Raw genomic sequence first — 56076 nt, forward strand, 5'->3', positions numbered from 1 at the left:
GGAGGTGTACCAGGCCTGCGTGTGCACCCGGTTCTGCGGCCGGCTCACCGGCGACCCGCTGGACTTCTTCATCGACGCGGTGAGCCGCACGGCGCCGGCGCGGGCGGCCTATGTGGCCGGCGGCTGGGGCGCGGTGGTCTCCCTGTCACCGGAGTTGTTCCTGCGCCGCAGCGGCGAGGCGACATTTTCCAGTCCCATCAAAGGCACGCTGCCGCTTGATGAATCACCGGCGCTGTTGCGCGCCTCGGTCAAGGATGTCGCCGAGAACATCATGATCGTCGACCTGGTGCGCAACGATCTGGGCCGATTGGCCGTCACCGGATCGGTCACGGTGCCCGAACTGCTGACCGTGCACCAGGCGCCCGGAGTGTGGCACCTGGTCTCGACGGTGCAGGCCCGCATCCCGGTCGAGGTGCCGATGTCGGCATTGTTGGCGGCCACCTTCCCGCCGGCGTCGGTGACCGGGACACCGAAGGGACGCGCCCGCGAACTACTGGGCTCCTGGGAGCAGCACCGACGCGGAATCTATTGCGGCACAGTTGGTTTGGCGTCGCCGTCCGCCGGCACCGAGCTCAACGTGGCGATCCGCACCGTCGAGTTCGACGCGCACGGCGATGCGGTGCTCGGCGTCGGCGGCGGGATCACCGCCGATTCCGATCCGGCCGCGGAGTGGCAGGAGTGCCTACACAAGGCGGCTTCGATCGTCGGACTGGGCCGGGACGGTTCCTACGGCCGCCCTGTGGACATGATGCCCGGCGCAACCTAGGTCGAGGACGACACCACGGTCGCCGCCTGCCCGACTCAGTCGCGCGACCGCAGCACCGCGTCGTAGAGCTCACGCTTGGACGGTGCGCCGGGATTCGCCTCGACCACCCGGGCGCACGCATCCTTGATCCGCATGCCGTCCTCGACGAGGTCGGTCACCTGCGCCACCAGGGTGTCCAGATCGGCCCTCGGGGTGGCGCCGGCCAGCACCACGGTGATCTCCCCCAGCACGCCGCCGGCCGCCCAGTCGGCGAGCTCGGCCAGCGTCCCGCGCCGAACCTCCTCGTGGGTCTTGGTCAGCTCCCGGCACACCACGGCCCGCCGGTCACCGCCGAGCGTTTCGACGGCGTCGGTCAGGGTGTCGGCCAGCCGGCGCGGTGATTCGAAGAACACACAGGTGCGTGCCTCGGCGGCCAGTCCGGCCAGCCAACCGCGGCGCGCGGTCTGTTTGCGTGGGGCGAATCCCTCGAAGCAGAACCGGTCGGCGGGCAGTCCGGACACCGCCAGCGCCGTCGTCACCGCCGACGGGCCCGGCAGACAGCTGACCGTCAGCCCGGCCTGCACGCAGGCCGTCACCAGGCGGTAGCCCGGGTCGTTGATCAGCGGCATGCCGGCGTCGCTGATCAACAGCACCGTGGCGCCGCCGGCGATCTCATCGACCAGTGCGGGCACCCGCGTCGCCTCGTTCTGGTCGAACAGACTGAGCACCCGCCCCGTCGGCGCCACCTCCAACGCGGCGGCCAGCGCACGGGCCCGGCGGGTGTCCTCGGCGGCGATCACATCGGCGGTCCGCAGCGCCCGGATCAGCCGGGCCGAGGCGTCACCGGGCTGCCCCAACGGAGTGGCACCCAGGAGCAATCGGCCTTCTGACACACACAAAGCCTACGATCGTCGATGATGACCGCTCCTGACACCGTGCAATCGGAGCGCGCCGCACCCGTGATCAGTCCCGGACCGCTCGTCCCGGCACCGGACTTCGGGCCCGTCGACCGGCTGCAGGGCTGGGTGATGACGGCCATCATCGGAGCGCTGGCCGCGCTGACCCGCTTCCTCAACCTGGGCTCGCCGACCGATGGCGGCACCCCGATCTTCGACGAGAAGCACTACGCGCCGCAGGCCTGGCAGATGCTGCACAACAACGGCATCGAGGACAACCCCGGCTACGGCCTGGTGGTGCACCCGCCGCTGTCCAAGATGCTGATGGGCATCGGCGAGTGGATCTTCGGTTACAACGGCCTGGGCTGGCGGTTCAGCGGCGCGGTGTGCGGCGTCATCATCGTGATCCTGGTCGCCCGCATCGTCCGCCGGATGACCCGCTCGACGCTGATCGGGGCGATCGCCGGGCTGCTGATCATCGCCGATGGCGTCAGCTTCGTCTCGGCCCGCACCGCGCTGCTGGACGTGTATCTGGTGGTGTTCGTGGTCGCGGCGTTCGGCGCGCTGATCGTCGACCGCGACCAGGTGCGTGAGCGCATGCACGTGGCCCTGCTGGAGGGGCGGATCGATGAGACCCCGTGGGGTCCGCGACTCGGGGTGCGCTGGTGGCGGTTCGGCGCCGGGGTGCTGCTGGGTCTGGCCTGCGCGACCAAGTGGTCGGGGCTGTATTTCATCGCCTTCTTCGGGGTGATGACGCTGGCCTTCGACATCGCCGCGCGCCGTCAGTACCGGGTGCCCCGGCCGTGGCTGGGTGGGCTGCGCCGCGATGCGGCCCCATCGTTCTACGCGCTGGTGCTCATCCCGTTGGCCGTGTACTTGGGCTCCTATGCGCGCTGGTTCGCCTCCGAGACCGGCGTCTACCGGCACGAGGTGGGCCGGACCATCGGCGAGGGCGGTTTCCTGCCCGATGCCATCCGCTCGCTGTGGTACTACACCGCCTCGGTGTACCGCTTCCACTCCGGGCTGACCAACGCCGCGGGCAACCACCATCCGTGGGAGTCCAAGCCGTGGACGTGGCCGATGTCGCTGCGGCCGGTGCTCTACGCCATCGACCAGCAGAACGTGTCGGGCTGCGGGGCCGAGTCGTGCGTGAAGGCCGTGATGCTGGTCGGCACGCCGGCCATGTGGTTCATCGCGGTGCCGGTGCTGTTGTGGGCGTGCTGGCGCACCTTTGTGCGGCACGATTGGCGCTATGCCGCGGTGCTGGTCGGTTACGGCGCGGGCATCATCCCGTGGTTCTTCGCGATCGACCGGCAGATGTACTTCTTCTACGCCACCGCGATGGCGCCGTTCCTGGTGATGCTGATAGCGCTGATACTGGGCGACATCTTGTATCAACCGCGGCAGAACGCCGAACGAAGAACGCTGGGGTTGATCGCCGTGAGTTGCTATGTGGCGCTGGTGATCACGAACTTCGCGTGGCTGTACCCGATCATGACGGGGCTGCCGATCTCGCAGGCCACCTGGCATCTGCAGATCTGGCTACCCTCCTGGCGCTGACCTGATTTTCGCCCAAACGAACAAACGGGTGAAAAAGTGCGAGTAGATCTCGACATTTCGTCAGTCTCGGTGAGTGCAGTGGTGGTGCCGACGGGGTGCGAGCCCGTCGACGAGCGTGCGCATTCTCGGCTGCGAACCCGGCGTGTTGGGGTGCAGACACGCACGCTCGCCGGGAACTACCGGACGCCCTCGTAGCGGCGCAGCGCCTCGCGGCGCTCGGCGGCGTGATCGACCATCGGCTGCGGATACTCCGGCCCGCCGACCTCGGGCACCCAGCGCTGCACGTAGGCCCCGTCGGGATCGAACTTCTTGCCCTGGGTATCGGGGTTGAACACCCGGAAGTACGGCGCGGCATCGGTGCCGCAGCCGGCCGCCCACTGCCAACCGTGCTGATTGCTGGCCATGTCCCCGTCTACCAATTGCTCCAGAAACCAGCGCGCACCCCACTGCCACGGCAGGTGCAGATCCTTGACCAGAAACGACGCGGTGATCATCCGGACCCGGTTGTGCATGAACCCGGTCTCGGCGAGCTGGCGCATCCCGGCGTCGACGATCGGGAAACCGGTCTTGCCGGCCTTCCAGGCCTCGAAGCGCTTCTGGGCGTCGACGTCCTCGTCCACCGCGATGGCGTCGAAGGTCTTGTTCCAGTTCCACCACGAACTGCGCGGCCAGGCGTGCAGCACCGCGGCGTAGAAGTCGCGAAAGGCCAACTCGCGCAGATAGGCCTGCGGCCCTTCACCGGCGCCCAGGTCGGCGGCCATGGTGCGGGGGTGGATGGCGCCGAACTTCAGATGCGCCGACATCCGGCTGACCCCGTCGATATCGGGCCGGTTGCGGTCATCGGCGTAGTCGGCGATCTTGTCCTCGACGAACGCCTTCCAGGCCTTACGCGCCGCGGTCTCCCCGGCGGGCAGCTCCAAATCGAGGTCACCGGACGGGATCTCGACGCGCTTGGCGCCGTGGCCGACATCCTTCGGGTCGATCCAGGTCGCGCACTTGGGTCCGGTCTTGGCCGGGCCCCGCCAGCCGTGCTCACGCCAGGCCCGGAAAAACGGCGTGAAGACCTTGTACGGGCTGCCGTCGTCCTTGGTGATCCGTCCCGGCGACACCAGATACGGTGAGCCGCTGTCCTCCAGCGCGCTCTCACCGAGAGCCTCCCGCACCGCCTTGTCACGCCGGATGCCGAACGGTGAGAAGTCACCCGAGACGTGCACCGCCGACGCGTCGATCGCCTTGGCCAACGCCGGGATGCGCTGCTCGGGACGTCCCTCGGTCACCAGCAGGCGGCCGTCGAGTTGGTCGCGCAGATCACGCAGCGCGTCGTAGAGGTACTGCAGCCGCCGCGGTCCGGAACTGGCGTGCAGACGTGGATCCAGCACGTAGCAGGCGAGCACCTCGCCGTCGCCGGCCGCGGCGTCGAGCAGTGCGGGCAGGTCGCGCAACCGCAGGTCGCGCCGGAACCACAGCAGCGTAGGCATGCCCATCATGCTGCCCTATCCGCGGACGCGGCAAACCTTCCTACAGGGGGTCGCGGGCCGCCGGGCAGGACATGCAGCGCGGGCCGCCGCGGCCGGTGCCCAGTTCGGATGCCGCGATGGGCAGCACCTCGATACCGGAATCGGCCAACCGCGAGTTGGTCTCGGTGTTGCGCTCATAGGCCACCACCACCCCCGGCGCCAGGGCCAGGGTGTTGTTGCCGTCATCCCACTGCTCGCGTTCGGCGGTCACCGGATCCAGGCCGGTGTCGATGACGCGCAACCGGTCGATCCCCATCGCCTCGGCGGCCGCCCGGACGAACGGCTGCTCGTCGTCGATCTTGATGCCCCCGGACACCTTGTGAATGGTGAACGCCGACAACGAGTCCACGATGTTCGGGTACATGACGACGGCGTCGACGTCGACCATGGTGCACACGGTGTCCAGGTGCATCTGGGCGCGTTCCTGCGCGATCGGCACGGCCAGCACGGTATGGGCCAGATCGTCGTCGAACAGGCTGCGCGCCAACGCTTCCGCACCGGCCGGGGTGGTGCGCTCCCCCACCCCGACGGCGACCACGCCGGGCCCCAGCAGCAGCACGTCGCCGCCCTCGACCGGGGCGGACCGGGACTCGTAGGCCCGCCGCACACCCAGGAACCGCGGGTGGTGCGCGTAGATCAGATCGGTCAGCGACGTTTCGCGGACCCGCGCCGGCAGCGCCAGCGAGGTGATGGCCACCCGCGGTCCGATCCAGAACGACGAGTCCCTGGTGAACAGCAGATTCGGCAGCGGGTCGATGACGAAATCACCGCCGTGGTGCATGCGCCGCACCAGCGACAGTTCGGTGGAGGCAAACGGCAACTCGTCGAACGTCATACCGGCCATCAGCACGCGGGCCAGCGCGGCCGGCTCCAAGGTACGCAGGTGGGCCGAGAGTTCCTGGGCCAGCGGCACACCCAGCCGACGCGGGTCGACGGCCGCGGAGATGCCGTGCATGCGCGCCGCACCGGAGGCCAGCGCCTGGGCCAGCAGATCACCGAGCAGCAGCACCTCGACACCGCGGGAGGTCAGCAGCGCGGCGAAGGCGTCGTGCTCCTCCTGCGCCTTGCTGACCCAAGGCAGCCCGTCGAACAGCAGCGCGTCGTTGTTGCGCGGCGTCAGCCGCTGCAGTTCCGCTCCCGGCCGGTGCAGGATCACCGCCCGCAGTCTGCCGACCTCCGAATTGGAACCAAGCGGTATCGCTTCCACACCGGCAACGGTAACTCAACTATGGTTGAGGTGTATGGAGACGCACGAGCTCACACCGGGTGAGATGTCACTCCGCAGCGGAGTGGCCGTCTCGGCATTGCATTTCTACGAGCGCGAGGGCCTGATCCGGTCCCGGCGGACCTCGGGCAACCAGCGCCGCTATGCCCGCGACACGCTGCGCCGGGTGGCCTTCATCCGGATGTCGCAGCGCCTCGGCATCCCGCTGGCGCGTATTCGTGAGGCGCTGGCGACCCTGCCCGACGACCGCGTGCCCACGAGCAAGGACTGGGCCCGGTTGTCGGCCGGGTGGCGCCAGGACCTCGACGAACGGATCTTGCATCTGGAACGGCTGCGCGACAACCTGGCGGGCTGCATCGGCTGCGGCTGCCTGAGCCTGAAGTCCTGCCAGCTGGCCAATCCCGATGACGTGCTGGCCGATCATGGACCCGGCGCGGCCAATCTGTGAAATCGAACGCGTGTGCGATAGTCTCGAGGCGTGTCTCTGGCCGTTCAGGGGTCGCTCTTCGACCATTCGGAACGCCGCAACCTGGGTGCGGGCGCGTGGATCGACGTGCGCGCGGGCTGGCTCAACGGCTGGCTGGACGGGGAGAAGACGCTGTTCGACGAGCTGCTGGAGGCGGTGCCCTGGCGCGCCGAACGCAGACAGATGTACGAGCGGGTGCTCGACGTGCCGCGCCTGGTCAGCTTCCACGACCTGACCGCCGGCCCGGCCCCGCACCCGGCGATCGCACGACTGCGGGTGCGGCTCAACGACATCTACGCCGGTGAGCTCGGCGAACCGTTCACCAGTGCCGGACTGTGCCTGTACCGCGACGGCACCGACAGCGTGGCCTGGCACGGCGACACGGTCGGCCGCAGCAGCACCGAGGACACCATGGTCGCCATCGTGAGCTTGGGCGCGCGAAGGGTTTTCGCGATGCGCCCGCGCGGCGGCGGCCGCAGCCTGCGGCTTCCGCAGGCCCACGGCGATCTGCTGGTGATGGGCGGTTCGGCGCAGCGAACCTGGGAGCACGCGGTGCCCAAGACGGCCCGGCCGACGGGCCCACGGATCAGCATCCAGTTCCGGGTGCGCGACGTGCGCTAGCTAGCCGCGTACCGCGGCCACCGCGGCGGTGAGCAGTTCTCGGGCCTTGGCGGTGTCCACCGGCGCGACGGGGGTGTTGGGCACCACCAGTGGATTGGCGGTCACGATCACCAGGTAGGAATCGAAGCTGGCGACGTAGTTGAACAGTTCACCGCTGTGCGGTTTCCCGCCGACCGAGGTCTGCACCACGCGGTGGGTGCCCAGCGTGCGGACCCCGTCGATCTGCGGAGACTCGACGACCTCGACCAGGCCGCGCACAGCTGGGCCGGCGTAGGCAACCTTCTGACAGTTCGATCCCGGATCGTTGGGCGGGACGGGCTCGGACGTCTCGACGGCGATGGCGATGAAGCGGTTGCCCTTGCCCTCGGCGGTGGTGGCGGCCATGTTGCCTTGTGCGCCTTGCGGAATGGCCAGCCCGGCGGCGAACTTCGCGCAGTCGGCCGGCTCGATCGTGACGCCGGGCGGCACCGATTGCGGCGCCAGCAGTTTCGGGTCGATACCGGTCGGTCCGGTGGTGGTGACCTGGAACTCCGAGCCGAACGTCGACTTCACCTCGAAGACCTTGTCGATACCGGGCTGCGCCGATTCGGCCGAGGAGCACGCGGTGAGCGCGACCGCACAGGTGACGAGGGCTACCGCCCGGGACGTGAGCATCGCCGCCAATCTACCCGGCGACGGCCGAGACGGATTGCGCCAGCAGCCGTGCCGCGACATCGGATCCGAGTACCGGCAGCGCCGAACCGGGATCGGTGACCACGGTGACGAACACGACGTAACCCGAGTCCAGGTAGGCCACGGCGGTGTCGGCATGTGACCGCGTCTCGGTACCGCCCTCGACGACGGTGGTGGCCTCGGTGCGCATCGCCACCGTCGGCGTGTCGGCGATATCGGGACCGGCAACGGCGGCGACCGACGCGGTGGTCCGTCCGCCCGACAGCGTCCAGTGCGCACAGCCTTGGCCGTCGCTCGCCGCCCGCGCACCGGGGCCGGCCGCCACGGCATGGATGATGCCGCCCGGGCCGGAGGCCGACCAGCCCTGGCTCGGAGCGCCGGCGCCCGGGTCGGCCAGCGCCGCACACGGTGCGGGCTCGGCCGTCCAGCCGGGCTTCACACCCCAGAACGCCGCCGGCTCAGCACGATCGGCCAGTTCGGCGACCTCGTAGCCGGGCGGCAGGTCAGCGCGCACCCGGGCGATCGCGGCCGGGTTCACCACCCCGGACCGGGCTGCCGACGACGTGGCCGTCGGCGGCGACGTCGCCTCGGGGCCGCCGCATCCGGTGACGGCGAGCACGGCACCCAGGCAGATGGCGTAGCGACGCACCCCGCTGTGGTACCACATCGGCGAGCGAGCACGGCCGTTTGTCGAAACGCACACGCGGACAGCCCGTCGGTTTCCGGCCCGCCCCGGTAACGTCCTGACCCGAGACCGCCTCGCGCGCCGATGACAGGAGAACCGATGAACAAGCAGACCACCGCCCGCGGTGCCGCCGTCGCGGCTGCGGTGCTCAGCCTGGCGCTGGCCGGCTGCGGGTCCGACAGCTCGACCGGACCGGATACCGGCACCGAGGAGACGACCTCGCCGTCCGCGGCCGCCGCGCCCGAGACCGACACCGCCACGGCCGACCCCGCTCCGCCGGCCGGCGAGAACCTGACCATCGCCCAGTACATCCAGCAGAACGGCATCACCGAAGCCCAGGTCAAGCGCGGCGATCCGGGCAGCCCCACGATCAACCTGCCGACGCCGCCGGGATGGGTGGACGCCGGTCCGGCCACCCCGGAATGGGCGTGGGGCCAGATGGTCTTCGCCGATCCGGCGATGCCGCCGCCCCCGCCGACCATCACCGCCATCCTGTCCAAGCTGAGCGGGGACGTCGACGGCGCCAAGATCCTGGAGTACGCGCCGGGTGAGCTGAAGAACCTGCCCGAGTACAACGGCGGCAACGACGGTGATCCCGGCAAGCTCGGCGGGTTCGACGCCGTCACCGTCGGCGGCACCTACGTCAAGGACGGCAAGTCCCTGCTGGTGGCTCAGAAGACGACCGTGATCCCGGCCGACGACGGCTTGTTCGTGCTGCAGATCAACGCCGAGGGCACCGAAGAGCAGATGGGCCCGCTGATGGACGCCACCGCCGCCATCGACGAGGCGACCACCATCACGCCCTAGAGATCGCCGAGGCGGCAGCGATCTGCGCTGCGGTCGGCCGGACACCGGTATAACGCTCGAACTGTTCGGCCGCCTGCAGGGCGATCACCTCCGCACCGGTGATCACCGTGACGCCCGCCGCGCGGGCCGCCGCGATCACCGGCGTCTCCGACGGCATCGCCACCACGTCGAACACCGCGTGCGCGGCGGCGATGGCGTCATCGTCGAAGGACTGCGCGCTCCGCTCCGGGGCCCCCGCCATGCCGATCGGAGTCACGTTCACCAGAATCGGCGCGCGCAACGACCCGACCTCGGGCGCGTAGCCCCAACCGACCCGCTCGGCCAACGCCGGGCCGGTGGCACCGTTGCGGGCCACGATGGTGCCGGCGCCGAACCCGGCGCCGGCGAATGCCGCCGCCACCGCATTGGCCATGCCGCCGCTGCCGCGGACGAGCACCGCTTCGGCGGGATCGAGTCCGTGCCGGCCGATGAGCTGTTGCACCGCAAGGTAATCGGTGTTCGAGGCGGTCAGATGGCCGTGATCGTTGACGATCGTGTTGACCGATTCGATGGCCCGCGCCGACGGCTCGATATCGTCGACCAGGGCCATCACATCGGACTTGAACGGCATCGACACCGAACAGCCGCGGATGCCCAGCGCCCGCACGCCGCCGATCGCCGCGGCGATATCGGTGGTGGTGAACGCCTTGTAGATGAAGTCCAGGCCGAGTTCGTCGTACAGGTAGTTGTGGAATCTGGTGCCGATATTGCTGGGTCGCGCCGCCAGCGAGATGCAGAGCCGGGTGTCCTTACTGAGCGGCGGTCGCATCAGCTCACCGACCGCATCACGCGCCGGGCCAGATCCGCGATCTCGCCGTACATCTCCGGTTCCAGCGACAGCGCGTCGGGCGGCGGGACGTCGACCTCGGTGATCACCACGTTGAGATCATCGCGCACCCAGTGCGCCCCGGCGCGGTTCATGATGGCGCGCATCGCATAGTTGTCGGTCAGCACCCGCGCCGAGAACCGGGTGACACCACCGACGTGCGCGGCGACCGCCAGGGCGTCCATCAGGAAGGTCCCGATGCCGTGGCCCTGGTAGATATCCGCCACGATGAAGGCCACCTCCGCGGTGCTGACACCGTGGCCCTCCCGGACGAAGCGGGCGTCGGCGACGACGGGGCCGTCCACGCCGGCGGTCATCACCCACACGAAGTGGTCGACGTAGTCCACCTCGAACAGGTAGGCCATCAGCGCCGGCGTCGGCACCCGGGTGCTCTGGAAGCGGCGATACAGCGTCTCGGCGGAGAACTCGATCGGCCCGTCGATGGTGCGCACGTTGTCGCCGGGCAGCACCGGGCGCAGATGCAGCACCAGATGGTCGCGCAGCGCGACCTCGACCGGGGTCAGGTAGGCGGCCAGCCGCTGACGCGCGATGCGCACCAGACGGTCCATCACACCCGGTAGCTCCACCAGCGCGGCGAACGCGTCGACGCCGCCCACCCAGCCGGTCATCGGTGCCGTCGCCACGGCCGTCGCGGTGCGCGGTTTGTCACGCAGCAGGGCGATCTCGCCGAGGACCGCGCCCGGCCCGAGCGTGGCGGTGACGGGCGCGCCCGCGGCGGCGATATGGGTCACCTCGACGTGTCCGGTGCCGATCAGCAGGAACGTCAACGCCGTCTCGCCCTGCCGCATGAGGACCTGCCCGGGTGACGCGGACAGCGGCTGCAGCAGTGCCGCCAACGGAGCCAAACTGTGCGCGGGGCATCCGGCGAAGAACTCCAGCGCGGCCAGTTCGTCGGCGCGGACAGCGGTCACTCCGGACACCACACGAGGCTACGGCGCGTTTGTCGGGGTCGGCAAGAACGATCAAGATCGCATTTGCTATGGCAGCCGGAAAAACTCCAGTTCGGGGAAGTTTCTACGCATCGGTCATTAATCTGTGGCAAACTCCGCGTATGACACAAGCGCTGCGCCGCACTCGCGGGCGCCCACGAGCAGCTAACGGTGCGGAAACGCGCGAGCGGATCATCTTCGCGGCCCGGCAGGTTTTCAGCGAACTTGGCTACGATGCGTCGACGTTTCAGGAGATCGCCGAACGCGCCGATCTGACACGGCCGGCAATCAACCACTACTTCAGCAACAAGCGCGATCTGTACCGGCATGTGCTCGACGCCACCAACGCCGCGCTCATCGAGGCAGGCGTGGCGGCCGCCGCGGGCCAGACGACGCTGCTGGACAAACTCTCGGCGTTGATGAGCGGCATGCTGACCGCGCACCGCGAGATCGATTCGGCGGCGGCGTTCCTGGTGACCTCAATGCTGGAGTCCTATCGGCATCCCGAGCTCAAGAACGACGACTACGCCCCGCGCGAGGGCATCCGCAAGTTCCTCGACGACGCCGTCGGCGACGCGATCGCCAAGGGTCAGCTGGGCGACGAGACCGACGGCACGGCACTGGTCGAGATGTTGCTGGTGCTGATGTTCGGGATGGGCTTCTACGCCGGCTTCGTCGGCACCGACGACGAGGTTGCCGCGGTGATCGACAGGCTGCAGAGGCTGTTGTCGAACGACCTGTGGAAGCTGCAGGAGCCCGCCGCGAGCTGAATCATGCCGTGCCCCGGCATCACGTCGTAGCGAGTGCGACGCCTCGGAGAGTCACCCCGAGGCGTCGCATTCGTCATTTTCGGGATGGTCGTGCAAAGTTATGAGAACGCCATTACCGACATGATCGCCGGCGCGAGGAGAGGAACGACCCGACATGACCCGTGTGGACCCGCTGCATCCCAAGCAGTGGCCGGCCGAGATGCGTGCCGCGCTGGAGGCGATGAATCCGCCGGTGCGCCGCCATCCCCCGCTGCCGACCGAGGGTCGCCCGAAGGGTTTCAACGTGCTGGGCGCACTGGCGTACCACCCGGAACTCGCGCACGCGTTCTTCACCTTCAACGGTCATCTGCTCTCGGCGACCTCGCTGACGCCGCGCCAACGTGAACTGCTGATCCTGCGCACCGCGGTACTGCGGCAGTCCGAATACGAATGGGCCCAGCACGTCGTCATCGCCGGCGATGTCGGCATCTCCCGCGCCGAGGTGGCCCAGATCGCCTGGGGCCCGGATTCATCGCTGTGGTCGGCGGCCGACGCCGCACTGCTGCGCACCGCCGACGAACTCGTGGCCGACGGCGTCATCTCCGACGGCACCTGGGCCACCCTGAACGAGCACCTGAGCACCCGGCAGATCCTGGACGCGATCTTCACCGTCGGCGCCTACGAGACGCTGGGCTGGATGCTGCGGTCCTTCGGCATCGAACTCGATGCGGATGTGCGTGCGCACCTGGAAGATCGGTGAGGTTTCTGCCCGTGTGACCCAGCTCTCATGCCCAGGGCGGGGCCTTCTCCTACCACGGTCGCAATTCAAGATCGCCCCCGAGCACGATGCCCGCTGACCGCGCGCTTCGTAGCGTCGAGTCATGACTCAAGCACAACCCCTCCGGGGGTCCCCCGCAGTATCGATTCCGTTGCCGCGCATCATGACTCGGCGGTGGTGGGCACGGTTGAAGGCGGCGCTGCTCGCCGATCCGCAGCCCCGGCGCAGCAAGCCCAGCCACCGGGCCGTGCGGCGCGAGACCTTCGTCGAGGAGGCCGCCATGGCCCGCGAGATGTACCGGCTCTAGGTGCTGCGCTGTTCGGCCACCGTGACGTATTCGCGCAGCGGTCCGGTGAGCTCGCCGCATCACCGAGGAACGGATGCGCCCGCGCCTTCTGAATGTCGGTGCTGGGCCGAGCGATCCCGCGGGGACTGCGCGGCTACATCCGCAATGTCACCGCGAGCAACGCCAACCCACCGAGGGCGACGATCAGCCCGGCCACGACCGAGGCGATCGAATAGCGCGTCGGCCCGAACTCGGCCCGCAACGCCCGCAGCTCCTGATGGTGCTGGACCCAGGCCAGCAACAGCGCGACCACACCGATGACGATCATGACGGTCCCGACGACCTGCGGGCTGACGAACGGTTCGGCCAGCCGCTCGTTGTCGGCGAGACGCTCGAAGATCTGGTAGATCGTGAAGCCGAACGCGATCAGCGAGGTGGCGGTGCGGGTCCAGGCCATCAGCGTGCGTTCCAACGCCAGCCGGTTACGTTCGGCGGCGAGGCGGGTGTTCGCATCCTGAGGCCGGTCGGTCATGGGATCACCCTGGCACACCGACCACCGAGAGCAGTCGCAGTTTCTCGTAGCTCTCGCTGCCCGGTGCGGCGGTGAAGACCAGCAGTGTGTGCGGCTCCTCGGGGTCCAGCAGCAGCTGGCAGTGCAATTCGAGCGTCCCGACCTGCGGGTGACGGTAGCGCTTGACCTCCCGTGGCCGGATCCCGATCTCGTGTCGGCTCCACACCTCGCGGAACTCCGCGCTCTGCGCGGTCAGCAACTCGGCCAACTGCGCGGCCCTGGACTGCGGCCCGCGCAGCCCGATCAGCGCGCGCAGGCCGGAAACGTACATGCGCGAATAGAATTCGTGATCCTCGGGCAGGCAGATGGCGCGGGCCGCCGGATCGGTGAACCACCGGTAGCCGATACTGCGCGACGGCCCGGTATGACGGGTCAGATCACCCACCAGCGCGACGCTCAGCGGGGTCTGGCGCAGCGTCTCGCCCAGTTCGGTGACGATCTCGGCCGGTGTGTCGGTCAGTCGATCAAAGATCCGCAACATCCCGGGGCTGATGTGGTCGGTGCCCGAACCCCGTGCCGGCGGGTGGTGCCCGGCCAGCCGGAACAGGTGGTCACGCTCGTCGCGGGACAGGTGCAACCCCTGGGCGATCGCGGCGATCATCTGTTCCGAGGGCTGCGGGCCGCGCTCCTGCTCCAACCGCGAGTAGTAGTCGGTGGACATGTGGCACAGCGCGGCAACCTCTTCGCGCCGCAGCCCGCTGGTGCGGCGACGCGCTCCGCGCGGGAGTCCGACGTCCTCGGGTTGCAGGGCGCTACGGCGGCGGACCAGGAAGTCCGCCAGTGCCGCTCGATCGATCATGTGCCCATTCTCGCCGCGGGTGCGTCGGCTCATCCACGGATCGACAGTCCGTGGCTACGGCGCACCGGCCGGGGCAGTGTCGTGCCCATGCCAGGAAAACCCTACGAACTGACCATCCCCGATTTCACCGGCCGACGCGCGGTGGTGACCGGCGCCAGCGACGGTATCGGCCTGGGCATCGCGACCCGGCTGGCCGCAGCCGGCGCCGAGGTGATCATGCCGGTCCGTAACCCGGTCAAAGGTGAGGCGGCCGTCGCCACCATCCGGGCCGCGCACCCGCGGGCATCGCTGACGCTGGAAACGCTCGACCTGTCCTCGCTGGCATCGGTGGCCGCCCTCGGTGAGCGGCTGCGCCGTGACGGCTCCCCCATCCATCTGCTGGTGAACAACGCGGGCGTCATGACCCCGCCCGAGCGGCAGCGCACCGCCGACGGTTTCGAAGTGCAGTTCGGCACCAATCACCTCGGGCACTTCGCGCTGACCGCGCATCTGCTGCCGCTGCTGCGGGCCGGGCGCGCGCGGGTCACCTCCCAGACCAGCGTGGCGGCCCGCAGCGGCAGCATCAACTGGGCCGATCTGGGCTGGGAGCGGTCCTATGACGGGATGGCGGCCTATCGGCAGTCCAAGATCGCCTGCGGACTGTTCGGGCTGGAGTTGGCGCGCCGCAGCACCGCTGCGGGATGGGGTGTCACCAGCAATATCTCGCATCCGGGCGTCGCCCCGACCAGCCTGCTGGCGGCGCGCCCCGAGGTCGGGCGCGCGCAGGACACCATGGGCGTGCGGATGATCCGGTGGCTGTCGGCGCGCGGCCTGCTGGTGGGCACGGTCGACAGCGCGACCCTGCCGGCGCTGATGGCCGCGACGTCGACGGAACCGGGCGTGTTCTACGGCCCGCAGTGGCCGGGCAACGCCGGTGGGCCGCCCGGAGCCGCGAAGTTGTGGAAGCCATTGCGCGACAGTGCGAACGCCGCGCGGATGTGGGAGGAGTCGCTGCGATTGACCGGAGTGACGTTCGGCTGAGTTTGCCGAGCGGATGTGCGGGTACGCCGCAGTATCGTCGGGCATCTCAAGAAAGCGGGAAGCAGCGACTCAGCGACCCGCCCACGTGAGGACATCCCATGACCACTCCCCGTACGACCCCGTCGACCGCACCCGCCCGCACCCTCGTGCAGAAGGCCGCCATCGCCGTCGGCGTGGTGTTCCTGCTGGTGGGGATTCTCGGCTTCATCCCCGGGATCACCGCCCACTACGACCAGTTGACCTTCGCCGGCCACCATTCCGAGGCGGCCCTGTTGGGCATCTTCAACGTGTCGGTGCTGCACAACCTGGTACATCTGGCGTTCGGCATCGCGGGCATCGCGCTGGCGCGCACCTTCAACACCGCGCGTGGTTACCTGATCGGTGGCGGCGCGATCTACCTGGTGTTGTTCATCTACGGGCTGGTCATCGACCAGCACAGCGCCATGAACTTCGTCCCGGTCAACGATGCCGACAACTGGCTGCATCTGGGACTGGCGCTCGGCATGTTAGGGCTGGGCGCCATCCTGGGCCGCCGCCACGAGAACAGCCTCGGGCTGGTGTGAACCTGTTCAAACTCTGTGGAGCTAAGGGGAATCGAACCCCTGACCTTCTCGATGCGAACGAGACGCGCTACCAACTGCGCTATAGCCCCTTGACCGGATAGCAGGCTACCAGGAACACCCGCGGCAACCGAAACCGGTGGCTACTGGCCGGCCGCGCGCGGCAGGTCGTAGTGCCGGGAGAAGGACGCATACTCCAGGTGCTCGAAGATCGGATCCTCGTCGTCGATCTCCAGCACGGCCGCTCCGGGGCGGCGCAACCGCGACGGCACGACGTCGAACTCGCCGTCCTCGGTGTTCTCCACGCCCAGCCGGGACCGCATCATCCGCTGCGCGCGCCGGCGGCGCAGCTGCTCCTCGATGCGGGTCTGCCTGCGCAGGTATGCCAGGTAGAGCGCGGTGAACGCGCCGGCCGCGCCGGCGACCCACCACAGCGTCGAAGACAGCACCAGGGCCAGCACCACGGACACCAGCAGGGTCAGCGACATGCCCAGCAGCATCCGCTTGCGGAAGGTGTACTTGCGGGCGCTGACGGCCTGCGCGGTCTTGGACTCGTAGCGGTTGCGCCGCGCGCTGGCCATCGACTCGGCGAGTTCGGGTTCGTCGTCGGTGGCAAGGCCGTCCTCGGCCTCCAGGCCGGAGGTGTCCTCGACGTACTCGTAGTCGTCGTCGCCGAGGTCGTCATCTTCGGTTGCGGACTCAGCGACCGTCTCATCCGGCTCGGGCTCGGGCTCGGGTTCGGTGCCGTCGAAATCCAGTGTGAGTTCGTCGGTCTCGGGCTCCTCGGGCGTCTCGACCTTCAGCGAGCCGACCGGCAGCGCGCCGGAGTCCTCGTCGACGATGTCCACGTCCAGGTACGGCGACTCCGTCGGCTCCTCGGCGGCGGCGGCCAACACGACGGCACGCTTGCGGGACGGCTCACCGTCGAGCTCGGCCTCCAGGTCGGCGTCGAACTCGGCATCAGCGTCCGCGCTGGGCTTCCAGTCCGGATCGCTGTGATGCCCGGCGGCCGCGCGCGGGCGGCGCAGGCGGGCGTTGCGCCCGGAATTGAGCACCCGGGTGGCCAGCGCGACGTCGCTGGTGCGGCGCACATTGTCGCGCTTGCTCACCAGCATCGGCACCAGCACGAAAAGCCAGAGAACGACGAGGGAGATCCACAACAGAGATTGGGGGATGCTTGGCATGATGCCTGCTCCTTTCCCCTTCAGGCTAGGTCCGTGACCTGCGCATCCATCCGCGGCGCGCCGAGGTCAATTACACACCTGTAATTCACCGGATACAAGCACCATTAGCCACATAAGTCACACGAGTAACAATTTCCCTCACCGAGATCGACGAAATGGTGGATTCCACTCGCACTTTGGCGCCCGTTTGTTCGATTGGGCGAAAGAGATGGTCAGGTCCAACCGGCCCGGCCGGCCCGCACCAGCGCCGCGGCCACCGACCCCTCGACCTCTTCGATCGTGATGGCCACCAGCAGGTGATCCCGCCACGCGCCGTCGACATCCAGATACCGCTTGAGCAGGCCTTCCTCCCGGAACCCCGCCTTGGCGAGCACGGCCCTACTGGCCACGTTCTCGGGTCGCACGGTGGCCTCCACCCGGTGCAGCATCACCGGGCCGAACGCATGATCCAGGCCCAGGGCCAGCGCGGCGGTCGCCACCCCCGCTCCGGTCGACTGCTTGGCCACCCAGTACCCGATCCAGGCCGAGCGCAACGCGCCGTGGGTGATGTTGCCGATCGTGATCTGACCGGCGAACTGACCGTCGAGTTCGATGACGAAGGGCAGCATGCGGCCGCGGCGCGCCTCCCCACGCAACCCCGAGCACACCGCCGGCCATGATGAAAGCGCATGCCGCGCTTCCCAACTCACCTCGGAGCTGGGTTCCCACGGCTCCAGGTGGGCGCGCTCGGCCAACCGCAGCCTGCTCCACTGGGCACCGTCGCGCAGCCGGACCGGCCGCAGCGTCACCACCCCGGCGGGCACGCGCAGCGGCCCCACCGGCACCGGCCAGCCGGGGTGCGCCGGGCTCGTCCGCCAGCGGTTCACGCGGGTCAGCCGCGTTGCGCCAGGAAGGCGACATCGACGACTTCGCCGGTACGGATCTGCTCGGCTTCACTCGGCACGACCACCAGACAGTTCGCCTCGGCCAGCGTCGCCAGCAGATGCGAGGACGCCCCGGGCGCGCCGCCGAGCGCCTGCACCAGATACTCACCGCTGTCCTGATCACGCATCAGCTGACCGCGCAGATACCCCTTGCGACCGGCCACCGAGGTGATCGGCGCCAGCGTGCGGGCCTGGATGACCCGGCGCATCGGCTGCCGCTTGCCCAGCGACATCCGGATCAGCGGGCGCACCATCACCTCGAAGACCACCAGCGCGCTCACCGGGTTGGCCGGCAGCAGGAACACCGGCACACCGTCGCGGCCGAGCTGTCCGAAGCCCTGCACCGAACCGGGGTGCATGGCGATGCGCACCACCTCCATCTCGCCGAGTTCGGCCAGCACCGCACGCACCGCCTCGGCCGCCGCACCGCCGACCGCACCGGCGATGACCACCACCTCGGACCGGCTGATCTGTCCCTCGACCACCTCGCGCAGGCTGGCGGGGTCGGTGTCGACGATGCCGACCCGGTTCACCTCCGCACCCGCATCGCGTCCGGCGGCGGCAAGCGCATAGGAGTTCACGTCGTACACCTGGCCGTTGCCCGGGGTGCGGGACACGTCGACGAGTTCGCCGCCCACCGACAGCACCGACATCCGGGGCCGCGGATGCACCATCACCTTGTCCCGGCCCACCGCCGCCAACAGCCCGACCTGCGCGGCGCCGATGATGGTGCCGGCCCGGACCGCGACATCACCGGGCTGGACATCGTCACCGGTGCGCCGCACATAGGCACCCGAGCGGACCCCGCGCAGCACCCGCACCCGCGACTGCCCGCCATCGGTCCAGCGCAGCGGCAGCACCGCATCGGCCAGCGTCGGCATCGGCGCACCGGTCTGCACCCGGGCGGCCTGGCGCGGTTGCAACCGGCTGGGTGTGCGCGCCCCGGCCTCGATCTCACCGACCACCGGCAGGCTCACCTCACGGTTGAGCCCGTCGTCATCGGTGCCGCCCACCGACAGCACATCGACGCTGCGGACGGCATAACCATCGATGGCGGCCTGGTCGAACCCGGGCAGGGGTCGCTCGGTGACGACTTCCTCCGCGCACATCAGACCCTGGGATTCGGCGATCGCCACCCGCACGGGCCGCGGAGCCACCGCAGCGGCCGCTACTCGTGCCTGCTGCTCCTCAACCGAACGCACCGCATGCCTTTCTCCTCTTCGAAGACCCGCCGTGCGTCGTCAGTTCCCGGCCAGGCCCAATCGCTCGACCAACCAGCGCCGGAGTTCCGGTCCGTAGTCGTCGCGCTCTAGCGCAAAGTCAACCGCAGCCTTGAGGTAGCCGCCGGGATTTCCCAAGTCGTGTCGGGACCCGCGGTGCACTACGACGTGGACCGGATGCCCCTCCTCGATCAGCAGCGCGATGGCATCGGTGAGCTGGATCTCGCCGCCGACACCGCGGTCGACGCGACGCAGCGCGTCGAAGATGGCGCGGTCGAGCACGTAGCGGCCGGCCGCGGCGTAGGGCGACGGCGCATCCTCGGCCTTCGGCTTCTCGACCATGCCTTTGACCTTCAGCACGTTCGGGTTCGCGGCGTCGGGCACCACCTCGACATCGAAGACGCCGTAGGCGCTGATCTCGTCCTGGGGCACCTCGATGGCGCACAGCACCGTGCCGCCACGCTTGGCGCGCACCTTCGACATCGTCTCCAGCACGCCGGTCGGCAACACCAGATCATCGGGCAGCAGCACGGCGATGGCGTCCTCGTCATCGGCCAACTTGTGCTCGACGCAACCCACCGCGTGTCCGAGGCCCAGCGGCTCGGCCTGCACCACCGACTCGACCTTGATCAGCTCGGGCGCGCGGCGCACCTTCTCCAGCATCACGTGCTTGCCGCGGGCCTCCAAGGTGCCCTCCAGGATCAGGTCCTCGACGAAGTGCGCGACGACGCCGTCCTTGCCCTCGGAGGTGACGATGATCAGTCGCTCGCCGCCGGCCTCGGCCGCCTCGGCCGCCACCAGCTCGATGCCCGGGGTGTCCACCACCGGCAGCAGCTCCTTGGGGACCGTCTTGGTCGCCGGCAGAAATCGCGTCCCCAGACCGGCCGCCGGGACCACTGCCGTCCGCGGGATCGGTACCTGTGCCTGTGTCATCGTTGACACAGTAATGCCCATTGATGGTTCAGGCGAAGGGTGTCGGCGCAAACGTGTCAACTCCGACAAAAGCCACGCTCAGAACGGAGATTCTTGCGGCTCGCCGGGCTCTGCCCGGGTCCGTCCGGGCGGCCGAGACCCGGTCCCTGCAAACGCAAGTATCCGCCGTCGTCGAGGGCGCGGACACGGTGGCCGCCTATATCCCGGTGGGCTCCGAACCCGGTTGCCGACACGGCGGGACCGATGATTCGGTGCCGCTGCTGGACCGCCTCACCGGTACGCGGGTGTTGCTGCCGATCGCGCGCACCGGACTGCCCATGCAGTGGGCGGTCTACCGGCCGGGCGAACTGGTCGCCGCGCCGTTCGGGCTGCGCGAACCCGCGCCGCCGTGGTTGGCACCCGAGGCCATCGCCGAGGCGGACATCCTGCTGATACCCGCGCTGGCGGTCGCGCGCGACGGGACCCGACTCGGCCGCGGTGCCGGCTTCTATGACCGGGCGCTGGAACTGGTCGCCCCGAGGGCGCGACGGATCGCGGTGGTGCGCGACGACGAGGTGCTCGACGAGATCCCGGCCGAGGCGCACGATGTGCCGATGACGCATGCGCTGACCCCGGGCCGCGGCCTGATCCGGCTCGGCGATCGGGAATGACCGGGCCCACATAGCGGTTTTGGCACTTGAGCCGGTAGAGTGCCAATTAGTTTGACTGTCTCGGAGGTTGTCGTGCCTACCTATTCCTACGCGTGTACCGAATGTGACAATCGGTTCGACGTGGTCCAGGCGTTCAGCGACGATTCGCTGACCGCGTGCCCCAAGTGCAACGGACGGCTGCGCAAGCTGTTCGGCAAGGTGGGCGTGGTGTTCAAGGGCAGTGGGTTCTATCGCAACGACAGCCGCGACTCGTCCAAGTCGTCGAGCTCGTCGTCGAGCACCAAGAACGACAGCTCCTCTTCGACCGGCTCTTCGGACTCCGGTTCCTCGAGCTCGTCGAGCACCAGCTCCTCGACGCCCTCGTCATCGTCGTCCTCGTCATCGTCCTCGACCAGTTCGACGGCGGCCGCAGCCTCCAGCTGACCGGGCAGTTATCCACAGGCGCCGGCTGACCGGCTGCCGCTTCGGCCCCGGCGGGCTTAGCGTGACTGCGTGGGGGAATCACTGAACCCGAGCGCGTTGTCGCGACTGCGCGCGGCGCTGCGTCCCGACTGGACCCGCACCGTCGCCGCCCGTCGCGCCGCGGCCGGTCTGCTGGTGCTGCTCGCCGCGATCGCCGCGCTGCGCCCCGATCCCGCCGGCGAGCGCACCGATGTTCTGGTCACCAGCCGCGACCTGTCCCCCGGCACACCGCTGACGGCGGCCGATGTCACCGTCGAATCCCGTTTGGCGACAACCGTTCCCGACGGTGCGCAGACGGAGATAACCGCCGTGCTGGGCACCAACCTGACTGCGCCGGCACGCCGCGGCGAGGTGATCACCGATGTCCGGCTGCTCGGTAGCAGGTTGACGGCCGCCACCGCCGGCCCGGACGCCCGGATCGTGCCCGTGCACCTGGCCGATGACGCGCTCGTCGACCTGATCCGCCCGGGCGATGTGGTCGACGTGCTGGCCGCCGGCGGCGACGGGACCGGACCGGACGCCGCACCCGAGGTGATCGCCACCCGCGCCGTCGTCGCCATGGTGTCCGAGCAGGCCGCCGGGCCGACCGGAGCATCCCGGCGGGTCGTGCTGGTGGTGCTGCCGCGCCAGGCCGCCAATGCCGTCGCCGGCGCCGCACTGACCGGTGACATCACGGTCACATTTCACTGACCGTCACCGCACAGGTGCTCGGTTAGTGTTTGGCCATCACACCGCTTACTGGAAGGGTCCCAGCATGCTGAAGGGTTTCAAGGAGTTCCTGCTCCGCGGCAACATCATCGATCTGTCCACCGCAGTCGTCATCGGTACCGCGTTCACCGCACTGGTCACAGCGTTCACCGACAGCATCATCCAGCCACTCATCGACCGGATCGGCGCGGGCGAGGAATCCGACTACGGCGTCCTGCGCATCCCGATCGGCGGCGAGCAGACCATCGACCTGAACGTCCTGCTCTCGGCGACGATCAACTTCGTCCTCATCGCCGCCGTCGTGTACTTCATCATCGTGTTGCCGTTCAGCAAGTTCCGCAAGGAGAAGGAAGAGACCGTCGAGGCCGAGGTCGTCCTGCTGACCGAGATCCGCGATCTGCTGGCGCAACGGCCGGGGCCGACCGCCGAGCAGCGGCTCGATCCGGACGCGCCCAAACCCACCGTCTGACACAGACGAGAAACGCCCGGCCATCACCATGGCCGGGCGTTTGTCGTCTGCGGATCAGAAGGTGCCGATCACCAGTCGCCGATCGGCGGGCTGAAGATGAAGGCACCGTTGGACGCCAGGTTGAAGGGCGCGGACTTGGTGCCCGGCACCGCCTTGATGGTGTCGACGTGCACACCCTCACCCTGCGCATGCACGATGCCGGCATCGGCGTTGCGGGTGTCCAGGAATCCGCGGGCCTCGCCGTAGTCGGCCACGCGCAGCGCATTGTCGTCGATCAGGATGGCCTGGCGGCTGGTCACATACGGTGCGGGCGCCGATTCCTCGACCTCGGCGGCGGCCGTCGCACTGCCCAGACCGGCCAGCAGCGTCGCTCCCGCAAACGTTCCGAACCCGAGCATCGCGAGCTTCTTCGACGAGGCCATGAGCACCACTTTCTCAATCGTTGTCCAGCGTTCACATCTGGTTCACCAATAGTAGCGTGCGTAACAGCATCGCGTTCGCCGTTCCCACGCAGCAAAGCGCCCGGCCGGAAACTCGGCCGGGCGCTTGCGTGGAGCTGTGCTGCTAGGCAGCGATCACCAGTCGCCGATCGGCGGATCGAAGGTGAAGGCGCCGTTGGACTCCAGGTTGAACGGTGCGGCCGTGGTGCCCGGCACCGCCTTGATGGTGTCCACGTGCACACCCTCACCCTGGGCGTGCACGATGCCGGCATCGGCATTGCGGGTGTCCAGGAATCCGCGGGCCTCGCCGTAATCGGCGACCCGCAGTGCGTTGTCGTCGATCAGGATGGCCTGTCGGCTCGTGACGTACGGCGCAGGCGCCGACTCCTCCACCTCGGCACCGGCGGTGCCGGTGCCCAGACCGGCGAACGCGGCGGCCATGGCGGCGGCACCGAAGCCGAGAACGGTCGGCTTCTTCAAGTTCCGAGTGCGCCCAGTTGCATGCTTGGACATTCGGCACTTCCTTCCTCTGGTTTCGAGTCTGAATGAGATGAGCCCTTGGGACCCAAGGGATATCGGACCCAATGCGGGTCTGATCCTTCCACGCGGCCGGACTGTCTGCAGCCCGAGTTGCCCGGTGCCCCCAACCGGCGGCCCGATGGTCATCCCCGCGGGGCCACCCGTTCAAAAGGCGTTCACGACCCCGAAAAGGCCAGTTCATGTTCCGGGGCTCGCCGTAGGTGGTGACGCTGTCACGCTCGGCCGCTTTCTCCGGCGTTCACGAGCCGGCCAATGGAGAATCCACGCGGCGCATCCTGCAGCCTTTGCTGCACGTGGTGCACCGTCCGCCTTCACGACAACATCGTGCGCACAGCAGAACGCCCGGCCGGAAAAAATCCGGCCGGGCGTCTGTAGTAACTGCTGTGCTGCTAGCTGGTCGTCACCAGTCACCGATGGGCGGGCTGAAGACGAACGCGCCGTTGGACTCCAGGTTGAACGGTGCGGCCGTGGTGCCCGGCACCGCCTTGATGGTGTCCACGTGCACACCCTCACCCTGGGCGTGCACGATGCCGGCATCGGCATTGCGGGTGTCCAGGAATCCGCGGGCCTCGCCGTAATCGGCAACCCGCAGTGCGTTGTCGTCGATCAGGATGGCCTGTCGGCTGGTCACGTACGGCGCCGGCGCCGACTCCTCGACCTCGGCGTTCGCCGTGGCGGCACCCAGACCCGCCAGCAGTGTGGCACCCGCGAACGAGCCGATGCCCACAACCGCAATCTTTTTCATTAGAGCCATGAAAACCAATCCTTCCTGTTCGTCGACTCCCCGTTGTCACCATGTGGCCCGCCTGTCGGAGCGCGGACCACATGGTGACGTCGGATCAGGAGCGATCGATCAGTTCATGTTCCAGGGCTCGCCGTAGGTGGTGACGCTGTCACCCTCGGCCGCGATGAGGCGGGCGTAGGGACGCAGCAGCACACCGCCGGCAGCACCGGTCACGGTGCCGTGAGCGTTGGACACGGCGACAGCACCCTCGGCGCCGGCGACCTCAGCGGAGAAGGTCGCGACCTCCTGGATGCCCGGGCCGTTGCCCAGGTCGGCGCTGATCGAGGCACCGGGGAACAGCGGCGGGGTCACGATGGCCGGGATGACGTCGAAGTCGATGCCACCGGGGCCGACGTAGCCGTAGTCCTGACCGTCGAAGGCGATGTTCGGGGTGGTGTAGCTGAAGTTGATACCGACGCCCAGCGACCACGGGAAGCCGACCTGGTAACCCAGCTCCAGGGTGCCCTCGAAATCCTCGGCGTCCGGGCCGGCGACGATGTACTTCGCCTTGCCGGAGTGGAACCACTCGCGGGTCAGGCGGTTGCGATCCAGCGGGAACACACCGTTGAGGAAGGTGTCCCACTGCTGGATGGTCAGGGTGCGGTCCTTGCCGTCAACGAGGCTGAGCTCGTTGTCCAGACCTGCGTTCGAGGTGCCAGTGCTGACGAACATCGCCGCGATCGCCGCGATCATCGCGAGCAGCACCCGAGTGATTGCCTTCATGTTCTCCCTAAGCTGTGCCGACGGTTGTTGTCCACCGTGTTGTTGATGTGTCACCCCGGCCCTGACCGAGACTTCACACCCCGCAAGAGCAACATGTGAGCCGAATTAGAGACTCCACATTTAGTTCTTACGGTTTGCTCATCGTTGACAGGAGCAACATAACGGTGCGGCATCCACCCGGCAACGCGAGCGGGGCGCAGGCCGGTCGCCGTCGAACCCGCGGCGGTTGTTTGCTGGAAGCGCAGCACCCGGCGGCCGGCGTCCGCTGCAGTGGCGAAGGAAGATAACGCGGCCACTGTTGCCGCGCATGTCGGGACATATACCAAGAACGGCTGGAATCAGGACGATTCCAGCCGTTCCGAGTGAAAACACTGATCAGCCGTGGTGCGGCGGCACATTGTCGCGGAGCCAGCGATCTCGGTCACCATTCTCGTCGCGATGGTCGCTGTCGCGTTCGTCGCGCGTGGTACTCGGAAGTTCCTCTCCGAAGACCGCGTTAACTGCATCTCGCGACGGCCGCCCGGGCTCGGTCACAGTGGAGACCTGCCTGTGACCAAGATCACATTTCCGGCGGGAATCTCGTTCACCTGGATGTAACCTCCGCGACTCGCAAAGCGTGCGCGGACCTGCATGGATTCCGCTTTCCGACCATTCACCGGACGGTCAGATGTCCAGTCGGGAGAGCTGCCCGATGATCTGCACCGCGAGCGGACCGAGCGTCGCCATACCGTCCCGGACGGCGGCGCGGGAGCCGGCGATGTTGACCACCAGGGTGCTGCCGGAGATGCCGGCCAGCCCGCGTGACAGCCCGGCGTCGACGATGCCCGCCGACAGACCGGAGGCACGCAGCGCCTCAGAGATCCCCAGCAGTTCGCGGTCGAGCAGCTCGACGGTGGCCTCGGGGGTCACATCACGCGGGCTCACCCCAGTGCCCCCGACCGAGATCACCAGATCCACGCCACCGATGACGGCGGTGTTCAAGGCGTTGCGGATCTCGACCTCATCGGCCGCGACGACGACCACACCGTCCACCAGGAAGCCACTCTCGCCGAGTAGCTCGGTGACCAGCGGACCGCTGTGGTCCTCTTCATCCCCGTGTGCTGTCCGATCGTCGACGATGACGACGAGCGCGCGGCCGACCACTTCACCTGGTTGTTCCATGCCTGCCACCGTATATCCGGCAGAGGACAGCGATGCAGACAAGGTCGCGGCAAGTTCGGTCACGGTCTCGGGGGCCAGGTCCAGCTCGCGGGTCACTGCTCGGCCTTGCCCAGGGTCACGTCCAGCGTCTGGGATCCGCCGGGACCGTCGAAGGTCAGCGTCACCTTGGTCCCGGGTGCCTTGGAACGGACCGCGGCCACCAGGGCATCGGCGCTGTTGATGACGCGGTCGTCGACCTTGGTGACCACGACACCGCTGGGCAGTCCGGCCGAGGCGGCCGCGCCGCCCTGGGTGACCTCGACGATGCGCGCACCGTCGACCGAGGCGTCATTACCCACCTGCACACCCAGCGAGGCGTGCGAGGCGGTGCCGCTGCGCACCAGTTCGTCGGCGATCCGTTTGGCCTGATCCACCGGGATGGCGAAGCCCAGGCCGATCGATCCGCTCTGCGACGCGCCGGACTCCCCGCCCAGGGTGGCGATGGCCGAGTTCACCCCGACCAACTCGCCGTTCATGTTGACCAGCGCGCCACCGGAGTTGCCCGGGTTGATGGCGGCATCGGTCTGGATCGCGTCGAGCACGGTGTTCTGATTACGGCTGTCACCGCCGGCGGCCACCGGCCGGTTCAGCGCGCTGACGATGCCGACCGTCACCGTGCCCTCCAGGCCCAGCGGCGATCCGATGGCCACGACATCCTGGCCGACGCGCAGGTCGGCCGAGGAGCCCAGCGCGATCGGCGTCAGATCCGAGACACCCTCGGCGCGCACGACGGCGATATCACTGCTGGGGTCGGTGCCCACGACGCTGAACGGCACGCTGCGGCCATCGGCGAAGGTCACCTTGGTCTGCACCCGGCCGCCGGGCGCGTCGCCGGTGGCGACGACGTGATTGTTGGTGAGGATCAGACCGTCACTGGACAGGATGATGCCCGAGCCTTCCTCGGATGCCCGGCCCAGATTGGTCTCCAGCTTGACGACGCTGGGCACCACCTTGGCGGCCACCTGCTCGACCGTGCCGGCCGGGACGCTCGCCGCCGGCATACCCGGGGTCGCCCCGCCGCTGTTGGAGAAACTCGCCACCGGCTGATCCGGGGTGGCCAGCACGGCGACGCCGCCGCCGATACCTGCCGACACCACCGCGATCGCGGCCGCACCGACGACCAAAGCTCCGGCGCGCGAACGCTTCTGGGGCTGCCCCGACGGCGCCTGGGACGGCCGGTAGGGGTCGTACTGCGGGCGGGGCCCGTGCCCCTGCGGCTGGGTGTGCTGCGGCTGCCGGGCGTATCGCCAGTCGTAGCCTTGCGAATAACCCCCGGCGTAACCCGCCGACCGAGCGTCATAGCCGGTCTCGTACCCGCCCGAGCCGGAACCCGGTGGGGTCGGAGGTGGGGTGTACCTCGGGTGATTCGTCATATATCTCGGCGCTCTCTCTTCCACGGTTCTGTCTTCTGTACAACGCTCAGGACGACTTCACAGTGCCGAGTTGGGCTGAGAATCCACTTAGAGAAAAGCCCGGTGGTCCCCCATGAATTCCCGAAGAATTCCCCACGGTCTTGGTGCCGTACGCAGTGCTCTGCGCACACGATCCCACAATTGTCGGCGCGGATCGTGCGCGCAGTCCACCGATCAATCCCCGCGTGTCGACAACGGAGCGGTCACGGCGCCGGCCGGAGTGTCCCCGTTCGGCAGCACCCGCCGCCCCGGCAACACGATGCGGACCGACGTGCCGGGCGGATCACCACCGGGCACGGCATCCTCGACCTGAAGCGTCCCGCCGTGTTTGAGGACAACCTGTTTGACGATCGCCAGGCCCAGCCCCGAGCCGGGCATGGCCCGCGCCGAGGTCGACCGGTAGAAGCGTTCGAACACCAGCTCGCGTTCATGCTGCGGGATGCCGGGTCCGGAATCGGTGATGGCCAGTTCGGCGTGCAGGGCGTCGCGCTGCCACAGCCGCACCAGTACGCGGCCGTCGGGCGGACTCCACTTCGCGGCGTTGTCCAACACGTTCAGCACGGCCCGCGACAACCCTGCCGCATCGCCGTCGACCTGCCAGTCGATCACCTGGACATCGAACTCGATGTCGTTGCGGCGGCGCCGAACCCGCTCCAGGGCGCGGTCCACGACATCCGACAGTTCCACCTTCTCACGGATCAGCACGCCGGCATCGTCGCGGGTCAGGTCCACCAAATCGCCCACCAACGTGGACAATTCCTCGATCTGGGCGATCACGTCGGCCTGTAGTTCGGCCATATCGGCGTCCGGCAGCCGCGGTGCCCCGGGCGCCATCGCAGCCATCAGCAATTCGACGTTGGTGCGCAACGAGGTCAGCGGCGTGCGCAATTCGTGCCCGGCATCGGTGACCAGCCGGGCCTGTCGCTCACGCGACTCGGCCAGCGCGCGCAACATCATGTTGAAGGCGTCGGTCAACCGCGCCAGTTCGTCGGTGCCGACGACCGGGATCGGACGCAGGTCGTCGGTGCGGGCGACGCGTTCGGCGGCCTGGGTCAGCCGCGCAACCGGCCGCAGGCCGGCGCGGGCGACCATCCCGCCGGAGATCGCGGCCACCGCCATGCCCGAGGCGCCGACGATGGCCAGCACCGTGCCCAACCGGTTCAGCAGCGCCAGGGTGGGGGCCAGGCTCTTGGAGATCAGCAGCGAGTTGCCGTCGGCCAGATGCACCGCGAGCACCCGCTGGTTGTTGGCGGTGCGCAGCGACATCAGCAGATCGCCCTGCACCACCGCCTTCTCGGGCGCGCCGAGCGGCAGCGTCTGGCCCTGTTGATTGGCGGTGTAGATGTAGCGGCCCGGGCTGACCAGCATGGCGTTGACATCGGAGTAGGCGGTGCCCTCGATCGCCTTGCCGGGGTCGGCCGCCAGCGAACCGCTCTCGATGAGCAGCTGGGCGCGGCTGTGCAGCTGGGTGTCGATGTCGTCGTACACCGACCGGGACACCACCGCGTAGACCGCCACGGCCATCAGCACGACCACCATGGCGACCATCGACATGGCCAGCAGCATCACCCGCCAGCGCAGCGATACGGCGCTGACATTTCGGCTGTAGCGGCGCGGGGAGCCCTCGGCATCCCGGCGGGCCAGCTTGGGAAACGGCAGTTTCACGGCCGGCATCAAGGCGGGGTTTCGCGCAGCACGTAGCCCACGCCGCGCACGGTGTGGATCAGCCGCGGTTCACCTTCGGCCTCGGTCTTGCGGCGGAGGTAGCCGACGTACACCTCCAGCGCGTTGCCCGAGGTGGGGAAGTCGAATCCCCACACCTCTTCGAGGATGCGACTGCGCGTCAGCACCCGCCGCGGGTTGGCGATCAGCATCTCCAGCAGCGAGAACTCGGTGCGGGTCAGGCTGATCGATCGCTCACCGCGGGTCACCTCCCGCGTCACCGGGTCCAGGCTCAGATCGGAGAAGGTCAGCGCGCGGTTCTCCGCGGTCTCCTCCGGTGCCGCCCGCCGCCGCAGCAGGGCCCGCATCCGGGCGAGCAGTTCCTCCAGCGCGAACGGTTTCGGCAGGTAGTCATCGGCACCGGCGTCGAGGCCGGCGACCCGTTCCGACACCGAATCCCGGGCCGTGAGGACCAGGATCGGCAGGTCATCGCCGGTGCTGCGGAGATGCCGGCAGACCTCCAGCCCGTCCAGCCTGGGCATCATCACGTCCAGGACCAGAGCATCGGGCCGATCGTTGGAAATGGCCTCCAGGGCTTCGACACCGTCCTGAGCCAGCTCGACGGAGTATCCATTGAAGGAAAGCGACCGGCGCAGGGATTCGCGCACCGCGCGATCGTCATCAACGACAAGAATGCGCACAGCCACAGTGTCATCCCTCTATCTGAGAGCGACCTGAGAGGCGCGCCGCTGCGGGCTACTTACGGTCGAGATCGATCAGGCCCAGGCGAGCGGCCTTGAGCAGGCGACGCGGCACCTTGCGCTGCTGGCCACCCGCGGTGACGGTGACCAGGCCGGTGGCCTCGGCCTTCCACTGCGCGCGGCGGCTACGGGTGTTCGAGCGCGACATCCGGCGCTTGGGCACAGCCATGATCGAGATCTCCTCTTGCGGGGGTTTCCGCCGCGCAGGGAACAGCGGCGGCAATTTCCCTACAGAATAGCCCGCACCGCAGGATGGCTCCAAACCGCCGACCGTCGGTCGCCGCTGCGCCACACTGGTGCGGCGGACGAATTCGCACCAACCCCTTGACGCGGTACCGTCGGTACCGAATAACCTACCTACCGGTTGGCCGAAGAGCGATGGGAGTGCGGGTGACGTCTCAGGCAGTGCGGATCGGCAACTGCTCGGGGTTCTACGGAGACCGGATGTCGGCCATGCGCGAGATGCTCGACGGCGGCGACCTCGACTATCTGACCGGCGACTACCTCGCCGAGCTGACCATGCTGATCCTGGCCCGCGACCGGGCCCGCACCGCCGAGCTGGGCTACGCCAAGACATTCCTGCGCCAGCTCGAGCAGTGCCTGGGCACCGCGAAGGACCGCGGTGTGAGGATCGTGGCCAATGCCGGCGGCCTCAACCCCGCCGCCTTGGCAACCGCGGTGCGCGAGCTGGCCGGCCGCCTCGGGCTGAGCGTCGACGTCGCCCATGTCGAGGGCGACGATCTCGTCGGACGCGCCGACGAACTCGGTTTCCCGGGCGTGCTGGCGGCCAACGCCTACCTGGGCGCCTGGGGCATCGTCGACTGTCTCACCGCGGGCGCCGACATCGTCGTCACCGGCCGGGTCACCGACGCCTCGGTGATCGTCGGCCCCGCCGCCGCACACTTCGGGTGGGACCGCACCGACTACGACGCCCTGGCCGGGGCCGTCGCCGCCGGGCACATCATCGAATGCGGCGCCCAGGCCACCGGCGGCAACTACGCGTTCTTCCCCTCCGACCTCGACCACCCCGGCTTCCCGATCGCCGAGATCGCAGCCGACGGTTCCTCGGTGATCACCAAACACCCCGGCACCGGCGGCCTGGTCGACACCGGCACGGTGACCGCACAGCTGCTCTACGAGATCACCGGAGCCCGCTACGCCAACCCCGATGTCACGCTGCGGATGGATTCGGTGAGCCTGAGCGCCGACGGTCCGGACCGGGTGCGGGTGTCCGGGGTGCGCGGTGAGGCCCCACCCCCGACGCTGAAGGTGTCGCTGAACAGCATCGGCGGCTTCCGCAACGCGACGACGTTCGTGCTCACCGGATTGGACATCGAGGCCAAGGCCGCGCTGGTGCAGCGCCAGCTCGAAGGCTCGTTGAAGACCCGCCCTGCCGAGCTGCAGTGGACGCTGGCGCGCACCGACCACCCCGACGCCGACACCGAGGAGACCGCCAGCGCGCTGCTGCACTGCGTGGCGCGCGACCCCGACCCGGCCGTGGTGGGTCGCCAGTTCTCCTCGGCCGCCGTCGAATTGGCGCTGTCCAGCTATCCGGGCTTCACCTCCACCGCCCCGCCGGGCGACGGCCAGGTGTACGGCGTGTTCACCCCCGGGTACGTCGACGCCGCCCTGGTACCGCACGTGGCGGTGCGCGCCGACGGCAGCCGCGTCGACATCGCGGTGGCCACCGAGACCCGGGAACTGCAACCCGTGGACGACCCCGCGCTGCCGGAACCACCGGCCGACGGTCCCACCCTCCGGGCGCCACTGGGTCGCATCGCCGGCGCCCGCAGCGGCGACAAGGGCGGGTCGGCCAATGTGGGTGTCTGGGTCAGGACCGATGAGCAGTGGCAGTGGCTGGCGCACACCCTGACCACCGACCGACTGCGCGAATTGCTGCCCGAGGCGGCCGATCTCGAGGTGCAGCGACACCTGCTGCCCAACCTGCGGGCGGTCAACTTCGTCATCGAGGGCATTCTGGGCCGGGGCGTGGCCTATCAGGCCCGGTTCGATCCGCAGGCAAAGGGACTCGGCGAATGGCTGCGGTCCCGTCAGCTCGATATTCCCGAAAGGCTGTTGTGATGAGGACGAGCATCTGGCATGCACCCGAGCGCGATGATCTGCGAAAGACCGTGCGCGCCTTCGCCGAACGCGAAATCCTCCCGCACGCCGACGAGTGGGAGCGCAGCGGTGAACTGCCCCGCGACCTGCACCTGAAGGCCGCCGCGGCCGGACTGCTGGGCGCGCCCTACCCCGAGGCCGTCGGCGGCGGTGGTGGCGACGGCGCCGACGCGGTGATCATCTGCGAGGAGTTGCATCACGCCGGTGTCCCCGGCGGTGTGTTCGCCTCGCTGTTCACCTGCGGTATCTCGGTGCCGCACATGATCGCCTCCGGTGACGAGCGCCTCATCGACACCTACGTCAAGCCCACCCTGGCCGGTGAGCTGATCGGTTCGCTGGCCATCACCGAACCCGGCGGCGGATCCGATGTCGGGCACCTGACCACGAAGGCCGTCCGTGACGGGGACGACTTCATCGTCAACGGCGCCAAGACCTACATCACCTCCGGGGTGCGCGCCGACTATGTCGTCACCGCCGTGCGCACCGGCGGTGACGGTGCAGCCGGGGTCTCGCTGCTGGTCATCGACAAGAACTCTCCCGGTTTCGAGGTGAGCCGAAAGCTCGACAAGATGGGTTGGCGCTCCAGCGATACCGCCGAACTGTCGTTCACCGATGTCCGGGTGCCCGCGGCCAACCTGATCGGTGCGGAGAACACCGGCTTCCTGCAGATCGCCGGCGCATTCGTCGCCGAACGGGTCGGCCTGGCGGTTCAGGCCTACGCCAGTGCGCAACGCTGTCTGGACCTCACCGTGCAGTGGTGCCGCGACCGCGAGACCTTCGGCCGGCCGCTGATCAGCCGGCAGTCGGTGCAGAACACGTTGGCGGACATGGCCCGTCGCATCGACATCGCGCGGGTCTACACCCAGCGCATCGTCGAGCGGCAACTCGACGGTGAGACCAACCTGATCACCGAGGTCTGCTTCGCCAAGAACACCGCTGTGGAGACCGGTGAATGGGTGGCCAACCAGGCCGTCCAGCTGTTCGGCGGGATGGGCTACATGACCGGGACCGAAGTCGAACGCCAGTACCGCGATATGCGCATTCTCGGCATCGGCGGGGGCACCACCGAGATCCTCACCTCCCTGGCCGCCAAAACCCTGGGGTACCAATGACACGCCTGAACTCCACTCTCGATCCGCGCTCGGCCGGCTATACCGAGGCCGCCGAGGCGATGAGGGCCAAGCTCACCGAACTGGCCGCCGAACACGACCGCAGCCTGGCCGGTGGCGGCGCCAAATACGTCGAACGCCACCACGCCCGCGGCAAGCTGACGGCGCGCGAACGCGTGGAACTGCTCGTCGATCCCGACTCACCGTTCCTGGAACTGAGCCCGTTGGCCGCGTGGGGCACTGACTTCACCGTCGGCGCCAGCGTCGTCACCGGTATCGGCGCGGTGGAAGGTGTCGAATGCCTGATCGTCGCCAACGATCCGACGGTCAAGGGTGGCACCAGCAATCCGTGGACCTTGAAGAAGATCCTGCGCGCCAACCAGATTGCGTTGGAGAATCGGCTTCCGGTGATCTCGCTGGTCGAATCGGGCGGCGCCGACCTGCCCACGCAGAAGGAGATCTTCATCCCGGGTGGTCAGATGTTCCGCGATCTGACCCGGTTGTCGGCAGCGGGTATCCCGACCGTCGCGCTGGTCTTCGGCAACTCCACCGCCGGCGGCGCCTATGTGCCGGGCATGTCCGATCACGTCGTGATGATCCGGGAACGCTCCAAGGTGTTCCTCGCCGGACCGCCCCTGGTGAAGATGGCCACCGGCGAGGAATCCGATGACGAATCCCTCGGCGGTGCCGAGATGCATGCCCGCACTTCCGGTCTGGGCGACTACCTGGCCGATGACGAGCTGGACGCCATCCGGATCGGCCGGCGCATCGTGTCCCGGCTGAACTGGCGCAAGCAGGGCCCGCACCCGCTGCCGGTGACCGAGCCGGAGTACGACGCCGAGGAACTGCTCGGCATCGTCGGCGCCGATCTGCGCATCCCGTTCGATCCGCGCGATGTCATCGCGCGCATCGTCGACGGCTCGGATTTCGACGAGTTCAAACCGCTGTACGGCTCATCGCTGGTCACCGGCTGGGCGACGCTCTATGGCTATCCCGTCGGCATCCTGGCCAATGCCCGCGGCGTGCTGTTCTCCGAGGAATCGCAGAAGGCCACCCAGTTCATCCAGCTGGCCAACCGCGCGAACACCCCATTGCTGTTCCTGCACAACACCACCGGCTACATGGTCGGCAAGGCGTACGAGGAGGGCGGGATGATCAAACACGGATCGATGATGATCAACGCCGTCTCCAACTCGACGGTGCCGCACATCTCGTTGTTGATCGGCGCCTCCTACGGGGCCGGGCATTACGGCATGTGTGGTCGCGCCTACGACCCGCGTTTCCTGTTCGCCTGGCCGAGTTCGAAATCCGCGGTGATGGGTGGCACCCAGCTGGCCGGGGTGCTCTCGATCGTCAGCCGCGCCGCCACCGAGGCGCGCGGACAACAGGTCGACGAGGCCGCCGACGCCGCATTGCGGGCCGCGGTCGAGGCGCAGATCGAGGCCGAGTCACTGCCGATGTTCCTGTCCGGGCGGCTCTACGACGACGGGGTGATCGACCCGCGCGACACCCGCACCGTCTTGGGAATGTGCCTGTCCGCCATCGCCAGTGGCCCGATCGAGGGGACGTCGAACTTCGGCGTCTTCAGGATGTGAGACCCAGTTGATAACACGAGTCCTCGTCGCCAACCGCGGTGAGATCGCCCGCCGGGTGTTCACCACCTGCCGTCGCCTCGGCATCGGCACCGTCGCGGTCTACACCGATCCCGACGCCGAGGCCCCGCATGTCGCCGATGCCGATATCCGGGTCCGGCTGCAGGGTCGCAACGGGTATCTCGACGCCGCCGCGCTGGTGGCCGCGGCCCGCACCGCCGGCGCCGACGCGATCCACCCCGGCTACGGATTCCTCTCCGAGAACCCCGATTTCGCGGCCGCCGTGCAGGACGCCGGCCTGACCTGGATCGGACCGCCGGTGGATGCGGTGCGCGCCATGGGGTCCAAGATCGAGGCCAAGAAGCTGATGGCGGCCGCCGGTGTGCCGGTGCTGACCGAACTGGACCCGGCGACGGTCACCGAAGCCGACCTGCCGGTGCTGATCAAGGCCTCGGCCGGTGGCGGCGGCCGCGGCATGCGGATCGTGCGGGAGTTGCCGGCGCTGGCCGCCGAGGTCGCCGCGGCGCAGCGGGAGGCCCAGTCCGCCTTCGGTGATCCGACGGTGTTCTGCGAGCGCTACCTGGCCGCCGGCCATCACATCGAGGTGCAGGTGATGGCCGATCGCCACGGCACCGTCTGGGCCGTCGGAGAACGCGAATGCTCCATCCAGCGCCGACACCAGAAGGTCATCGAGGAGGCGCCGTCCCCACTGGTGGAACGCACCCCCGGCATGCGCGCCGAACTGTTCGAGGCGGCCCGGTTGGCGGCCGATGCCATCGGCTACACCGGTGCGGGCACCGTCGAGTTCATGGCCTCCTCCGACACTGGCGGGCAAGGCGCGTTCTACTTCCTGGAGATGAACACTCGACTGCAGGTGGAACATCCGGTCACCGAGGAGACCACCGGCCTGGACCTGGTACAGCTGCAGATCGAGGTGGCCGATGGTATGCGTCTGCCCGCGCAGCCGCCGGCCGCGCGCGGACATTCGATCGAAGCGCGGCTGTACGCCGAGGATCCCGCCAGGGACTGGCAGCCGCAGGCCGGGGCGCTGCACCGGTTTTCGGTGCCGGGTGCCCACACCGAGTTCGACCTGCTCGGGCGCACCGGTGTGCGGGTCGACTCGGGTGTGGTGGACGGATCGCAGGTGTCGGTGTTCTACGATCCGATGCTGGCCAAGGTGATCTCGTTCGCCGACACCCGTGAGCGCGCGGCCGCGGTGCTGGCCCAGGCATTGGCCCGCACCCAGATCCACGGGGTCAGCACCAACCGCGACCTACTGGTCAACGTGCTGCGCCACCCGGCCTTCGTGGCCGGTCACACCGACACCGCGTTCTTCGCCACTCACGGACTGGCCACGCTGTCGGCCCCGCCGATCGCCGACGCCGCGTTGTCCGCGCTGGCCGCCACGCTCGCCGACGCCGCGCACAACCGCAGCACCGCAGTCGCTTTCGCGGCCGCACCCAGCGGATGGCGTAACCTCGCGGCCGGCTACCAGAGCCGGTCCTATTCCGATTCCGCCGGTGCCGAGTTGGTGGTGCGCTACCGGTTCGGACGCGCCGGGGTGCAGCTGCCCGACCATCCGGACGTGTCGGTGGTGGCGGCCGATCCGTCGGCGGTGGTGCTCTCGGTAGCCGGGGCCGAACAACGGTTCGGGGTCGCCCGCTACGCCGATCAGGTGTTCGTCGACTCACCGGCCGGGTGTGTCCGGCTGACCTGCCTGCCGCGCTTCCCGGATCCGGATTCGGCGGTGGCGCACGGTTCGCTGCTGGCCCCGATGCCCGGCTCGGTGGTCCGGGTCGGCGCCGCCGCGGGTGACACCGTCACCGCGGGACAGCCGCTGATCTGGCTGGAAGCCATGAAAATGGAGCACACCATCACCGCCCCGGGCGACGGTGTGCTCGCCGAACTCACTGTGCAGGCCGGCCAACAGGTCGAGGTCGGCACGGTCCTGGCCCGAATCGAAACGTCCGAAGGAGACCCGTCATGACCGGATTCATCGAAACCGAGGAGCAGCAGGCGCTGCGCAAGGCCGTCGCCGCGATGGCCGCCAACTACGGCCAGGACTACTACCTGGAGAAGGCCCGCGCCGGACAGCACACCGACGAACTGTGGTCCGAGGCAGGCAAGTTGGGCTTCATCGGGGTGAACCTGCCCGAAGAGTACGGCGGCGGCGGGGCCGGCATGTACGAGCTGTCGATGGTGATGGAGGAGATGGCGGCCGGCGGTTGTCCGCTGCTGATGATGGTGGTCTCCCCCGCCATCAACGGCACCATCATCAGCAAGTTCGGCACCGAGGACCAGAAGAAGCGCTGGGTCACCGGCATCGCCGACGGTTCGATCACCATGGCGTTCGCCATCACCGAACCCGACGCCGGCTCCAACAGCCACAAGATCACCACCACGGCGCGCCGCGATGGCAGCGACTGGATCCTGTCGGGCCAGAAGGTCTACATCTCCGGTGTCGACCAGGCGCAGGCGATCCTGGTCGTCGGCCGCACCGAGGACCACAAGACGGGCAATCTCAAGCCGGCCCTGTTCGTGGTGCCGACCGATACGCCGGGGCTGTCCTGGACCAAGATCGAGATGGAGATCCTCAGCCCCGAGTACCAGTTCCAGGTGTTCCTCGACGAGGTGCGCCTGCCCTCGGACGCGCTGGTCGGATCGGAGGACGCCGCGATCGCGCAGTTGTTCGCCGGGCTGAACCCCGAGCGCATCATGGGCGCGGCCAGCGCGGTCGGCATGGGCCGCTTCGCTATCGGCAAGGCCACCGAGTACGTCAAGACGCGCCAGGTCTGGAAGACGCCGATCGGTGCGCACCAGGGCATCGCACATCCGTTGGCGCAGAACCACATCGAGATCGAACTGGCCAAACTGATGATGCAGAAGGCGGCCGCGCTGTATGACAGCGGTGACGACTTCGGCGCCGCCGAGGCGGCGAACATGGCCAAGTACGCCGCCGGCGAGGCCTCGGTGCGCGCGGTCGATCAGGCCGTGCAGTCCCTCGGCGGAAACGGGCTGACCAAGGAGTACGGCATCGCCTCGGTGCTGACGGCCTCGCGACTGGCCCGCATCGCGCCGGTCAGCCGCGAGATGATCCTCAACTTCGTCGCGCAGACCTCGCTCGGCCTGCCCCGGTCGTACTGATGCTGGTCCGGTACGCACTCGCCGACCGGGTGGCCTGGCTCACGCTGGACTCCCCGCACAACCACAATGCGCTGTCGAGTGCCCTGCTCGAGGAGTTGCACCAGGGCTTCGCCGATGCCGCCGCGGGCGGGGCACGGGTGGTGGTGCTCGGCCACACCGGTAAGACGTTCTGCGCCGGCGCCGACCTGAGCGAGGCGTCCTTGGGCTCTGCCGAAGACGTCGCGGTCGGCCGCGCCCGGGAGATGACGCGGTTGCTGCGCACCATCCTGGAACTGCCGGTGCCGGTGATCGCCGCCGTCGACGGTCACGTCCGGGCCGGCGGCATGGGCTTGGTCGGCGCGTGCGATATCGCCGTCGCCGGCCCGGCGAGCACCTTCGCACTGACCGAGGCACGCATCGGCGTCGCGCCCTCGATCATCTCGCTGACCCTGCTGCCGAAGATGTCGGCGCGCGCTGCGGGCCGCTACTTCGTCACCGGCGAAAAATTCGGTCCCGACGAGGCCGCGGCCATCGGACTCATCACGATGGCGAGCGCGGACGTGGCGGGCACCGTCGCGGACCTGACCGCCGATATCGCCAAGGCCTCTCCACAGGGGTTGGCCGTGTCCAAGGCGCTGACGACGGCATCGGTGCTCGCGGGTTTCGATGACCGTGCCGAGGCACTGACCGCGCAGTCGGCGCAGTTGTTCGCATCCGACGAGGCGCGCGAGGGCATGCTGGCGTTCCTCCAGAAAAGGCCGCCGTCCTGGGTGTGAGGACATTCCGCCGTTTTTGCCAGTTCTGTAGACGAGCTTGCATTCACCGGTGTGCGTCGTAGGCTCAAGGGCGATGAGCAACTCGGCAGAGCAGAACGGCTCGACACGCGCCGGCGACGCCGAGCGGGCCCAAGCTGCTCAGCTGCTCACCGACGCGGCCGCCCAGGGTCGGCTGACCATGGACGAGTTCGAGCAGCGGTTGGCCAAGGCGTACGCGGCGACCACACACGGTGAGTTGGCGCGGCTGTCCGCGGATCTGCCCGATCTGGCCGCCACCGCCACCCGCGGGCCACGCCAGCCGGCGCCGTCGACGCTGCTGTTGGCCATTCTCAGTGGTTTCGAACGACGCGGACGCTGGAACGTCCCGAAGCGGTTGACCTCGTTCGCGTTGTTCGGCGGCGGAGTGATCGATCTGCGCTATGCCGACTTCACCTCCCCGGAGGTGGACATCCACACGATCTCGATCTTCGGCGGGCAAACCATCCTGGTGCCGCCGGAGGTCAACATCGACATCCACGGCCACGGCGTGATGGGGACCTTCGACCACATCGGCGAGCAGGGCACCCCGGGCGCGCCGCGGGTCACCATCCGCGGCTTCTCGCTGTGGGGCAGCGTCGGCATCAAGCGCAAGAAGCGCAAGAGCACCTGAGTTTCGTTTGCTGAAATCGCACGCCGGCGATCACCGCCGTCGGCGCGCCCGCAGGTAATCCCCCACCACCGCGGCACCCAGCCCGTCGAGATCGGGCACCACGACCCGGCCGCCGACCCGGCGGGCGACCTGGTCGATGAACCGGGCCAGCCCGGGATCGCTGCCCAGCCGGAAGATCGTCAACTGCGCGCCGAGCGCGGCCAGATCGTCGAAACCCTTGACGGTCAGCCCGATGGTGCGCGGGTGCGGCGGGTAGTAGAAGAACGGTTCGGCGCCGTCGCCGAAGTCCTCCAGGTGCGCGGTCGGCTCACCGTCGGTGACGACGAGCACGACCGGCTGGGCGTTGGGATGCCGACGCAGGTGTCGGCCCGCCAGCGCCAGCGCGTGGTGCAGGTTGGTGCCCTGATCGCGGACACCCTCCAGCGCGGTCAGCTCAGCGGCGCTGACGGTGCGGGCATGCCTGCCGAATGCGATGATCTGCAGCGCATCGGAGCGGAACCGGGTGCTCACCAGATGGTTGAGCGCCAGCGCGGTGCGCTTCATCGGCAACCAGCGGTTCTCCATCACCATCGAGAAGCTGGTGTCGACCAGCAGCGCGACGGCCGCCTGGGTCCGGGTCTCGGTCTCGGAGATCTCGACGTCCTCGACGCCGATGCGCACCGGGCCGTCGATGGTGCCGGTGCCGGCTTGTCGCAGTACGGCGTTGGTGATGGTGCGGGTGACGTTCCACGGTTCGGTGTCCCCGAATTCCCACGGCCGGGTGGCGCCGGTGAGCTCGCCGGCGGCACCGGCGCGACGGGTCTCGCGTTCCCCGTGACGACCCGAAAGTTGTTGTGCCACATCGCGCAGCGCGGTCTGGCCGAGTTGGCGCATCGCCTTGGGCGAGAGCCGGAACTGACCGTCGGAGCCGCGGTCGAGGAAGCCCTGCTCGGTCAGCGCACGCTCCAGATCGGCCAGGGTGCGCGCGTTCACGGCCGCCTCGTCGCCGAGCTGGCGGGCCAGCATGTCCAGGTCGACGTCCTCCATGGACGCCCCGGCATAGCTCTGGGACAGCTGTTCGGCCAGCTGCTCCAGCTCGGCGATATCGGCAAGCGCCTGGGTGCCCTGCCCCATGCCCAGCTGGTCGTTGCCGCTGAACTCCTCCGAACCCGTCCAGTCCTCCCCCGGCCGGGCGGCCTGCAGGTTTGCGTCGAGCCGGTTCAGCGCGCTCATCAGCGACGGTGATCCGAAGGCCTGCTGCGCCAACGCATCCAGTTCGGCGCGTTGGGATTCGGACAGGCTGTTGCGGAAGCGTTGCGCGGCCGCGGCCCGTTTGGCCAGCGAGTCCATCAGTTCGTCGACATTGCGCGGGTTCTCCGGGAAATGCTGGCCGTGTTCGGCCATGAACTTCTCGAAATCCTCGCTCGTGTCCTCGCCCCTGGCGTGCTTCTCCAGCAGATCGTTGAGATCGTCGAGCATCTTGTTGATGGCCTGACGGTCCTCGTCGGTGGCGTTCTGCAGCGCCTCCTTCATCCCGGCGAAGCGCTGATCGAGCATCTCGCGCCCCAGCAGATCCTTGATCTGGTCATACTTCTGCCGCGCCTCGGGCGAACGCCAGTCGTATTCGGCCAGTTCCTGCACGGCCTTGGCCGGAGACGGTGACAGCGCCTCCATCTGCATCTCGCCGAACCGGGCGTCATCGTCGAGCGCACGGGCCAGTTCCTTGCGTTCGGCCAGCACCGCCTCGTCGAGCAGCTTCTTGACCTCGGCCAGGGTGCCGTCGAGATTGTTGCGCTGCAACAGTTCGCGGCGGCGACGGTTGGCCTCGGCGGCCAGCCTGTCCGCTCCCGGCATGCTGGCGGTGCCGCGACGCATCAACTCCTGCAGGGCGCGCCGCGGCGAGGCGCCGGACATGACGTCCTCGCCGATCTGGTCCAGCGCCTCGCGCAGGTCGACCGGGGGCGCCAGCGGGTCGGGCCCGCCGGTGTAGCTGGAGTATCGCGAAAGGCGTTTAGCCATAAACGGTTTCGCCCTCATCGGAGGTCTTGTCGATACGCTTGGCCAGGTACAGACCCTCCAGCGCGAGTTCCACGGCCGCGGCGCGCTGCCCCTCGGTCACCGCACCCAGTCGGGTGGCGATCTCGTCGAGCACCGGCAGTTCGGGCAGTGCGGCCAGCACATCCTTGGCGCTGACCCGCTCGCCCGTCGTCACCGGCGAACCCTCTTCGACAGCGGCCACCAGCGGGCCGACGTCCAGTCCGCCGAGCGCGCGCGAGGCGGTCTCGGCGGTGGCCCGGCGCAGCAGATGTTCCATCACCACCTGCTCGCGGCCCTCCTCGCCGGATTCGAATTCCAGCTTGCCGCGCAGCACGTCGATGACGGTGCCTAGGTCCACGACACGGGCGACCGGTTCCTGCTCGCCGAGGATGGCGCCGCGGTGCCGGGCGGCGGCGGCGACGGTCTCGGCCGCGGCGATGGCGAACCGGGCCGACACCCCCGAACGCTGGTCGACCGCGGTGGATTCGCGCAGGGCGCGGGTGAACCGGGCGATCACCGCGAGCAGGTACTCGGGCACCTCGGCGCTCAGATGCGCCTCCTGGGCGATCACGCCGACCTCGGCGTCGAGTTCGAGCGGGTAGTGGGTGCGGATCTCGGCACCGAAGCGGTCCTTGAGCGGGGTGATGATGCGTCCGCGGTTGGTGTAGTCCTCGGGGTTGGCGCTGGCGACCACCAGCACGTCCAGTGGCAGCCGCAGCGTGTAACCGCGGACCTGGATATCGCGCTCCTCCATCACGTTGAGCATCGCGACCTGGATGCGCTCGGCCAGGTCCGGCAGCTCGTTCACGGCGACGATACCGCGGTGCGAGCGCGGGATCAGCCCGTAGGCGATGGTCTCGGGGTCACCGAGGCTGCGTCCCTCGGCAACCTTGATGGGGTCGATATCGCCCACCAGGTCGGCGACGCTGGTGTCGGGGGTGGCCAGCTTCTCGGTGTAACGCTCGCGGCGGTGGATCCACGAGATCGGCAGATCGTCACCGAGGGTGGCGGCCCGGCGGATCTGCTCCGGGGTGATCGGCGAGTACGGGTGCTCGTGCAGTTCGGACCCGTCGATGACGGGCGTCCACTCGTCGAGCAGCCCGATCAGCGAGCGCAGCAGCCGGGTCTTGCCCTGTCCGCGCTCGCCGAGCAGGACGAAGTCGTGGCCGGCGATCAGCGCCCGCTCCACCTGTGGCAGCACCGTGTCCTCGAAGCCGAACAGGCCGGGCCAGATATCCTCACCGTCGGCCAGCCTGGCCAGCAGGTTCTCCCGGATCTCGGCCTTGATTCCGCGCTCGGTGTGACCGGAGGCGCGTAGCTCGCCGACGGTGCGGGGCAAGTCGTTAGGTGATGTCACGACCTCCACGCTACGACTGCTGTCGAGCGCGGGCATGGCTACCCGCGCAACAGCCGCTTTCGCTGTCCGAGAACTACCCAGTACCATCGGTATCGTGAATTTGCTCGAATGGCACGACCGGCCGACGACGGTGCAGTTCGGACCGGCATCGTGGCAGTCCCGGTTGCTGGGGATCCTCACCGCGCTGACGCTGCGGCCGCTGCTGGGGTTGTCCACCCTGATCGGTCTGGCGGTCAACCGGTTCTGGCCGGACGGTGTACAGCGCGCGCGTCTGGACGTCATCGACGGGCCGCTGCGCGTCATCGGCGCACTCCCAGGCACCACCGTCACCAGAGATTCGCTGCCGAACTGTGGGTGCGAGTGGGTGATCGCCCCGGCTGCGCGCAACTCGAAGGACCTCATCATCTACTTCCACGGGTCGGCCCTGGTCACCCTCGGGCTGAACTCGCACCGCCGATTCGTGTCCAAGCTGTCGGCGGTCACCGGGGCCCAGGTGCTCAACGTCGGGTACCGGTTGGCCCCGCAGGCCAGCATCGAGGAAGCCGTCTCCGACGGCGTCGACGCCTACCGGCGCGCACTGGAACTCGGTTTCGAGCCCGGCCGCATCATCTTCGCCGGCGACTCGGCGGGCGGGTTGATCGCCGCCGACTCCGCGCTGGGCGTGCGCGATGCCGGCCTTCCGGTGCCGGCCGGCCAGGTGTTGCTGTCGGCGTTGACCTCTGCCGACATGGAGCTGAAGTACAAGGCGCTCAAGCAGACCCGCGATGTGATGTTCCCGTTCATGACGGTGAAGTTCATCTATGACGTCTTCGCCACCGTGAACGGGACCCGGCCGGTGCCGATCATGCCCGCCGAGTCCAATGCCGCCGGGCTGGGCCCATTCCTGCTGCAGATCGGCACCGACGAAATGCTGCGCAACGACACCTTCGTGCTGGCCGATCAGCTGGCCGCGGCCGGGGTGCCTGTCTGGATTTCGGTGTGGGACAAGGCGATGCACATGTTCCAGCTGACCTTCGACGTCAACCCCGACGCCCGGCGCGCCATCGCCGAGATCGCGTCGTTCGTCGAGCACGTGACCGCCGAGGCGCGCAAGGCGGCCTAGACCTGCGCGGCCTGGTCCAGTTACGCGAAGTACTCGACCTGATGGACTGCGGCGCCGAATCGCCGCAGGAGACCCGAACCCGGCTGATACTCGTCAGAGCCGGTCTGCCGAGACCCCGCACACAGATCCGGGTGCATCCATATCGAATCGACCTGGGTTACGAGGAGCTCAGAGTCGGCGTCGAGTACGACGGCGAGCAGCACTGGAAGGACCCGATCCAGCACGCCCGCCATATCGACCGCTTGGCACATCTGGCCGCGCCGGGGTGGCGGATCATTCGCGTCAGCGCCGAGATTCTGCGCGGTCGCCCCCGGGTCATCGTTGAGCGGACCTGCCGAGCCCTGCGGGAAGCCGGCGCCGAATGACCAGTTATTGCACAGATTTTGGGCTGATGCGTGTCATAACTGGCCACTCGGCGAGAGTCCTCAGTGCGCGAAGTGCCGGGCCCCGGTCAGGTACAACGTGATCCCGGCGGCGGCCGCGGCGGCGGTCACCTCGTCATCGCGCACCGACCCACCCGGATGCACCACGGCCTTGACCCCGGCGTCGATCAGGGTCTGCAGTCCGTCGGGGAACGGGAAGAACGCATCCGAGGAGGCCACCGCACCCTGGGTGCGGTCACCGGCCCGCTCGACGGCCAGCCGCGCCGCGTCGACCCGGTTGACCTGACCCATCCCGACGCCGACGGTCGCACCGTCCTTGGCGATCACGATGGCGTTGGACTTCACCGCGCGGCCCGCGCGCCAGGCGAAGACCAGATCGGCCAGCGTCGCCGGGTCGGCGGCCTCGCCGGTGGCCAGGGTCCAGTTGTTCGGATCGTCCCCCTCGGCGTCGAGGGCGTCGCGCTGCTGCACCAGCAGGCCGCCGCTGATCGGGCGCAACTCGACGGCGGCACCCTCGGGTTCACCGGCGACCAGGATGCGGATGTTCTTCTTCTTGCTCAGCACCTCGACCGCACCCGGCTCATAGGCCGGCGCGACGATCACCTCGGTGAAGATATCGGCCACCGTCTCGGCCATCGCCACACTGACGGTGGTGTTGGTGGCGATCACCCCGCCGAAGGCCGACAGCGGATCGCAGGCATGCGCCTTGGCGTGCGCATCGGCCACCGAGGTCGCCGACACCGCGATGCCACATGGATTGGCGTGCTTGATGATCGCCACGCAGGTCTGCTCGTGGTCGAACGCCGCCCGCCAGGCCGCGTCGGCATCGGTGTAGTTGTTGTAGGACATCTCCTTGCCGTGCAGCTGCTCGGCCTGGGCCAGGCCCGGCCAGGAGGAGTTGTCGCGGTACAGCGCGGCGCGCTGATGCGGGTTCTCGCCGTAGCGCAGCACCGCGGTGCGCCGGGAGGTGGACCCGACCCAACGCGGCAGCGCCGATGCCTCCGCAGGGTCTTCTTCGGGGGCCAGCACCGAAACCATCCAGCTCGCCACCGCCACGTCGTACTCCGCGGTGTGCTGGAACGCCAACGCCGCCAGCTTCTTTCGCTCGGCGAGGGTGAACCCGCCGTCGCGCACGGCAGCCAGCACGCCGTCATAACCGAGCGGATCCACCACCACCGCGACGCTCGGATGATTCTTGGCGGCGGCGCGCACCATCGACGGACCGCCGATGTCGATCTGCTCGACGCACTCGTCGGGTCCCGCACCGGAGGCCACCGTCTCGGTGAACGGGTACAGATTCACCACGACCAGTTCGAACGGCGCGATGCCCAGTTCCGCCAGGGCGGCCTCGTGCTCGGCCTTGCGCAGGTCGGCCAACAGACCGGCGTGCACCTTGGGGTGCAGCGTCTTGACGCGGCCGTCGAGCACCTCCGGGAAGCCGGTGACATCCTCGACCGGGGTCACCGGAACACCGGCGTCGGCAATGGTTTTCGCGGTCGACCCGGTGGACACGATGTCGACACCGGCGGCGTGCAGACCGCGGGCCAGGTCGGCCAGACCCGTCTTGTCGTACACACTGATCAACGCGCGCCGGATCGGTTTACGTTCGCTCATCCCAGGGTCGCCTTTCGTCCGCTCCAGGTCAGGCCGCGCGTCGCCAGCGCGGCCAGCACGTCCACCAACAACGTCCGTTCGACGTTCTTGATGCGTTCGTGCAAGGTCTCGACGGTGTCATCGTCGCGCACCGGTACCGCCTGCTGCGCCAGAATCGGTCCGGTGTCCACACCCGCGTCCACCAGGTGCACCGTGCAACCGGTCACCCGGACGCCGTGCTCCAGCGCCTCGGCCACCGCGTGCGCGCCGGGGAAGGCCGGCAGCAGCGCGGGATGGGTGTTGACCACCCGGCCCGGGTAGCGGGAAAGAAATTGTGATCCAAGGATCTTCATGAAACCGGCGCTGACCACCAGATCCGGTTCGTGCTCGGCGACGGCGGCGCACAGTGCGGCGTCCCAGGCGCTCCGGTCGGCGTGGTCGCCCAAGCGGGTGAGGAATGTCGGGATCGAGGCGGCGGCGGCGACGTCGAGCGCGCGGCAGGAGCGGTCCGCGCCCACCGCGACCACCCGGGCGGGATAGTCGCCGACGGCGGAATCCAGCAGCGCCTGCAGCAGCGATCCGGTCCCCGAGGCCAGCACCACCAGCCGGGCCGGTGCGCTGGGCGGCACTCGGACGGATGGCTGCTGCACGCGCAGCAGCCTAGTCGTCCTGCTCGCGGCGCTTTTCAGCGACCACGTCACCGACGTCACCGTCGGCGATGAAGTGTTCCTCGGGGTCCAGCGGCGGATGGTCTTCGGCGCGCTCCGGTAGATCCACGATCTCGACGTCCAGATACTCGGGTTCGGGCTCGACGACCACCTCGTCCTCGAAGCCCTCGTCGACGCGATCGTCCACGATCACCTCGGTGATCACGTCCTCGTCATCGGCCGGTTCAGGCTCGGCGACAGGCGCCGGCTTGGGTCGGCGCAGCAGTCCGCCGGCCATCACCACCGTCAGTCCGCCGAGCACGAAGAACCACACGAACACCGCCGGGCCGAAGGTCACCTGGTCGACGCCGACATCGCCGAAGTTGCCCAGCCGACCGCCACCGGCGTAGCCGAGCAGCGCCATCGTCAGGGCGGCCAGCAGCGCGGCCGTGGCCAGTTTCGCGAACGCGATCGGCCAGGGCGCGGCACGGCGCGCGCTCTGCTGCCCCAGTACCACGGCCGAGATCGCCGCCACGATCAACAGCGCCACCCAGATCGGTCCCAGCGGCGGGGTCGGCACCGCGGCCAGCACCGGCACCGCCGGGATGTCACCGCCGAGCACGGTGAACGAACTGAAGGTGGCCAGGCCGATGTGCGCGCTGGAGCCGACGGCCACCGCCGCCGTACCCACCAGCACGTTGGGGATGTAGAGCATCGACAGCAACGCCAGGCTGAACTGGCCGAACACCGAGTCGGTGATGCCGAACAGCTCGTGCATGGTGCCCCAGTGCACGATGATCGATCCGGTCGCGACCAGACCGCACAGCCCGAGCAGCGCCAGCACGCCGGCCGCGGCGGCACGCAACGCCTCGGGTAACCAGTGCGGCATCCAGGGCAGACTCAGCAGCCGACCGGCCATCGCTACACCGATCAGCGCGCCGATCGCGTGTACCACGAACACCCCGGCGAACGCGCGTGACGCGTCAGGGGTCTGCAATTCGGTGATCACCGAGGAGGCGTCGTGGATGACCGCCAGCGCGATCGCGGCGATCAGCAGCGGTCCGCCCAGCGCCGAGGCCACCACCCAGCGGATGACGAACCATGACGAACGGATCGACGCCGCCGCCGTGGTGCGGGCGGTACCCCACACCATCAGCAGCACCGGCAGCAGCGGCATCACCCCGAGTTCGCGGCCGCCGATCGAGACCGGAACCTGGTGCACTCCCAGCCACATGCTGGCAATCGCCCCGAAGGCGCCGGTCATGTCGCTGTTGGCTATCAACAGCTGCAGCAACGTGACCGCGGCGATGACGCCCAGCGCGACGACCGACGGCCCGAACGCGACCCGGAGCAGGTCACGTGCCTGCCGGGTACCGACTGACCGGTTGTCCACTAGCTGGGTCGCTCCTCGCGCACTGGATTCACGCACCCCGGGTGCGCGACGCCCAGACTACGACGAGGGCGGCCCGGACTGCGGTGAGGACTCGGACTGAGATTGTGGTGTCGGCGACTGCGTCGGGACGGCCGTGGTGGGCGCCGAGGAACCCTGCTGTTGGGGCTGGCCGAATGCCGGGAAGCCGGTGGGCGGCGTCGGCGGACCGGCGTGCCCGCCGGTGGCGTGCGAGTCGGTGTTGGCATCGGAGTACGAACCCGGGGCCGCGGTGCCGGTGCCGCCGGACTGGAAGCCGCCGGTGTTCGGTCCGCCGGGGTAGGTGCCGTAGGGCGTCGGGTAGCCGGGGCGCTGCTGCTGCGGCTGCCCGTACTGCTGGGGCTGGCCGTACCCGTAGGGCTGCTGACCGTACTGGCCGTAGGGCTGCTCGTAGCGCGGCTTGGGTGCCGGCGGGGTCAGCACCCCGGCGTCGAACAGCAGAGCGGCGATCGCTGCGCCGGTCTGCAGCAGCGTCGTGGCGATGATCAGGTACAGCCCCCAGCCGATGGACAGCCCGGCCGGGGCGTTGATGACCTCGGCGAGCACCAGCAGGAAGGACAGCGTCGCGATGACGGCCACCAGGCCGGTGCGGGCCTTCTGCTTGGGCAGCAGACCGATACCGGCCAGCAGTGCGGCCAGCACCGAGGCCGCCACGGCCATGCCCAGGCCCGGGGTGCTACCGCTGGCGCTGCCGAACTGCGGGAAGTCGGAGTTGCTGATGGTCAGCAGCGGGCCGAAGTTGAAGGCGTAGGTTGCCAGGCCGAAGACCGCCACCGCCGCGCTCAGGTAGGCGGGCAGCTTGCTGGGTCCGGCCGGTTCGGGCTCGCCGACCTTGCCGAACTGCTGCGTGGGTGCGGCGTACTGAGTGCCCTGCTGTGCTGGCGGATATCCGGGGCCACCGGGTGGGTAGGTCATGACTCTCCTGTGTGAGCGATTTCGAACCCACGCTAGCGCACCCGACCGGTGCCCGGCTCAGGCCGATGCGAGCACCGGGGCGTCCGCGGTGATGGCTTCTGCGCGTTCGATTTCGCGGACCAACGGCAGAACCTTTGCGCCGAAGTACTCGATTTCCTCTTGGAAGTGGAGAAAGCCACCGAGGATCAGATCGACACCGCGTTTGCGGTAGGCCGCGATCCGTTCGGCGATCTGCTCGGGGGTTCCGATCAGCTGGGTGCGGAATCCGTCGTTGTACTGGACGAGGTCCTCGAAGCTCGAATCGGCCCACATGCCCTTCTTGTCGCCGGTGGCGTTGCCGGCCTGCTGCACCGCCCCGCGGAATCCCTCGACCGCGGGCTTGTTGGCCTTGGCGATGATCTCGCGGAGCGTCTCTTTCGCTTCTTTTTCCGAGTCCCGCGCGATGATGAACCCGTTGAGGCCGAACTTGACCTCACGGCCGGCGTCGCGGGCGTGGTCGCGCACCTCCACCACCTGCTCGGTGAGACCCTCGAAATCCTTGCCGTTGGAGAAGTACCAGTCGGCGTAGTGGCCGCCGTTGCGCCGCGCGGCGCTGGAGTTGCCGCCCTGGAACAGTTCCGGGTTGGGCCGCTGCGCGGTGTTGAGCGGTTTGGGTTTCAAGGTGAAATCGTGGATGCGGTAGAAGTCACCGCGGAAGTCCACGTCGTCCTCGGTCCAGATCTTGCGCAGCACCTGCAGGAACTCCGCGCTGCGGCGGTAGCGCTCGTCGTGTTCGAGCCACGGCTCACCCAGGTGGGTGAACTCGTCCTTGAACCAGCCGGAGACGACGTTGACCGCGAAGCGGCCGCCGGAAAGATGGTCGGCGGTGGCGCCGAGCTTGGCCAGCACCGCGGGCTGCCACAGCCCGGGATGCACGGCGGCGATGACCTTGAGCCGCTCGGTGGCCAGCAGCAGCGCCAGGCTGAAGCTGGTGGATTCGTGCTGGTACTCCGCGCCGTAGCTGGCCTCGTACCGCACCTGCGACAGCGCGTACTCGAAGCCGTTGTTCTCCGCGGTTTGGGCCAGTTTCTTGTTGTATTCGTAATTCCAGTCGGTGCGCTGCTCGATATCGCTGGTCACCAGGCCGCCGCTGACGTTGGGCACCCAGTAGGCGAACTTGACGTGCTCGGCGATGCGTTCGGTCGTCATGGTTGTCATGTCAACAGCTGCGCGCACATCGGTCACCGTTATGGATCGTGATGAACAGAACCGCGCTCTTGCGCCCGAGGACTAGAACACGTTCTAATTCTGGGCATGGACTACGGGCTCGTACTTTTCACCAGCGACCGCGGCATCGCCCCGGCAGCGGCGGCCAAGCTGGCCGACGACCACGGCTTCACCACCTTCTACGTGCCCGAGCACACCCACATCCCGATCAAACGGCAGGCCGCCCATCCCACCACCGGCGACGAGACGCTGCCCGACGACCGTTACATGCGCACCCTCGACCCGTGGGTGTCATTGGGCACGGCGGCCGCGGTGACCTCGCGGGTACGCCTGTCCACCGCGGTGGCGCTGCCAGTCGAGCATGACCCGATCACGCTGGCCAAGTCGATCGCCACCTTGGATCACCTGTCCGGCGGCCGGGTCAGCCTCGGTGTCGGTTTCGGCTGGAACACCGACGAATTGGCCGACCACAAGGTTCCGCCGGGCCGTCGGCGCACCATGCTGCGCGAATATCTGGAGGCCATGCGGGCGCTGTGGACCCAGGAAGAGGCCGAATACGACGGCGAGTTCGTGAACTTCGGGCCGTCCTGGGCATGGCCTAAGCCGGTGCAGTCGCACATCCCCGTGCTGGTCGGCGCGGCGGGCACCGAGAAGAACTTCAAGTGGATCGCACGCTCGGCCGACGGCTGGATCACCACCCCGCGCGACTTCGACATCGATGAGCCGGTGACGCTGCTGCAGGACACCTGGGCCGCGGCCGGGCGCGACGGCGCACCGCAGATCGTGGCGCTGGATTTCAAGCCGGATCCCGACAAGCTGGCACATTGGCGCGAACTCGGGGTCACCGAGGTGCTGTTCGGCCTGCCGGACAAGTCCGAGGCCGAGGTGGGCGCCTACGTCGAACGATTGGCCGGCAAGCTCGCCGCGCTGGTCTGAGCCGCCTCGCCGACTTTCGCGGTTCGGCTCACGCCAGGATCGCGTGATTCTCCTTCTCGCCGGCCGTCACGGTGATCGCCGCGCCGAGCGGGTCTCCGTCGGTCATCAGCGCGAGCAGCCTCTCGTCGGTGGTCAGCGCCATGCAGCGGCTGCCATCCGCATCCAGCCGGCCGATGATCACGCCGGTGGTCACCGGCCAGTCGTGGCGCACCGAGTAGGTCTCGACGGTGCCGCGCCCATCCGGATGGCGGGTGACCGCGATCCTGGGCAAATCGTTGATCTGCGCCTGCAATTCGTCGCCGCGGTCGGCAGACCACTCGCCGGGCTGCGTCGAGTACACCCCTACCGAATACTTGCTCATCACCCCGCCGTTGGCGCCGACCAGACCGAACTGCCCCGGCCGGTCCCGCATCTCGTAGACGGTCTCGGCGATCCCGTGCAGCGAGTAGCTGTTGCCCGGCCCACCGAAGAACGGCAGCCCACCGGTCAGGGTCAGCCCGCGGGGATCGTCGGTCGCGAGACCGGTCGAGTCGCAGACGGTGAACACCGGGAATGGGAAGCAGCTGTACAGATCGAAGGTCGACACGTCGGCCAGGCCTACACCGGCGACCCGAAGCGCTTCTGTCACAGCCAGTTCCGCGGAGATGCTGGTGCTCAGATCCTGCCGGTCGAGCAACTGCTGCTCCACCAGATCGGCATGGCCACGTAGATAGACCCACTTCTCCTCGGGCACCGCCAACCGGCGCGCGGCGGCCACCGACATGATGAGCACCGCCGCGCCCTGATTCACCTGATCGCGGGCCACCATCAACCGCGGATAGGGATCACAGATCATCCGGTTATCCGCGGTCACGGTGGCCAGCTCGTCGACCGAGCGTTCCACCGGGGATGACGAGAACGGGTTCTTGGCAGCGACTTTCGTAAACGGCGCGAACAGCTCGGCCATGTCCCTGCGGTAGTCGGCCACACCGGCGCCCAGCCGGGCTCGGCGCGCGTTGTCCAGCAGCCCGTACTGCACCGGCGCACCCGTCAGCCCATGGGTGGCGGTGTATTCGTTCATGTACTGATCGAAGCCGTACCCGCGGTCCTCGAGTTGACCGCCGATCGTCTCGGAGTGGTCCGGCTTCGCGTCACGACCGGCGAAGTGGCGCAGCGTGGATCCGTTCTCGGACCCGAGCACCAAGACCACCTCGGCCTCGCCCGCGGCAATGGCGCCGCAGAACTCGGTGACCACCTTCTGCGATCCGTGCCCACCGAGGGGTTCGAGCACCGCACGGGCGGGGTCGGCACCGATACGGGCGGCGACCGAGCGGGGATAGTTGTCCGAACACCCCAGCGGCGCCTCGGAGAACGGCGTGCAGATCTCGAACTGGCGCAGCGCGACGAAGACCTCGATGGCCGCCGCGACCGCGTCGGCATCCGCGCCGGCGTCGGCGACCGCGGCCCGGGCCGCCTCGGTGGCCAGTTCCACCGAGGACATGCCACGGTAGCCGGGCAGATCGATGCGTTCGGTGAACTGTCCGACGCCGACGATCACGGGGGTGCGTGGATCCACCATTACAGACCTCCTGACACGCGTTAATTCGTCAGGCTAACCGATAACCTTCGCAGGTCACACGTCGAGTCACTGGACACGGCATCAGACGTACAACCACCGATGTGTACAACCGTCGAGTCGTACAACTGGTCGCGGCCGCGGTGCTGGGTCGCCTCAGCGAGTCGCACCGGGTCAGGTCCGGCAAGGACGATGCCGACCGACGTTCGTCGTGGTACGACCTGACCGATCCGCTGCCAGGCCTGGTGTTGCGCTTCCGCGATCGCTGACTCCGCTTGACGGCCTTGTCACTTAGTGACATGGTGGAGATGTCACTAAGTGACATCGAAGGGGTGATCGATCATCGACGACAAAGCGGCCGCCGCCCGCCTGCGGGTGTCCCGGCACGCGGCGGCATTGTTCTGGGAGCGGGGCGTCTCGGCGACCAGTGGCGACGATATCGCTGCCGCCGCAGGGCTTTCCACGCGCACGGTGTGGCGTTACTTCCGCTCCAAGGAGGCCTGCGTCGAACCCCTGCTGGCCAAGTCCACACATCGCTTCATCGCCGTGCTGGACCGCTGGCCGGCCGAATTGTCGCTGGGCCAGCACATGCGCGCCGATGCCGTCGCGCACCCGTTCTCCGAGCAGGACCTGGCCGACGAAACCGCCGCCATGCGCATCGCGGCCATGTCGGCGACCGAACCCGCCCTGCGCACCGCCTATCTGATGGTGCACGACGAGATGGAACGTGGCTTCATCCCGGTAATCGCCAAACGCCTCGGCCTGCCCGCCGAGGACCTGACCGTGCGATTGTGCGCGGCCGCCACCACCGCCGCACTGCGGGTGGTCGACGAGGACGTCAGCACCGCCGTCGTCGTCCACGGGCAGACCTTCGACAGCCAAGACGTGCTGACGCTGATCGACCGCGCCGTGCTCGATGCCACCAACGGCCGCATCGGCGCACCGCTCGCTACCTAGAAAGGACCACTGTGGCCCTCGGAATACCCGAAACCGCTCTTCCCCCGCGCATTTCCGTGGAGGAGTTCTTCAGCCCGCCGGAGCGGGCCGGCGCCACCATCTCCCCCGACGGCACCCGGATCGCCTACCTGGCACCGTGGCGCAACAACCGTCTGAACATCTGGGTACAGGATGTGGACGGCGCCGACGAACCCCGTTGCGTCACCGCCGACGAGGTCCGCAGCGTGCATCTCTACAGCTGGACCCACGACTCGCGGTACCTGTTGTACATGCAGGACAGTGGCGGCGACGAGAACTATCACATGTACCGCGTCGACCTCGACGAACCGGGAAGCGCCGCAGTCGATCTCACGCCGTTCCCGAACACCCGGGTCAGCTATGAACTGCTGAAGGCCCGGCCCGGGAAGGCGATCGTGCAGCACAACGCGCGCAATCCCGAACTGGTCGACGCCTACGAATTGGACATTGCCGGCGGCGAACTCACCCTGCTCGCCGAGAACCCCGGCAATGCCATCGGTTGGGTCAGCGGCCCGAACGGTGACCTGTTCACCAATACGCTCACCACCGACGGCGACGTCGAGATCTCCCGGTGGGATCCGGACGCGAAGGCGTTGCGTCCCATCAAGGTGTACGACGGCCGCGACTACCCGTTGGGCATCCATCCGATCGCGCCGACCCCCGACGGCACCGGCATCTGGCTGGGCTCCTACGACGGCAGCGACCGGATGCGGCTGGTACGCCTGGACGTGGCCACCGGCACCGAGACCGAGGTGGACAGCCACCCCACCTTCGACCTCGGGGCGCAGATCATGCTGCCGTCCCCGTTCATCCTCAGCGAGCAGACCGGCGAGTTGATCGGTGCCCGCTATTACGGTGAGCGGCAGGTCATCCACGCCTTGGATCCCGACTTCGCCGTCATCCTGGACCGGCTGGCCGGGCTGTCCGACGGTGACCTGTCCGCCATCTCGTGCGATGAGAACGGGCGCCGCTGGGTGGTCAGTTTCAACCATGACCGCGCACCGGGGGTGACCTACTTCTACGATCACGACACCGGCGAGAGCCGTCTGCTGTTCCGGCCCTACCCGAACCTGGATCCGGACACGTTGGCCCCCATGGCACCGGTGAGCTTCGAGTCCCGCGACGGGCTACCGCTGAACGGGTATCTGACGTTGCCCGTCGGGGTAGAACCGGAGAATCTGCCGATGGTGCTGCTGGTGCACGGTGGCCCGTGGGCTCGCGATGTATGGATGTATCAGCCGGATGTACAACTGCTGGCCAATCGCGGATATGCGGTGCTGCAGGTCAACTTCCGCGGCTCCACCGGGTACGGGAAGTCCTTCACCCAGGCCGCGATCGGTGAGTTCGCCGGCAAGATGCACGACGATCTGATCGACGCGGTGGACTGGGCCGTCAAGCAGGGCTACGCCGACCGCGACAAGGTGGCCATCTTCGGCGGGTCCTACGGCGGGTACGCCAGCCTGGTCGGGGTCACCTTCACCCCGGACGTCTTCGCCGCGGCCATCGACTACGTGGGCATCTCCAGTCTGCTGAACTTCATGAAGACACTGCCCAACGTCGGGCGCCGCTTCCTGGCCACCAACTGGCACCTGTACGTCGGCGACCCCTCGAACCCGGACGCCGAGGCCGATATGCTGGCGCGCTCACCGATCACCCGGGTGGACCAGATCCGCACCCCGCTGCTGGTGGTGCAGGGCGCCAACGACACTCGCGTCGTGCAGGCCGAGTCCGACAACCTGGTCGCCGCGCTGCGGGACCGCGGCGTCGAGGTCGAGTACATGGTCAAGCAGGACGAGGGACACGGATTCGTCAACCCGGACAACAACATCGACATGTACCACGCGGTCGAGCGATTCCTCGCCGAGCATCTGGGCGGTCGCGTCTGACCCGCGAGCAGACGCAAAACTGCCCCTTTTCAGGTGAAAAGGGGCAGTTTTGTGTCTGCTCGCGCAGAGAAAATTACAGCGCGTTGAACAGCTCACGCGCCTTCGCGGCGGTCTCGGACGGCGTCTTGCCGACCGCGACGCCGGCGGCTTCGAGGGCCTCCTGCTTGCCCGCGGCGGTGCCCGCACCGTCGGAGACGATGGCGCCGGCGTGGCCCATGGTCTTGCCCTCGGGAGCGGTGAAGCCCGCGACGTAGCCGACGACCGGCTTGGTGACGTTGGCCTGGATGTAGGCGGCGGCCTTCTCCTCGGCGTCGCCACCGATCTCACCGATCATCACGATCAGCTTGGTCTCGGGGTCCTTCTCGAACGCCTCCAAGGCGTCGATGTGGGTGGTGCCGATGACCGGGTCGCCGCCGATGCCGATGGCGGTCGAGAAGCCGAGATCGCGCAGCTCGTACATCATCTGGTAGGTCAGGGTGCCGGACTTGGAGACCAGACCGATCGGGCCCTTGCCGGTGATGTTGTTCGGCGTGATGCCGACCAGCGACTCACCGGGGGTGATGATGCCGGGGCAGTTCGGGCCGATGATCCGGGTCTTGTTGCCCTTCTCGACGTTGTAGGCCCACGCATAGGCACTGTCCTGCACCGGGATTCCCTCGGTGATGACGACCAGCAGCGGGATCTCGGCGTCGATGGCCTCGATGATGGCGTCCTTCGAGAAGGCCGGCGGCACAAAGGCGATCGACACGTCGGCGCCGGTCTCCTTCATGGCCTCGGCCACGCTGCCGAACACCGGCAACTCGATCTCGTTGCCGTCCTTGTCTTCGTGCTTGACCGTGGTCCCGGCCTTGCGCGCGTTCACG

57 protein-coding genes, 1 tRNA gene and 1 pseudogene (2 of these 59 cut by a window edge) are annotated in these 56076 nt (G+C 68.4%); 27 read left to right on the plus strand and 32 right to left on the minus strand.

The features are described 5' to 3' along the window. On the plus strand, positions 1–766 hold the 3' portion of the coding sequence (locus tag ACWDUN_RS08425) for an aminodeoxychorismate synthase component I (RefSeq protein WP_449927225.1). The gene continues 479 nt to the left of window position 1, outside the view; the window shows 766 of its 1245 coding nt (coding positions 480–1245); the start codon falls outside the window, past its left edge; the stop codon is at positions 764–766. Positions 767–801: 35 nt separating this feature from the next. On the opposite strand, the gene rsmI is transcribed toward ACWDUN_RS08425, so the two are convergent. Then, a complete protein-coding gene (gene rsmI, locus ACWDUN_RS08430; RefSeq protein WP_449927229.1) occupies positions 802–1638 on the minus strand; it encodes a 16S rRNA (cytidine(1402)-2'-O)-methyltransferase in 837 nt (278 codons plus the stop codon). A gap of 24 nt (positions 1639–1662) precedes the next feature. On the opposite strand from rsmI, the gene ACWDUN_RS08435 reads away from it, so the two are divergent. After that, positions 1663–3201, plus strand: coding sequence for a dolichyl-phosphate-mannose--protein mannosyltransferase (locus ACWDUN_RS08435; RefSeq protein ID WP_449927232.1), 1539 nt, complete (start codon positions 1663–1665; stop codon positions 3199–3201). A gap of 176 nt (positions 3202–3377) precedes the next feature. Here ACWDUN_RS08435 and ACWDUN_RS08440 read toward each other — a convergent pair whose 3' ends face one another. After that, entirely contained in the window at positions 3378–4679 is a 1302-nt protein-coding gene (locus ACWDUN_RS08440; RefSeq protein ID WP_449927235.1) for a cryptochrome/photolyase family protein, read from the minus strand. Positions 4680–4719: 40 nt separating this feature from the next. Beyond that, positions 4720–5916, minus strand: a complete 1197-nt coding sequence (gene arcA / locus ACWDUN_RS08445) for an arginine deiminase (RefSeq protein ID WP_449927787.1) — start codon at positions 5914–5916, stop codon at positions 4720–4722. Positions 5917–5959: 43 nt separating this feature from the next. Between arcA and soxR the strand changes: the two genes are divergently transcribed. Further along, the gene (soxR, locus tag ACWDUN_RS08450) at positions 5960–6391 is read left to right on the plus strand and encodes a redox-sensitive transcriptional activator SoxR (RefSeq protein WP_449927238.1); all 432 of its coding nucleotides are present in this window, start codon (positions 5960–5962) and stop codon (positions 6389–6391) included. Positions 6392–6421: 30 nt separating this feature from the next. Beyond that, on the plus strand, positions 6422–7030 hold the full coding sequence (locus ACWDUN_RS08455) for an alpha-ketoglutarate-dependent dioxygenase AlkB (RefSeq protein ID WP_449927241.1): 609 nt from the start codon (positions 6422–6424) through the stop codon (positions 7028–7030). Here ACWDUN_RS08455 and ACWDUN_RS08460 read toward each other — a convergent pair whose 3' ends face one another. Further along, entirely contained in the window at positions 7031–7684 is a 654-nt protein-coding gene (locus ACWDUN_RS08460) for a DUF5642 family protein (protein WP_449927244.1), read from the minus strand. It lies immediately after the preceding gene. A 10-nt stretch (positions 7685–7694) separates the two neighbouring features. Further along, positions 7695–8351, minus strand: coding sequence for a DUF5642 family protein (locus ACWDUN_RS08465; RefSeq protein ID WP_449927247.1), 657 nt, complete (start codon positions 8349–8351; stop codon positions 7695–7697). 135 nt (positions 8352–8486) lie between these two features. Between ACWDUN_RS08465 and ACWDUN_RS08470 the strand changes: the two genes are divergently transcribed. Beyond that, entirely contained in the window at positions 8487–9194 is a 708-nt protein-coding gene (locus ACWDUN_RS08470; protein WP_449927250.1) for an LpqN/LpqT family lipoprotein, read from the plus strand. Here ACWDUN_RS08470 and ACWDUN_RS08475 read toward each other — a convergent pair. Together ACWDUN_RS08475 and ACWDUN_RS08480 are read right to left on the minus strand one after the other, a co-directional pair. Further along, positions 9184–10002: a shikimate 5-dehydrogenase gene (locus tag ACWDUN_RS08475; RefSeq protein WP_449927253.1), complete on the minus strand. Its 819-nt coding sequence runs from the start codon at positions 10000–10002 to the stop codon at positions 9184–9186. The genes ACWDUN_RS08470 and ACWDUN_RS08475 overlap by 11 nt on opposite strands. Continuing rightward, the gene (locus ACWDUN_RS08480; RefSeq protein WP_449927256.1) at positions 10002–11000 is read right to left on the minus strand and encodes a GNAT family N-acetyltransferase; all 999 of its coding nucleotides are present in this window, start codon (positions 10998–11000) and stop codon (positions 10002–10004) included. Before ACWDUN_RS08480 ends, ACWDUN_RS08475 begins: the two co-directional genes overlap by 1 nt. Positions 11001–11131: 131 nt before the next feature. Between ACWDUN_RS08480 and ACWDUN_RS08485 the strand changes: the two genes are divergently transcribed. The 3 genes from ACWDUN_RS08485 (at position 11132) to ACWDUN_RS08495 (ending at position 12843) form a co-directional block, all read left to right on the plus strand. After that, positions 11132–11779, plus strand: a complete 648-nt coding sequence (locus tag ACWDUN_RS08485; protein WP_449927259.1) for a TetR/AcrR family transcriptional regulator — start codon at positions 11132–11134, stop codon at positions 11777–11779. A gap of 154 nt (positions 11780–11933) precedes the next feature. Beyond that, the gene (locus ACWDUN_RS08490; RefSeq protein ID WP_449927263.1) at positions 11934–12518 is read left to right on the plus strand and encodes a carboxymuconolactone decarboxylase family protein; all 585 of its coding nucleotides are present in this window, start codon (positions 11934–11936) and stop codon (positions 12516–12518) included. 121 nt (positions 12519–12639) lie between these two features. Further along, complete coding sequence (locus tag ACWDUN_RS08495; protein WP_449927267.1) at positions 12640–12843, plus strand: hypothetical protein; 204 nt, start codon at positions 12640–12642, stop codon at positions 12841–12843. 133 nt (positions 12844–12976) lie between these two features. Here ACWDUN_RS08495 and ACWDUN_RS08500 read toward each other — a convergent pair whose 3' ends face one another. Both ACWDUN_RS08500 and ACWDUN_RS08505 read right to left on the minus strand, forming a co-directional pair. Further along, positions 12977–13354 (minus strand): YidH family protein, encoded by a 378-nt coding sequence (locus tag ACWDUN_RS08500; RefSeq protein ID WP_449927270.1) that lies wholly within the window; start codon positions 13352–13354, stop codon positions 12977–12979. Positions 13355–13358: 4 nt separating this feature from the next. Continuing rightward, complete coding sequence (locus tag ACWDUN_RS08505) at positions 13359–14192, minus strand: helix-turn-helix transcriptional regulator (RefSeq protein ID WP_449927273.1); 834 nt, start codon at positions 14190–14192, stop codon at positions 13359–13361. 87 nt (positions 14193–14279) lie between these two features. Here ACWDUN_RS08505 and ACWDUN_RS08510 point away from each other — a divergent pair, with 87 nt between their 5' ends. After that, complete coding sequence (locus tag ACWDUN_RS08510) at positions 14280–15212, plus strand: SDR family oxidoreductase (protein WP_449927275.1); 933 nt, start codon at positions 14280–14282, stop codon at positions 15210–15212. 98 nt (positions 15213–15310) lie between these two features. After that, a complete protein-coding gene (locus ACWDUN_RS08515; RefSeq protein WP_449927277.1) occupies positions 15311–15775 on the plus strand; it encodes a DUF4383 domain-containing protein in 465 nt (154 codons plus the stop codon). A gap of 16 nt (positions 15776–15791) precedes the next feature. Here the strand turns inward: ACWDUN_RS08515 and ACWDUN_RS08520 are convergent. The 5 genes from ACWDUN_RS08520 to ACWDUN_RS08540 form a co-directional block, all read right to left on the minus strand. Continuing rightward, a tRNA-Ala gene (locus tag ACWDUN_RS08520) sits at positions 15792–15864 on the minus strand. A 51-nt stretch (positions 15865–15915) separates the two neighbouring features. Continuing rightward, on the minus strand, positions 15916–16956 hold the full coding sequence (gene sepX / locus ACWDUN_RS08525; RefSeq protein ID WP_449927279.1) for a divisome protein SepX/GlpR: 1041 nt from the start codon (positions 16954–16956) through the stop codon (positions 15916–15918). 212 nt (positions 16957–17168) lie between these two features. Then, positions 17169–17822, minus strand: coding sequence for a GNAT family N-acetyltransferase (locus tag ACWDUN_RS08530; RefSeq protein WP_449927282.1), 654 nt, complete (start codon positions 17820–17822; stop codon positions 17169–17171). Between the two features lie 5 nt (positions 17823–17827). After that, the gene (gene glp, locus ACWDUN_RS08535) at positions 17828–19081 is read right to left on the minus strand and encodes a molybdotransferase-like divisome protein Glp (protein WP_449927286.1); all 1254 of its coding nucleotides are present in this window, start codon (positions 19079–19081) and stop codon (positions 17828–17830) included. A gap of 39 nt (positions 19082–19120) precedes the next feature. Further along, positions 19121–20032, minus strand: a complete 912-nt coding sequence (locus ACWDUN_RS08540; protein WP_449927290.1) for a UTP--glucose-1-phosphate uridylyltransferase — start codon at positions 20030–20032, stop codon at positions 19121–19123. Between the two features lie 53 nt (positions 20033–20085). On the opposite strand from ACWDUN_RS08540, the gene ACWDUN_RS08545 reads away from it, so the two are divergent. From ACWDUN_RS08545 to mscL, 4 genes are all read left to right on the plus strand, one after another. Then, positions 20086–20682 carry a 5-formyltetrahydrofolate cyclo-ligase gene (locus tag ACWDUN_RS08545; RefSeq protein WP_449927293.1) on the plus strand — a complete coding sequence of 199 codons (597 nt, stop codon included), beginning with the start codon at positions 20086–20088 and terminating at the stop codon, positions 20680–20682. A gap of 72 nt (positions 20683–20754) precedes the next feature. Then, positions 20755–21105 carry an FmdB family zinc ribbon protein gene (locus ACWDUN_RS08550; protein ID WP_449927296.1) on the plus strand — a complete coding sequence of 117 codons (351 nt, stop codon included), beginning with the start codon at positions 20755–20757 and terminating at the stop codon, positions 21103–21105. Between the two features lie 69 nt (positions 21106–21174). Then, a complete protein-coding gene (locus ACWDUN_RS08555) occupies positions 21175–21834 on the plus strand; it encodes an SAF domain-containing protein (RefSeq protein ID WP_449927299.1) in 660 nt (219 codons plus the stop codon). Between the two features lie 64 nt (positions 21835–21898). Then, a complete protein-coding gene (mscL, locus tag ACWDUN_RS08560; protein WP_449927302.1) occupies positions 21899–22321 on the plus strand; it encodes a large-conductance mechanosensitive channel protein MscL in 423 nt (140 codons plus the stop codon). 68 nt (positions 22322–22389) lie between these two features. Here mscL and ACWDUN_RS08565 read toward each other — a convergent pair whose 3' ends face one another. The 9 genes from ACWDUN_RS08565 to rpmF form a co-directional block, all read right to left on the minus strand. Next, positions 22390–22743 carry a hypothetical protein gene (locus ACWDUN_RS08565; RefSeq protein ID WP_449927305.1) on the minus strand — a complete coding sequence of 118 codons (354 nt, stop codon included), beginning with the start codon at positions 22741–22743 and terminating at the stop codon, positions 22390–22392. A 153-nt stretch (positions 22744–22896) separates the two neighbouring features. Continuing rightward, entirely contained in the window at positions 22897–23241 is a 345-nt protein-coding gene (locus ACWDUN_RS08570) for a hypothetical protein (RefSeq protein WP_449927308.1), read from the minus strand. 460 nt (positions 23242–23701) lie between these two features. Next, positions 23702–24055, minus strand: coding sequence for a hypothetical protein (locus ACWDUN_RS08575; RefSeq protein ID WP_449927311.1), 354 nt, complete (start codon positions 24053–24055; stop codon positions 23702–23704). 99 nt (positions 24056–24154) lie between these two features. Further along, positions 24155–24808 (minus strand): MspA family porin, encoded by a 654-nt coding sequence (locus ACWDUN_RS08580; protein ID WP_449927314.1) that lies wholly within the window; start codon positions 24806–24808, stop codon positions 24155–24157. Between the two features lie 663 nt (positions 24809–25471). Beyond that, positions 25472–25969, minus strand: a complete 498-nt coding sequence (locus tag ACWDUN_RS08585; RefSeq protein WP_449927789.1) for a MogA/MoaB family molybdenum cofactor biosynthesis protein — start codon at positions 25967–25969, stop codon at positions 25472–25474. Positions 25970–26061: 92 nt separating this feature from the next. Then, complete coding sequence (locus ACWDUN_RS08590; RefSeq protein ID WP_449927317.1) at positions 26062–27381, minus strand: S1C family serine protease; 1320 nt, start codon at positions 27379–27381, stop codon at positions 26062–26064. Between the two features lie 213 nt (positions 27382–27594). Next, positions 27595–29094: a HAMP domain-containing sensor histidine kinase gene (locus ACWDUN_RS08595; RefSeq protein ID WP_449927320.1), complete on the minus strand. Its 1500-nt coding sequence runs from the start codon at positions 29092–29094 to the stop codon at positions 27595–27597. Beyond that, the gene (locus ACWDUN_RS08600; RefSeq protein WP_449927323.1) at positions 29094–29783 is read right to left on the minus strand and encodes a response regulator transcription factor; all 690 of its coding nucleotides are present in this window, start codon (positions 29781–29783) and stop codon (positions 29094–29096) included. The genes ACWDUN_RS08595 and ACWDUN_RS08600 overlap by 1 nt, the downstream gene beginning before the upstream one ends. Positions 29784–29838: 55 nt before the next feature. Beyond that, the gene (rpmF, locus tag ACWDUN_RS08605) at positions 29839–30012 is read right to left on the minus strand and encodes a 50S ribosomal protein L32 (RefSeq protein WP_449927325.1); all 174 of its coding nucleotides are present in this window, start codon (positions 30010–30012) and stop codon (positions 29839–29841) included. A gap of 236 nt (positions 30013–30248) precedes the next feature. On the opposite strand from rpmF, the gene ACWDUN_RS08610 reads away from it, so the two are divergent. From ACWDUN_RS08610 to ACWDUN_RS08640, 7 genes are all read left to right on the plus strand, one after another. Continuing rightward, positions 30249–31925 carry an acyclic terpene utilization AtuA family protein gene (locus tag ACWDUN_RS08610; protein ID WP_449927791.1) on the plus strand — a complete coding sequence of 559 codons (1677 nt, stop codon included), beginning with the start codon at positions 30249–30251 and terminating at the stop codon, positions 31923–31925. Then, complete coding sequence (locus tag ACWDUN_RS08615; RefSeq protein WP_449927328.1) at positions 31925–33076, plus strand: acyl-CoA dehydrogenase family protein; 1152 nt, start codon at positions 31925–31927, stop codon at positions 33074–33076. The genes ACWDUN_RS08610 and ACWDUN_RS08615 overlap by 1 nt, the downstream gene beginning before the upstream one ends. Then, positions 33073–34668, plus strand: a complete 1596-nt coding sequence (locus tag ACWDUN_RS08620) for an acyl-CoA carboxylase subunit beta (RefSeq protein ID WP_449927331.1) — start codon at positions 33073–33075, stop codon at positions 34666–34668. The genes ACWDUN_RS08615 and ACWDUN_RS08620 overlap by 4 nt, the downstream gene beginning before the upstream one ends. 7 nt (positions 34669–34675) lie before the next feature. Further along, positions 34676–36652: an acetyl/propionyl/methylcrotonyl-CoA carboxylase subunit alpha gene (locus ACWDUN_RS08625; protein WP_449927334.1), complete on the plus strand. Its 1977-nt coding sequence runs from the start codon at positions 34676–34678 to the stop codon at positions 36650–36652. Then, entirely contained in the window at positions 36649–37809 is a 1161-nt protein-coding gene (locus tag ACWDUN_RS08630) for an acyl-CoA dehydrogenase family protein (protein WP_449927337.1), read from the plus strand. Before ACWDUN_RS08625 ends, ACWDUN_RS08630 begins: the two co-directional genes overlap by 4 nt. Next, positions 37809–38564 (plus strand): enoyl-CoA hydratase family protein, encoded by a 756-nt coding sequence (locus tag ACWDUN_RS08635; protein WP_449927340.1) that lies wholly within the window; start codon positions 37809–37811, stop codon positions 38562–38564. Before ACWDUN_RS08630 ends, ACWDUN_RS08635 begins: the two co-directional genes overlap by 1 nt. A 73-nt stretch (positions 38565–38637) precedes the next feature. Then, positions 38638–39213 (plus strand): DUF1707 SHOCT-like domain-containing protein, encoded by a 576-nt coding sequence (locus tag ACWDUN_RS08640; RefSeq protein WP_449927342.1) that lies wholly within the window; start codon positions 38638–38640, stop codon positions 39211–39213. A 30-nt stretch (positions 39214–39243) separates the two neighbouring features. On the opposite strand, the gene ACWDUN_RS08645 is transcribed toward ACWDUN_RS08640, so the two are convergent. Continuing rightward, positions 39244–41229, minus strand: a complete 1986-nt coding sequence (locus ACWDUN_RS08645; RefSeq protein ID WP_449927345.1) for a VWA domain-containing protein — start codon at positions 41227–41229, stop codon at positions 39244–39246. Continuing rightward, positions 41204–42622, minus strand: coding sequence for a sigma 54-interacting transcriptional regulator (locus ACWDUN_RS08650; protein ID WP_449927348.1), 1419 nt, complete (start codon positions 42620–42622; stop codon positions 41204–41206). The genes ACWDUN_RS08645 and ACWDUN_RS08650 overlap by 26 nt, the downstream gene beginning before the upstream one ends. Before the next feature lie 58 nt (positions 42623–42680). On the opposite strand from ACWDUN_RS08650, the gene ACWDUN_RS08655 reads away from it, so the two are divergent. Next, positions 42681–43688, plus strand: coding sequence for an alpha/beta hydrolase (locus ACWDUN_RS08655; protein WP_449927351.1), 1008 nt, complete (start codon positions 42681–42683; stop codon positions 43686–43688). Next, a pseudogene (locus tag ACWDUN_RS08660) lies at positions 43658–44053 on the plus strand (endonuclease domain-containing protein); the annotation flags it as partial. The gene ACWDUN_RS08655 and the pseudogene ACWDUN_RS08660, both read left to right, overlap by 31 nt. A gap of 60 nt (positions 44054–44113) precedes the next feature. Here ACWDUN_RS08660 and purH read toward each other — a convergent pair. Genes purH through sfnG form a run of 5 tightly spaced genes read right to left on the minus strand, consistent with a single transcriptional unit; the run spans position 44114 to position 49843 of the window. Further along, the gene (purH, locus tag ACWDUN_RS08665; protein ID WP_449927354.1) at positions 44114–45685 is read right to left on the minus strand and encodes a bifunctional phosphoribosylaminoimidazolecarboxamide formyltransferase/IMP cyclohydrolase; all 1572 of its coding nucleotides are present in this window, start codon (positions 45683–45685) and stop codon (positions 44114–44116) included. Beyond that, positions 45682–46314 (minus strand): phosphoribosylglycinamide formyltransferase, encoded by a 633-nt coding sequence (gene purN / locus ACWDUN_RS08670; protein WP_449927357.1) that lies wholly within the window; start codon positions 46312–46314, stop codon positions 45682–45684. The genes purH and purN overlap by 4 nt, the downstream gene beginning before the upstream one ends. Positions 46315–46324: 10 nt before the next feature. Continuing rightward, a complete protein-coding gene (locus tag ACWDUN_RS08675) occupies positions 46325–47704 on the minus strand; it encodes a cell division protein PerM (RefSeq protein WP_449927359.1) in 1380 nt (459 codons plus the stop codon). Between the two features lie 57 nt (positions 47705–47761). Further along, on the minus strand, positions 47762–48655 hold the full coding sequence (locus tag ACWDUN_RS08680; RefSeq protein ID WP_449927362.1) for a DUF5336 domain-containing protein: 894 nt from the start codon (positions 48653–48655) through the stop codon (positions 47762–47764). A 57-nt stretch (positions 48656–48712) separates the two neighbouring features. Then, complete coding sequence (sfnG, locus tag ACWDUN_RS08685) at positions 48713–49843, minus strand: dimethylsulfone monooxygenase SfnG (protein WP_449927793.1); 1131 nt, start codon at positions 49841–49843, stop codon at positions 48713–48715. A 105-nt stretch (positions 49844–49948) separates the two neighbouring features. Between sfnG and ACWDUN_RS08690 the strand changes: the two genes are divergently transcribed. Next, positions 49949–50797: an LLM class F420-dependent oxidoreductase gene (locus ACWDUN_RS08690; protein WP_449927365.1), complete on the plus strand. Its 849-nt coding sequence runs from the start codon at positions 49949–49951 to the stop codon at positions 50795–50797. A 28-nt stretch (positions 50798–50825) separates the two neighbouring features. On the opposite strand, the gene ACWDUN_RS08695 is transcribed toward ACWDUN_RS08690, so the two are convergent. After that, positions 50826–52355 carry an acetyl-CoA acetyltransferase gene (locus ACWDUN_RS08695; protein WP_449927367.1) on the minus strand — a complete coding sequence of 510 codons (1530 nt, stop codon included), beginning with the start codon at positions 52353–52355 and terminating at the stop codon, positions 50826–50828. A gap of 101 nt (positions 52356–52456) precedes the next feature. On the opposite strand from ACWDUN_RS08695, the gene ACWDUN_RS08700 reads away from it, so the two are divergent. The 3 genes from ACWDUN_RS08700 to ACWDUN_RS08710 all read left to right on the plus strand — a co-directional run bounded on the left by ACWDUN_RS08700 (position 52457) and on the right by ACWDUN_RS08710 (position 55213). Next, entirely contained in the window at positions 52457–52621 is a 165-nt protein-coding gene (locus ACWDUN_RS08700; RefSeq protein WP_449927370.1) for a hypothetical protein, read from the plus strand. 106 nt (positions 52622–52727) lie between these two features. Then, on the plus strand, positions 52728–53309 hold the full coding sequence (locus ACWDUN_RS08705) for a TetR/AcrR family transcriptional regulator (protein ID WP_449927373.1): 582 nt from the start codon (positions 52728–52730) through the stop codon (positions 53307–53309). Positions 53310–53320: 11 nt separating this feature from the next. Further along, positions 53321–55213: an alpha/beta fold hydrolase gene (locus ACWDUN_RS08710; protein ID WP_449927377.1), complete on the plus strand. Its 1893-nt coding sequence runs from the start codon at positions 53321–53323 to the stop codon at positions 55211–55213. Positions 55214–55286: 73 nt separating this feature from the next. Here the strand turns inward: ACWDUN_RS08710 and sucD are convergent, their stop codons facing one another. After that, a protein-coding gene (gene sucD, locus ACWDUN_RS08715; protein WP_449927380.1) for a succinate--CoA ligase subunit alpha crosses the window boundary here: on the minus strand, positions 55287–56076 show its 3' portion. It continues 113 nt past the right edge of the window; 790 of the gene's 903 nt are visible here — the last part of the coding sequence; its start codon lies off the right edge, out of view; its stop codon occupies positions 55287–55289.

It is taken from the genome of Mycobacterium sp. NPDC003323 (assembly GCF_053589535.1).

Bases quoted from the DNA above. Each gene is read 5' to 3' on its own strand.
- ACWDUN_RS08435 (WP_449927232.1), top strand. From the start codon at position 1,663: ATGACCGCTCCTGACACCGTGCAATCGGAGCGCGCCGCACCCGTGATC.
- ACWDUN_RS08440 (WP_449927235.1), bottom strand. From the start codon at position 4,679: ATGCCTACGCTGCTGTGGTTCCGGCGCGACCTGCGGTTGCGCGACCTG.
- soxR (WP_449927238.1), top strand. From the start codon at position 5,960: ATGGAGACGCACGAGCTCACACCGGGTGAGATGTCACTCCGCAGCGGA.
- ACWDUN_RS08460 (WP_449927244.1), bottom strand. From the start codon at position 7,684: ATGCTCACGTCCCGGGCGGTAGCCCTCGTCACCTGTGCGGTCGCGCTC.
- ACWDUN_RS08470 (WP_449927250.1), top strand. From the start codon at position 8,487: ATGAACAAGCAGACCACCGCCCGCGGTGCCGCCGTCGCGGCTGCGGTG.
- ACWDUN_RS08475 (WP_449927253.1), bottom strand. From the start codon at position 10,002: ATGCGACCGCCGCTCAGTAAGGACACCCGGCTCTGCATCTCGCTGGCG.
- ACWDUN_RS08485 (WP_449927259.1), top strand. From the start codon at position 11,132: ATGACACAAGCGCTGCGCCGCACTCGCGGGCGCCCACGAGCAGCTAAC.
- ACWDUN_RS08490 (WP_449927263.1), top strand. From the start codon at position 11,934: ATGACCCGTGTGGACCCGCTGCATCCCAAGCAGTGGCCGGCCGAGATG.
- ACWDUN_RS08495 (WP_449927267.1), top strand. From the start codon at position 12,640: ATGACTCAAGCACAACCCCTCCGGGGGTCCCCCGCAGTATCGATTCCG.
- ACWDUN_RS08500 (WP_449927270.1), bottom strand. From the start codon at position 13,354: ATGACCGACCGGCCTCAGGATGCGAACACCCGCCTCGCCGCCGAACGT.
- ACWDUN_RS08505 (WP_449927273.1), bottom strand. From the start codon at position 14,192: ATGATCGATCGAGCGGCACTGGCGGACTTCCTGGTCCGCCGCCGTAGC.
- ACWDUN_RS08510 (WP_449927275.1), top strand. From the start codon at position 14,280: ATGCCAGGAAAACCCTACGAACTGACCATCCCCGATTTCACCGGCCGA.
- ACWDUN_RS08515 (WP_449927277.1), top strand. From the start codon at position 15,311: ATGACCACTCCCCGTACGACCCCGTCGACCGCACCCGCCCGCACCCTC.
- sepX (WP_449927279.1), bottom strand. From the start codon at position 16,956: ATGCCAAGCATCCCCCAATCTCTGTTGTGGATCTCCCTCGTCGTTCTC.
- ACWDUN_RS08540 (WP_449927290.1), bottom strand. From the start codon at position 20,032: ATGACACAGGCACAGGTACCGATCCCGCGGACGGCAGTGGTCCCGGCG.
- mscL (WP_449927302.1), top strand. From the start codon at position 21,899: ATGCTGAAGGGTTTCAAGGAGTTCCTGCTCCGCGGCAACATCATCGAT.
- ACWDUN_RS08565 (WP_449927305.1), bottom strand. From the start codon at position 22,743: ATGGCCTCGTCGAAGAAGCTCGCGATGCTCGGGTTCGGAACGTTTGCG.
- ACWDUN_RS08575 (WP_449927311.1), bottom strand. From the start codon at position 24,055: ATGGCTCTAATGAAAAAGATTGCGGTTGTGGGCATCGGCTCGTTCGCG.
- ACWDUN_RS08580 (WP_449927314.1), bottom strand. From the start codon at position 24,808: ATGAAGGCAATCACTCGGGTGCTGCTCGCGATGATCGCGGCGATCGCG.
- ACWDUN_RS08585 (WP_449927789.1), bottom strand. From the start codon at position 25,969: ATGGAACAACCAGGTGAAGTGGTCGGCCGCGCGCTCGTCGTCATCGTC.
- ACWDUN_RS08590 (WP_449927317.1), bottom strand. From the start codon at position 27,381: ATGACGAATCACCCGAGGTACACCCCACCTCCGACCCCACCGGGTTCC.
- ACWDUN_RS08595 (WP_449927320.1), bottom strand. From the start codon at position 29,094: ATGCCGGCCGTGAAACTGCCGTTTCCCAAGCTGGCCCGCCGGGATGCC.
- rpmF (WP_449927325.1), bottom strand. From the start codon at position 30,012: ATGGCTGTGCCCAAGCGCCGGATGTCGCGCTCGAACACCCGTAGCCGC.
- ACWDUN_RS08615 (WP_449927328.1), top strand. From the start codon at position 31,925: ATGAGGACGAGCATCTGGCATGCACCCGAGCGCGATGATCTGCGAAAG.
- ACWDUN_RS08620 (WP_449927331.1), top strand. From the start codon at position 33,073: ATGACACGCCTGAACTCCACTCTCGATCCGCGCTCGGCCGGCTATACC.
- ACWDUN_RS08630 (WP_449927337.1), top strand. From the start codon at position 36,649: ATGACCGGATTCATCGAAACCGAGGAGCAGCAGGCGCTGCGCAAGGCC.
- ACWDUN_RS08635 (WP_449927340.1), top strand. From the start codon at position 37,809: ATGCTGGTCCGGTACGCACTCGCCGACCGGGTGGCCTGGCTCACGCTG.
- ACWDUN_RS08640 (WP_449927342.1), top strand. From the start codon at position 38,638: ATGAGCAACTCGGCAGAGCAGAACGGCTCGACACGCGCCGGCGACGCC.
- ACWDUN_RS08645 (WP_449927345.1), bottom strand. From the start codon at position 41,229: ATGAGGGCGAAACCGTTTATGGCTAAACGCCTTTCGCGATACTCCAGC.
- ACWDUN_RS08650 (WP_449927348.1), bottom strand. From the start codon at position 42,622: ATGCCCGCGCTCGACAGCAGTCGTAGCGTGGAGGTCGTGACATCACCT.
- purH (WP_449927354.1), bottom strand. From the start codon at position 45,685: ATGAGCGAACGTAAACCGATCCGGCGCGCGTTGATCAGTGTGTACGAC.
- ACWDUN_RS08680 (WP_449927362.1), bottom strand. From the start codon at position 48,655: ATGACCTACCCACCCGGTGGCCCCGGATATCCGCCAGCACAGCAGGGC.
- sfnG (WP_449927793.1), bottom strand. From the start codon at position 49,843: ATGACGACCGAACGCATCGCCGAGCACGTCAAGTTCGCCTACTGGGTG.
- ACWDUN_RS08690 (WP_449927365.1), top strand. From the start codon at position 49,949: ATGGACTACGGGCTCGTACTTTTCACCAGCGACCGCGGCATCGCCCCG.
- ACWDUN_RS08695 (WP_449927367.1), bottom strand. From the start codon at position 52,355: ATGGTGGATCCACGCACCCCCGTGATCGTCGGCGTCGGACAGTTCACC.